Below are 47,377 nucleotides of genomic sequence, written 5' to 3'. Positions count from 1 at the left end.
TGGTCGCCCTCGTACTTCTCCGCGTCGTGCGGAGGAGCACCGTTGGCGATCGTCCGCCAGTACATCGAGCAGCAAAAACGTCCGCTCTAACGTGCACGTCAGAACAGCCTTGAGAGGCATTCATCCCCGGCGTGAACGCCGGGGCTTTCTGCAAGAAACCCGGTAACAGCGAAGGGGCGTAGCCCTTACGCCGTCGCCGATACCGCCGCAGGCTGTGGCCCGCGGCGGCTCCGTGGGCCGGCCTGCCGGCCCCGACCCGCCGACAGCCTGACGCCGGTGATGGGGGCGAGGGAGGAGGAGTTCATCGCGTGGATGCCCTGCCTCGGGCCCGGTGACAGCACCCCCCGGATCATGAACAACAAGGGAGGAAGTCATGCCGGACCCGAAGGCCGGAGCCCCATTCGGAGCCACGAAAAAGGTAACGGGGGGCGACAGCCGGGCAGGGGCGCACCGGGCTACGGATGCACCTGCCAACCGCGGTCCGCCTCAGCGCGAGCCACTTCGGCGTCGTACTGACTCGCCTCGAAGTGGAACTCCGGCGGTGGACGGGGCATGGAGGTGTGCGCCGCCCACGGAACCTCCCAGTCCGACCACTGCACGATCTCCCCGAACCGCTGCATGGCCACGGTCAGGAAGCCGCAGCAGCCACCGGTGCAGTCGGGCTCCCCCAGCTCAAGGCGGCGCGCTTCGTCAGTCGCCCGTAGAGGGCTGGGACCCTCGGCCGGCAGCACACAAGCCGCGTATGGTCCGCTGCCGCCTTCGCCGACCGCTTCCTCGACCACGTCCTCGCCGTTGACCCAGAACCGCAACTGGGCAGGGAACCGGGGGCCCGGCGGCAGCACCTTGATCTCCAGACGATCGAACATCAGACCACCCTACGGGGCGCGTCGGCATCAACGCGCGGCCCGGCTGGCGCCTGCCTCCCTGGCAGACCGGCCAAGCCCTCGGCATCACCAAAGCCATCCGTGTCGGCGAACGCGGCCTGTCCCAGAAGACCCTCTCCTGCTCCCTGGTCGCCGCACTCCCGGGCACTGGAGTGCGTACGGTGCGCCGCCACTGCTGTGGGTGGCCGCCACCGCCCGGGCTCCGGCTGCGCCGGGCCCTGCGTCGCGGCCCGGCTTTCGCGTTTGGGTAGTGATTGCTCATGGTCTCTGTGCCGTCCGGAGGTGTTCTGGAAGGGACAGAAATCCTATTCCGGCTCCTCAGGCAGTGATTTCGATGAACACGACCACGATCTCGCGCCGGCAGCAGTCCCCCGAGCTGCAAGCGGCCAGCACCGGTGAGCACGTGTTCGGTCTGCTTCTGGAGCACGGGCCTCTCGCTCCCGCCTCGGCCCGTCATGAGGCCCGGCCCGTTCTGGCCGCGTGGGGACTGGACGACGACCAGATCTACGAGACCCTCCTGGTGATCTCCGAGCTCGTCACCAACGCTGTCTGCCATGCGCTGCCGCCCGTCGTGCTGCACCTGCGCGCCTGCGTCAAAGGCGTGGGAGCCGTGGAAGTCCATGTCAGCGACGGCGGCCCCCAGGCCGCCCCGGACAACTGGGCGGCTGCCCGGCCCGCCGGCGAACACGGCCGTGGCGACATGATCGTCTCTGCCCTCGCCAGCCAGGCCGGATCCGGGCGCGAAGGCGAAGGTCTCATCGACCACTGGGCGAGCTTCGACGCGGCCTGAGGACGCGTGTCCGCCGACGATCTCGAGGGCGTGCCCGCACGATGGCCCAGCCTCGGCAGCGGGCCGGCGTCCTCTCGGTCCCCAGCGCATCTGCTCCGCTGCTTCTCCCCGGGGCGGGCAGGGATCGGCGTATGACCTCAGCTCGTCTGCCCAGCAAGCCGGGAGCCCGGCTTGCGCCCCGGCTTGCGCTGCTGCCCCGGAGGCATCCCGTGAGGGTGAGCCGGCGTCGCACCGTCCGGCAGCTGTCTTGCCGCACAGGTGCAAGGCGGGGTGGGTGCGGCATCCAGCGGTGCGCTGATCCTGGGGGACGGCGTTCTCTTTCTGATGGTGGCCGATGCGCTGGTCAGCGTCATCTCCCACGTGGTTGCCGCCGAAGTCGGTCAGCGCGTCGCCTTCCGTGGCCTGCTGGTGGGCGGTTCGTATGTCCGCCGAAGCCGGGCGCGGCTCGTGATCATTCATGGTCACGGGCCGCGAGCCGTCGGGCCGACCGGGTTGGAGGGCCAGGCATTCAGGTAGACGACGCAGCCCGTGCGGCCGGTGGCCTCGGCTTCCGTGCTGGGCAGGCGACGCCCCTGGGCGTACAACAGCGAACAGCGGTGCATGCCGCACCGATCAGAACGGAGCAGCCGGCATGAGCGGAGCACAGGAGGAATCCCGCCCGGGGGGCAGCTCGGGGGCGGGAGCCGCCCCCGAGCTGCTGGAGCGCATCCGGCGGGAGCAGCGGCACACGCTGAGGCTGCTCACCGTCTGCGCGGTGGGTCTGGTGCCCTGGACAGTTCTGCTGGCGCTGACCCTGCCCTCCCACTACCAGGTCCACCAGTGGCGCCTGGCCTGGGTGGGGTTCGACGTCCTTCTCGTGGTCGCCATGGCCGCCACTGCGGTCTTGGGCTGGCTGCGGAACAACGCTGTCATCGTGCCGGCCGTCGGCCTGGCCGTGCTGCTGGTCTGCGACGCCTGGTTCGATGTGTCGCTCGCGTTCGGCACCTCGGGCGTGTGGCTGTCGGCGGCGCTCGCGGTGTTCGCCGAGCTGCCGTTGGCCGGCTACCTCATCGTCCGCGTCACGGGGCTGATTTCGCTGGGGCAGTGGCCGTCTGCTGAGAGCCGGCGGGAAGAGAACCCGAAGACGTGAGACGGGCGCTCGGCTCCAGGGACGCCGTCCCCGCCAGGACGCGCCCCTGCAGCCCGGGCGGGTTGACGGGGACGCCGGGACGGTCCGCGAGCCGTGGGGCCTGGGCGGCCGGTCATGGGTCGTCGACGCCGGCCGGCGCCCCGGCCGGCGTCGAGGCGCCCGCGGTGCGTGGTGGCCGCCGACCGCGAGCAGCCCGGCCGTGGCGGCGACGAGGCCCGGCACTGAGCAGGGACGCGCTGCCCCTTGGACGGCACGGCCCGTCTCCGGGACCGCCCGCTCCAGCACAGGACCCGGGATCAGCCCGGTCGGCGGGACGAACCCGCGCAGAGCGTCGGCCTCCCGCAGCCGGTCGGGCGCGACGAGCAACGGCATCGGTGCGGTGGAGACGAGCGTGAAGAAGGCGTCCGCAGCCCCGAAGACGATCATCAGCAGGACGCGATGCGGCACTTCGGCGAGACCGGTCGACAGGTGTACGGCAGCAAGCCCCTGGACGAGGCATCGCACCAGGTCGCAGCCGAGCATGATGCGGTGCCGTCACACGCGGTCCGCCCACCCCCCGCCCACCGGTGAACAGCAGCATGGGCACCAGACCTGCGGCCGCCACCAGGCCGACGCCGGAGGCGGCCCCGCCCACCGAGAGCACGGCAAAGGGCACGGCAAAGGGCATGGCGACGAACGACACACCCGACATCGAGGTCGCCGCCAACGCCTGCGCCGGGCTCGGGCACCCCGGGTGCACCTGGGGGCGGGGTGGTGCGCGAGCACCCTGTCCGACGCGAGTCTCCTGCCACACCCGGGGCCGGGCGACAGGAGAGACGCGATGGCCACGAACACCGTCAGCCGGCCTCGGCATCGGGCCGGCAGCCGCCCCCGGCGTCACAGCGGACGCAGCCCGGGCCGCCACCAACCGCGCCTTCGAGGAAGGAACCCGACATGACCTCTCTGCCCACCCGGACGCGTCTCGACGGCGACCGTGCCCGGCTTGCCGGTCCGGCGCAGCAGGAGGGTCGCGGCGACCAGCCGCTCGGTGCCCGGCATCGAGCTCCAGTCGTGCCTCAGGTCGTACGGATCACCCGAGCCGGCGCCGCGGCCCAGCCACCCGGCCCTTCCCGAACACCGGAGTCCCTGGAAGCCCTCACCCGTGCCCTGGCACTGCTCGGCATACGCGGCACCGGACTCGTCATCACCGCCCTCACCCAGGGGCCGGCAGACCTGCCGCTGATGCGTGAGCGCGTCCCCGGCCTCAGCGACGGACTCCTCACCCGACGCCTGCGGGAGATGACCGCCCTCGGCCTGGTGGAGCGGACCGCCTACCCGGGCACCGCCCGTCACACCGTCTACGCACTGGCCTCCCACGGCAAGGCCCTCGTGATTCCCCTGGTGGCCCTGACCGTGTGGGCACAGGACCATCTTCCCGCGCACACCCGGGCTGCGGGTCCCCGCACATCGCCGGAATCCGGCGCACCACACCGTACAAAGGACGGGGCATGAGCGCACACGAGAACGTGGACCTGGGGCACACGGTGGCCGGCTGGACCGGCACCGCGCTCGCCTGGCCGGTTTCTGCGTCACCGGTGTCGGAGTGATCGCTGTCTGCGCGCCGCTCATACTCTCCGGGATCGCAGTGATCGTCCTGGCCGCGGCCATCACCTGGCTCCTCCACCTGGCGGGACGGGGAAAGCCGAGCGGCCCGCGCGCGGCCGATCAGTGGGACTGGCGGGTGAAGGACCTCCGCGTCCGGCGTGGACATCCGGACTGCCTCGGGTGCCGCATGGCGGGCAGGCGGGCCGAGGCGGCGGCCCCGCTGCCGGAGTCGACGTTCGTGGGCGGCCGCCTCGCCGCCGCCCCGGCCCCTGCACAACGTCACCGTCCAGGGCACGCACCGTCACGGAGGACGCCCGCCGCTTCGGTAGCCGGCCGCATCGCCGCACAGGACAGAGAAGGAGGTGCCGGCGATGGCCGCTGAAGACCGAGCCGGCGGCTTGCGCTCCGACGACGACGCCGTGGCGGCGGACGCAGACCGGCTCGCCGCCGACCGGGACTTGTGGGACGACCTCGCCGGGTTCCACGGCACCGGCCCCGGCGACCGGTCCGACGACGTGGAGGCCTTCCTCGCCGGCAGGCAGACCCTGCGCGGGATCGAGCGAGAACTCGCCGGCGACGTGAGCGGCAAGGAACTCCTGCACCTGCAATGCCGCTTCGGGACGGACACCCTGAACTGGGCCCGCCTGGGCGCCCGCGTCACCGGCGTCGACTCCTGCCCCGAAGCGCTCGCACGAGCCCGGCGACTGGCAAAACGGGCCGGTCTGGAAGCGGAGTTCGTGCAAGCGGACGCCCAGCGTCTGCCCGACGCCCTGGCCGCAACGTTCGACCTGGTGGTCGCCACCTACGGGGTGCTGTCGTGGGTCGGCGACCTGGACGCCTGGATGAGCGGAGCCGCGTCGGCGCTGCGGCCGGGAGGCAGGCTGGTGCTCGTCGACTCCCACCCCGTCTTCCAGACGGTGCTCACCTGCGATCCCTTCGACGCCGACCGGCCCCAAGGCGCCGGTGCGCCCCACCACGACGCGATGACGGGCGCCTACGCCCACGCCGATGTCCCCGCGGAGCCGAAGGCGTCCACCCTGTACCCGTATTCGCTGGGGCAGATCGTCAGGGCGGCCACGTCGGCGGGACTGGTCGTGGAGCGCCTGGGCGAGCACACGGAGAGCGAGACCGGCGGGCGCCACCTCCTGCCGCACGGGCCGGGCGGCCTGTACCGGTTCCCCTTCAGCGACACCTGTCTGCCCATCCTGTATTCGCTCAGGGCGGTCCGTCCGTCGGCTCTCGGCGGCGCATGAGAGCCGACGGTTGAGTTCACCACGTCGCGGTAGTCCTCCGGTCGCGTGATCGCGACTACCTCTCGGGACAGCGCGCCGGGGTCCCGTCCGAGTCCCCGGCCTGGCCGTGGGCGCCCCTGACATCCTGTGGGCTGTAGGGACTTCTTCGGGCAGGTGGGCACACGGCGCATGGGCTCGTCGGCGCTGCCCTGCTGCCCCCGATCGGCCCTGCGCCGACGTCGAGGGGTTGCTCCCGCCGCCGGAACACCCTGCGGGGACAACCGGCGATGCGACCTGGCCTGGCTGGTCCGCTGGTTCTCCTACCGGGCGACGCTCACGTCCTTTGCGCTCGCCGGTGGCCTTTTGCGTGACGGGGCGCCGTCGTCGAGGTACCTGAGGGCGACCTCGGCTGCGGCGAGGTCCTGCACCCCGAGGCCGATGAGTTTGCAGACAGTGATCTCGGCGTTGTCCGACCGGCCGGGTGCGGTCCCTGCCAGGACCTCTCCGAGCTCTGCATGCTTCGCGGTGTCCATTCCTGCTCGTGCCAGGTCCCCGTGGATGCCGGCCAGTTCGCGGCTGTCGACGACGATCCGGTCGGCTTTCAGCAGGCAGTCGGGAGACAGCTCGGCCTTGGAAGGATCGTCGGCACCGACTGCGGTGATGTGCATGCCCGGCGTGAGCCACGCGCTGTCGACCAGCGGTTCGGTGCTGGCGGTTGCGGTGACCAGGACGTCGGCCCCTTGACAGGCCCCTCGGGCATCGGCCGCGGCCCTCACGTGCAGTTCAGGGTGGCGGGCCATGACAGCGGCTGTCAGACGCAGCACGTGGTCGGGGTTGCGTCCCCACACGCGTACCTCCCGCAGGGGAAGTTCATGGGCGGCCGCCAGGACTTGCAAATACGCCTGGACACCGGTGCCCAGGACGGCGAGCACGGCAGAATCCGGTCGGGCCAGGGTACGTGCGGCAAGGGCGCCCGCAGCAGCGGTACGGATGTCGGAGATATGGTGCTCGTCCTCCAGCAGCATCCGCAGATCACCGGTCTCGGCGTCGAAGACGGCGATGATTCCGGATGCCGGCGTACCGCCGCGCCGGGATCGCTCGAGGAACCATGTCGCCACCTTCACGGTGAACACGGGGCGCCCGGGCAGCCAGGCCGACTTCACATGGACGTCGCCGTCCCGCCCGGCCGGTGCGAAGACCACCACCGGAGAGTCGCCCATGCCCCGGCTGTAGTCGGCGAGCGCCTGGGCCACCGGTTCCAGGACGTCCTCGTATCCGACTGCGGCGCGGATGGCGTCGGGGCCGACGTGGCGCAGTGCGGAGAGGCTCATACGGGCAGCTCCCTCAGGTGCCCTTCGGCGACGAACGCCACTTCGCCGCCCACCGTGACGGAGCGGATGTCCTGCCCTTCGCCGTGTGCGCTGATCGTCATCTGGCTGGCGCGGCCGGTGAAGCGCCCCTGATGCAGGGTGACGGTCTCCCCGTCGCCGATCCGGCTGTGCCGGCGCAGGTAGGCGGCGGCACAGCCGGCGCCGGAACCGGTGGCCACGTCCTCCAGGACGCCGTCGTTGTTCCAGTGACGTCCTTCCAGCGCGGTGGCGTCGAGCAGGTAGGCGAACTGTGCACCATGCGCAGCGAGGGGAGCTTCGAGGTCCTGGGCGATCCGGGCGCGTTCCAGCGCGTCGCCACGCACGGGAACCATGAGGTACCGAAGTCCTGTGGAGAGCACTTCCGCAGGAAGGTCCGGATCCAGGTCGTCGGCTTCCAAGGAGAACCAGGCGGCCAGCTCGGCGATGTCGGGGCGGCCGAGGAATGCGGCGGGGCCCTGGTCGAGAACGGCGCTGTAGCGGCCCGCTGCGCGGCGTCGGGTGGTGACGTCGACCGTTCGGGCTTTCAGCTTCAGGCGCCAGGTCTCGGTGTCATCGCCACCGTGCAGCGCGTGCAGGACACATGCCGCCCCGATGAGAGGGTGGCCGGCGAAGTCGAGTTCTCCGGCAAGGTCGAAGACGCGCGCATGCCGGCGCCGGTCACCGGCGGGGTCCCGCGTCAGGAAGACCGACTCGAAGTGGCGCATCTCCTGGGTGATGCGCACCATCTGCTCCGCGCTGAGCTGTGCGGAGTCCGGGAACACCGCCAGGCTGTTGCCGCTGTACGGCCGGCTGCTGAAGACGTCAACGTGTAGGTAGCGCATGTTTCGGACAGTACGGTCTGTCGCAGGTGCAAGGAACCGGCAACTTTCCTGGGGCGGATATAACCTGTGCTTATGGGGCCGGATCTTGAGACATCGCTCCTGCGGGCCTTCGTCAGCTGCGTCCGTTCGGGCAGCATCAGCAGGGCTGCCAACGTGCTGGGGCACAGCCAGCCGGCGCTCAGCGGACAGCTGAGGAAACTCGAACGCGCCGTCGGTCAACCGCTGCTGCACCGGTCTGCCACCGGAGTGTCGCTGACCAGAGCCGGGGAGGCTCTGCTGCCGTACGCGGAACGCATCCTCACCCTGTCGGCACAGGCTGTGACGGCCACCGGGCAGACCGTGGCCGGGCACTGCGGCGTAGGTCTGATCGAGGATCTCGCCGCCGCTCCGCTCGCGCAGGCCTTGGCCGACTTCGGCCGGATGCATCCGCAGGCGACGCTGGAACTGGTCAGCGCGCCCGGCCCGGAGATGAGAAGGGCCTTCGCGACCAACCGCATCCACCTGGCGCTGTGTGACCCGGCGTATCTGCCCGAACCTCCGCGCTGGACCGTGCGGCTGCCCCTCGTCTGGGCCGCCGGGCCTGAGGTGGACCTCAGCCTGGACCCGCTGCCGCTCGTGCTGTTCTCCCAGCCGTGCCGCTGGCGCATGCCGGTACTCGACGCTCTGAAAGACAGCGGACGTGACTGGCGTATCGCCTTTGAGAGCACCGGCCTGGCCGGCGTGCAGAGCGCGGTTCGCGCCGGGCTGGGCGCCGCGGCCCTTCTTCCCGCCCAGGTCGAGTCCGGGATGGCGGCGCGCGGCTTGCCCGAACTGCCCGACGTGGAACTGGGAATGGTTCGGCGTCCGGGTACCGAGGGCGATCTCCTTGTCGACGCGGTCGAAGAACTCCTGAAGAGCCTGATCTGACGCAGCGCACGAGGACCAGGCACGAGGGGAAGCGGTGCCTGGACGGCTTGCCCTCGGGGACCGTCACGACTGCGGCCTGGCTCCGCCACGAGGACGAGCTGCCTCCGGGCAGGCAGACGTCGCCTTGGTCAGGGGCGACGCCGCGGCCGCCGCGACGTACCCGCAGTTCGGCGAGCGGCTGCCCGGCCGGGCGGTGGGCTCCGCGCCGGCGTACTCACCGGCCTGCACAGCGGTGCTCTGCGGCGATCAGGAGCCGGCCGACCGCCGATGGGACGTCTGCGAGGCGGGACGCCCGCGGCGCCGCCGTCTCCGGCCGGTACCGCTTGCGCGGCGCTGGCTCTAGTGCCTGCGGGTTTCGGCGGGCCGGAGGCCGAGGACGCGCGATCCGTCGTGGTGATGCAGCAGGCGCTGGACGAGGAGACCGCAGCGGGCTCCGCCGGGCATCCCGCCGTACGGGCGGCGCCGGGGGCTGTGCCGGCCCGAGAGGGCGGCTTCGGCGAGGCTGCGGCCCTGCTCTCGATGGCACTGAGCGCCGCGGCATTTCGAAAGTCGGTGGGTGATGGCCGTGCTGTCTGCATCGACAGCACGGCCGTTCTTCCAGCGGCGGTCTCGTCCCCGCGGGCCGCCGCCTTCCGGGGCGCGCGAGCAGACGATGCCCGGGCGGGTGCGGCGCCGCCGACCCCACCCGGGCCCCGAATCCCTTTCGGATCGTCCCTGGCTCAGACGGGGATCAGTTTGCGGTCCTCGTCCGAACCGGCCGGGTGCTGGGACAGTTCCGTGTCGAGCTGCTCGCCCTCCACGTCGACGTTGGGCAGACGGCGCTCCAGCCGGCGCGGCAGCCACCAGGCCCGCCGGCCCAGCAGAGCCAGCACGGCCGGAACGATCGCCATGCGGACCACGAAGGCGTCGAAGAACACCGCGATCGCGAGTCCGAAACCGATCATCTTGATCATCTGCTCGCTGGAACCGATGAAGCCCGAGAAGACCGCGATCATGATGACCGCCGCCGCGATCACCACGCGGGCGCTGTGACGGAAGCCGGTGACGATGGCGTCCCCGGGCTGCTGGCCGTGGACGAAGGCTTCTCGCATCCGCGTGACCAGGAAGACTTCGTAGTCCATGGCGAGGCCGAAGACCACGCCGATCATGAAGATCGGCATCATCGACATGATTGGGCCGGTCTGCTCGACGCCGAACAGCGAGCCGAGCCAGCCCCACTGGAAGACGGCCACGACGGCGCCGAGCGCGGCGACGACCGAGAGCAGGAAGCCGAGCGCTGCCTTGAGCGGCACGAGCAGTGAGCGGAACACCACCGTCAGCAGGAGGAAGGCGAGGCCGACGACCAGTGCGAGATAGGGCAGCAGGGCGTCGCTCATCTTCTGCGAGAAGTCGGTGTTCAGCGCGGTCGCACCGGTGACGTAGACGTGGTCGCTGGTCTTGTCCCGGATCTCGTGGACCAGGTCCTCGGTGGCCAGTGAGGACGGCCGGTCCTTCGGGATGACCGTGATCATGGCTGTGTCGCCGGTCTTGTTGAGGGTCGGCTCGGTGACGGCGGCCGCGCCGTGGAGACTGCGGATGAGCGTGATCGCCCGGTCGGCCTCGGCTCTGTCGCCGTCGACGACGACCGTCAGCGGTCCGTTGAAGCCGGGGCCGAAGCCGTCGGAGAGCAGGTCGTAGGCCTTGCGCTGGGTGGTGCTGACGGGCTGCGAGCCGTCGTCGGGCAGGCCGACCTCCAGCGAGGCGGCCGGCAGGGCGATCGCGCCGAGGCCGACGACGCCGATGAGCAGGACGGCGACCGGGTGGCGGAGCACCAGACGCGCCCAGCGGGCGCCCATGTTCGGCTTGTGCGCGACGGCCCTGCCCCGGCGGGCCCTGCGGCCGAGGACACGGTCACCGGCGAAGCCCAGCAGGGCCGGAATCAGGGTGAGAGCGATGAGCACCGCGATGACGACGGTGCCGGCCGCGGCGACGCCCATCTTGGTGAGCAGGGGGATGTTGACGACGGCCAGGCCCACCAGGGCGATGACCACGGTCAGACCGGCGAAGACCACGGCCGAGCCCGCGGTGCCGGCGGCCCGTCCGGCGGCCTCCTCCTTCTCGCGTCCCTCGGTGAGTTCCGATCGGTAGCGGGAGACGATGAACAGCGCGTAGTCGATGCCGACCGCGAGGCCGATCATCATGGCGAGCGTAGAGGTGGTCGTGCCCAGGTCGAGGGCGGCGGCCAGCCCCGTGATCGTGGAGATGCCGATGCCCACGCCGACGAGCGCGGTGAGCAGCGGCAGACCCGCGGCGATCAGCGACCCGAAGGTGACGACCAGGACCACCCCGGCGATCACCACGCCGATGATCTCCCCGGCGCCCGTCTTTGGTGTGGCCTGCAGCGCGTCGCCGCCGATCTCGACGGTGAGCCCGTCGTGCCGGGCCTGTGCGCCGGCCTTCTTCAGGGCGTGGAGGGTGTCGTCGGTGAGTTCCATGGAACCGACCCGGTAGGTGACGGACACGTACGCGGTCGAGCCGTCCTTCGACACAGCCTGCGTCGTGTACGGGTCGGTGACGGAGGCGACCTGTCGGGAGCCGGACGTCAGCGCGGCGACCACGCCGGTGACCTCGGCCCGGGAACCGGCGTCCGTCATCTTCGCGCCGTCGGGCGCCTTGAAGACGATGCGGGCGGTGGCGCCGTCGGCGCTGCCACCGGGGAAACGCTCCTCCAGCAGGTCGAAGGCCTTCTGGGCCTCCGTGCCGGGAACGGAGAAGGACGACGAGGTGGCCGCCGGCGCGGACGCCGCGGCGAAACCGGCGAGCGCCAGGAAGGCCACCCAGATGAGGGCCACCAGCCTGCGGCGACGGAAGGCCAGCCGCCCGAGTCTGTAGAGAAACGAGGCCACGAGGGCTCCCTGTTCATCGAGGGGGACGAGAGGAACAGGGTCGGCCTGCCTCCTTGACCACTCAGGTCAGAGAACTGCGCCGCACCTCACGTGCGGGTCCTCTCAGGCACTCATCGTCCTTGCGGCTCCAAGCCCCTCACATGAGTAAACGATGCCCATAGATCCCCGCTGGGTGCGGCGGGTCCGCCGGCGCAGGCGACGGCGGATCAGAGAAAGAAGACCCGGGTGCGGTCGGAGCGCCGGGGGCAGTGGATTCTCCGCCCCCGCTCCATGCCAACAAGTGTAGGCCAACCAGTGTTGACTTTCTGGTCAGGGGTGGGCATTCTGTCAACAAGTGGTGGCCAACGCTTGTTGGCAATCTGCTCCGCACCCGGCCCGGAGACCGGGGTGCCCCGGCCCGGAAGGACAACCGCCATGAAGTCGCTGCTCCCCGCGAAGCCCGGTACGGCGTACGAGGCGCAGCACACCGGCCGGGCGGAAGCCGCCACGGACGGGGCGCGCCGGACGGCAGCCGCTCCGGGCGCGCTCACCTCCTTCTCCCGGTTCGTCCTGTGCGGCGGCGGTGTCGGACTCGCCTCCGGGCCGGCCGTGGCACTGCTGGCCACGCTGATGCCCTGGGCGTCGGCGAACGCACTGGTCACCGCGGGCTCCACCATCCTGTGCACAGAACTCCACACGCGCTTCACCTTCAGGGCCGGGCGGCGTGCCGGATGGCGCCGGCACTGGCAGTCCGCCGGGTCGGCCCTGGCCGCCTACACAGTGACGTGCGCGGCGATGTTCGTCCTGCACCTCATACAGCCGTCGGCCGGGACGCTGAGCGAGCAGGCCGTCTATCTCAGTGCTTCAGGACTCGCCGGAATCGGGCGGTTCCTTGTTCTGCGCCTGGTCGTCTTCGCCGGCGGTTCGGCCACGGTGCAGGAGGGCAGCCCGGTGGGGGTCCAGGAAGCGAGCGGGGCCGCGTCCTGGTCCATCGCGACTGCGCCGTGGACGAGGACCCCGCAGCGGGTGAGTGAGCGAGTCGTCCTGCGTGGGGCGAGGGCGGCGGCCACGATGCCGACCGGAAGAACCAGCGTCAGCGGGACGGGCGTTCGCCCGGGCGAGTCGCTGCGTGAGGGGTTCACCCGAGTGTCTTGACCGCTTCCGTTGCGGTGGCCGGCGTACCGGATCCGGCCCCGGGTCTTCGTCCTTCGCACGCGGTGTCCCCGGCGTGAGCGGCAGTCCTGGACCCGGAGGGTGCGACACGCCTTCGCGCTGAGGCCCGGGGGACGTCTCAGGTCCCTGTTTCCTCGAAGGTCAGTACGTCGTGGCCGGTGTCCCAGAGCAGGATCAGCAGGGCGCGCACCGCTGCCTGGTCGATGTTCTCGACGATCAGCACGGTGCCGTCCTCGCCAGGCGTGGACACGTGGTCGAACCTGGTCCGGATCACGTCCAGCAGAGTGCGGGCGATCGGTGCGCGCAGGGTCAGCTCGTAGCGGGTGGGGGCCATGCCGTACAGGAAACCCGTCGCCCGTGGGCGCGCGCACCACCCGCGAGGCAAAGACACCCGGGGTGGGATCAGATCAGGCCGAGTTCGCGTGCCGCTTTGACGGCGTCCTGCCGGGAGGCCACGCCGAGTTTGCGGTAGAGGCTCTTGTTGTATGCCTTGACCGTGTTGATCGACAGGAACAGCGCTGCGCCGATCTCCCGCTGGGTCGCCGATCCCTGCAGGGCCCGCAGGATCGACAGCTCACGGTCGGTCAGTTCCTCCGCCAGGGCGCCGGAGCGCACGGCGGTGCGGGCGCCGTTCTGGCCCAGCCGCGTTTCGGCCTGCTCGAGGCGCCGAGCCGCGAAGCCGCTCACCGGCTCCTCCTCCACGACCTCGCGGGCCCGCGCCAGCGCGGTGCGGGCGGCGGAGCGGTTGCCGCAGGCGAGTTCGGCGTCGGCGAGGTACAGCAGGCCGAGGAACAGCGTCGTCGGCCGCGGGTGGAGTTCGGCGAGGGCGACGGCGCGGCGCAGCAGGACCGCGGCTCCCTCCATGTCGGCGTGCAGGTAGCCGCGCCGGCCGGCGGCGATACGCAGCGCGGCGAGCCCGGGCGTGCTGGCCTCCCGCCCGTCGCGCTCGGCGGCGTCGGCGCTCGGACCGGCCTCGCGCAGCACCCGGTCGCACTCTTCGCCGCGGCCGGCCTCGACAAGGCTGACCGTCAGCATGCCCGCTACGGCCATCACGGTCCACAGGGGCCACGAGCCGCGGTGGCGCTGCTGCCACACGTCGAGCAGCAGGGCCGCGGCCTCGTCGAAACGGCCGTCGCGGGCCAGCACTCCGCCGAGTGTCGCGGGTACGTGCGGGTGCGCGGTGACATCGCCGGCGGTTTCCAGTTCGAGAGCCTGCCGGGCCAGGGCGACGGATCGCGCGGCCTCGGCGTCCGACATGCCGAAGCCTGCACGCACGGTGAGCACGGCGCTGCGGAAGCTGTGCCAGCCCGTCATGACGGTCTCTGCGGTGCCGCGGACTTCACAGGCGTCCAGCCAGTGGTTCACCCGGGCCTGATCGCCGCAGAGGGCCGCCGCGAAGGCCAGCGAGTAAGCCAGCAGCGGGCCGACCGCCCGGCCGGGCAGCCGCTCGCCGAACCGCAGGTAGCTCGCGGCGTCCCCGTGCGCGAAGAACCAGGTCTCCGCGTTGCGCAGCATCAGCTCCGCGGCGTCGTCGTCGCGGCCGGCGCGCAGCAGGTGGTGTACCGCGTCGTCGAGCCGCCTCTCTTCGGTGAACCAGTCCGCGGCGTGGCCGAGGACGTCCCGCGGGTCTGCGGTGGCCTCGTGGGCCAGGACGTCCCGGAGCAGGTGATGGCAGCGGTACCACTGCTGTTCGTCGTCCAGGGCGGCCACGAACAGGTCCGCCCTGACGAGATCGGACAGTACCTGGGCCGATCCGGTCACCTGCAGTGCGGCGTCGCACAGCGGGCCGGAGAGCCGTTCGAGCGGCGCGGCCCGCACGAGGAGGTCGCGGTGGCTCGGCGCGAGGCCCGGGAGGACCTCGGCCGCGAAGTAGTCCAGCAGGTGCCGGTCATCGACGTGGGCCTTCGCCGGGTCCGCGCGCAGTGCGAGGGCGGCCAGCTGCAGGCCCGCCGCCCACCCTTCGGTCCGTTCCCACACCGCTGCCGCCGCCCTGTGGTCGAGGTCGTGTCCTGACACCGCCGACACCAGGGCCGTCGCCTCGTCGGGCGAGAACCGCAGCTGCGCCGCGCGCAGTTCGGTCAGGTCGCCGCGGGCCCGCAGCCGTGCGAGCGGCAGCGGCGGATCCGTGCGCGCGGCGATCACGATCCGCAGCGAGGCGGGCAGGTAGGCGACCAGGTATTCGACCGCCTCGTGGATCCGGGGGTCGGTGAGCAGGTGGTAGTCGTCGAGGACCAGCACATGCGCCACGTCGGATGCGGCGAGCTCGTTCAGCAGCATCGGCAGCGCGAGGTCGACGGGAGCGACGGCGGCTGCGTCCAACGCCTGCAGCGGCCTCGCGCTGATCGCGTCGCCGGCGTTGTGCAGCGCGGTGAGCACGTAGCTCCAGAACCGGCAGGGTTCGTCGTCGCTCTCGTCGAGCGAGACCCACGCGATGCGGCGTTTCTCGTCGGGGCCCGACGCCCAGCCGCTGAGCAGGCTCGTCTTGCCCCAGCCGGCGGGCGCCACCACCACGGTCAGCCGGGTCCCGGCGAGGCGCAACTGCTGCTGCAGGCGTTCGCGGGGGATCGCGTCGGCCCGGGCCGGCGGGACCACCTGTTTCACGGTGAGCAGTGGCCGTGTAGGCCTGTCCGATGTCACGACACTCCCGACCTGCGATCCGGCACCGCAACCCGGTGCCGATTCTGCCAGTTCGGGCACCCCGGGTACATCTTGGGGCGGGGTGGTGCGCGAGCACCCCGTGTGACGCGAGTCTCCTGCCACCACCCGGGGCCGGCGACAGGAGAGACGCAATGGCTGCGAACACCGTCCCGGACGCCCCCTCCAGAGACAGCCGTGACCCGCGGGGGACGCCCTGATGCCGGCCGGCCCGCGCAGCGGCACGACAGCCACCCCCACGGCCGCCGTGAGCGTGAAGGCGACGGTAGGGGAAGGTCGGGAAACGCCGGCCCTGCAGCGCCACGCGTTCTACAGCGAAGAGGGCAGAGCAATGCCGTGGAGTGAGATGCAGTGGTTGCGCGCCGCCGCCTGCGCGGGCGAGGACCCCGAGCTGTTCTTCCCCGTGAGCACGGTCGGGCCGGCGCTGCGGGAGGCCGCCGCCGCCAAACGCGTATGCGCCCGCTGCCCGGTGAGCTCGGAGTGCCTGTCCTACGCCCTCGGCACCGCGCAGACGTCGGGTGTGTGGGGCGGAACCGGCGAGGAGGAACGCACGGAGCTGCTCCGAACCGCCGGGCATGACGCGAGGAGGGGGAGTCCCGGCCGGACCGGACCGGGACGCACCGGGTCCCTTCCGCCCTCCGGGGCGGGCTGGGCGGCAGACCGATGAAGCCCCCTGGCGGATCGAGTGGCGCTGTCGCGGTCCCGCGGCTGGTGAGGCGGCCGCCGGACTCGGTCTCGGTGTGCTCTGCCGGCCGTCGCGCGAGCGGTCCGCCGGCAGCCCGTGCACTTCGGCGCCGCCGGCCGTCCCCCGGTCCCGGTGCCGCTGCGCACCCGGGGGCCCCGGCCCCTCACGCCAACGACTGTGGGCCAACGCGTGTTGACTCTGGCTGGGAATTCGAGCATCCTGTCAACGAGCGTCAGGCCAACGCCTGTTGACCTGCTTCCCGGATCAGAAACGGAAGGCTCCGCCATGAACGCCACCGCACTTCCCGCCCGCACCGAAGTCGCCGTCGTCGGCGCCGGACCGGCCGGTCTCGCACTCGCCGTCACGCTCGCCTCCGCGGGCATCGACTTCGTTGTCCTGGACAAGCTGGCGGAGGGCGCCAACACCTCTCGCGCCGCCGTGGTGCATGCCCGCACACTGGAGGTCCTGGACGAGCTGGAAGCCTCCGAGGAGCTGATCGCGCGAGGCGTCAAGGTCACCCGGTTCGCCGTCCGCGACGGCGCGCGCCGGCTGCTGACAGTGCCGTTCGACAAGCTGCCCACACCCCACCCGTACACGCTGATGGTTCCGCAGTACGAGACCGAGAGCGTGCTGCTGGACCGGCTGCGTGCGCTCGGCGGCGACGTGCACCGCCCCTACGAGGTCGCCTCCGTCGTCCAGGACGAGGACGGCGTGACGCTCACCATGACCACGGGCGAGACGCTGCGCGCCGCCCACGCCGTCGGCGCCGACGGCATGCACAGCACCGTGCGCGAGGCGGCGGGCATCGGCTTCACCGGCAACGCCTACGCGGAGTCCTTCGTGCTCGCCGACGTGGTGATGGACTGGGTCCCGGGACCGGACGAGGTCTCGCTGACCTTCGGCGCCTTGGGGCTCGCCGTCGTCGCCCCGCTTCCCGGCGGCCACTACCGGGTCGTCGCCACCGTGGACGACGCGCCCGCCGCACCGGGCCTCGACTTCGTCCAGAAGGTGCTCGACGAGCGCGCCCCCGGCCAGGCCCAGGTCACCGGTATGGCATGGTCGTCACGGTTTAGGGTGCACCACCGGGTGGCCGATCACTACCGCGCCGGCCGTCTGCTGCTGGCCGGCGACGCCGCCCACGTGCACAGCCCCGCAGGCGGTCAGGGGATGAACACCGGCATCCAGGACGGCTACGCCCTGGGCCGGGCGTTCGCCACCGGCCGGCTCGACGGCTACGAGGCGCAACGCCGCCCCGTGGCCCAGCGCGTGGTCGCCTTCACCCACCGCATGACCCGCCTGGCCACCACGCGCAGCTCCGTGGCCCGCAGTGTCCGCAACATCGCACTGCCTCTGCTGGCACATACCCCGATGCCCAGGAAGCTCGCCACCGAGCTCGCCGAGCTCAACTACCGCTAGGCATCACCCTCCTCGCCGCCGTGTGAACAGGCCTGCCCTGCACACCGGCACAGGAAGAAGGAACGTGCGCCGCACCCAGCGGCCAGCGGCGTCCACAGAGGCGCTGCACCCGGCCCCTCGCGCGTGCCCGCAAGCCCGTGACGGCATCGGCGGACACCGGGAAGCCAGTGGCCCCACTGCGATTCGGGTCGGCGAACTCCTTCTCACCCGGATGCCGCCGGCCGCTATGCCGTGCCACTCCCGCCGCGGCAGGTCCGCCGCGCGACGTCTCAGGCCGTCACCGCCTCAAAAGCCAGCACCTCGTGGCCGGCGTCCCAGAGCAGGTTCAGCAGAGCGCGGACCGATGCCTGATCCATGGCTTCGGCGACCAGCACGGTGCCGTCCGTGCCGGGCGTGGACACGTCGTCGAACCGCGTCAGGATCACGTCCAGCAGGGAGCGGGCGATCGGTCCGCGCAGCGTCAGCTCGAAACGGGTACGGGTCATGCCGTCCAGAAAACCTGCGGTCCGGGTGCCCGCGCACCACCCGCTCGGCAAGAGCACCCCGGGTGGCCTCAGATCAGGCCAAGATCGCGCGCAGCCGCGACGGCGTCGTGCCGGGAAGCGACGCCGAGCTTGCGGTAGAGGCTCTTGTTGTACGCCTTGACCGTGTTGATCGACAAGAACAGCTCTGCGCCGATCTCCCGCTGGGTCGCCGGCCCCTGCAGGGCCCGCAGGATCGACAGCTCCCTGTCGGTGAGCTCCTCCACGAGAACACCCGAGCGTACGGCGGTGCGGGCGCCGACCCGGCCCAGCCGCGCTTCGCTCTCCTCCAGCCGCCGCCTCGCGTAGGCGCTCACCGGCTCCTCGTCCACCACCTCACGAGCCCGCGACAGCGCCGCACGGGCCGCCGACCGCTCACCACAGGCGAGTTCGGCGTCGGCCAGGTACACCAGCCCCAGGAACAGCACCGTCGGCCGCGGGTGCAGTTCCGCGAGGGGGACGACCCGCCGCAGCAGGACGGCGGCCGCCTCCATGCGGGCGTTCTGATAGCTGCGCCTGGCCTGGGCGATGCGCAACGGGGCCAGTCCCGGCGTGCTCGCCTCGCGTCCGTCGCGCTCCACGGTGTCGGCGAGCGGGCCGGCCTCACGCAGGACCCGGTCGCACTCCTCGCCGCGGCCGGCTTCGACAAGGCTGATCATCAGCGTTCCGGCGCCCTGGACAACGAGCGACGGCGGCCACGCCTTGCGGTCGCGCGGCGACGTCCACAGCTCGAGCAGCAGGGTCGCCGCCTCGCCGAAGCGGCCGTCACGGGCCAGCATGGCCCCGAGCGCCGCGCGCACGGTCGGATGCCCGGCACCGCCGCCCTCGGTCTCCAGTGCGAGCGCATGCTGCACGATACCGACGGATCGCGCGGACTCGGCATCCGACATGCCGAAACCCGCACGCACACACAGCACGGCGCTGCGGAAGTCGTGCCAGCCGGGGACGACGGTGGCGCGGGTGCCACTCGCGTCGCAGACGTCCAGCCAGCGGTTGACGCCTGCCTGATCGCCGCACAGCGCCGCCGAGTACGCCAGCGAGAACGCCAGCGCCGGGCCCACCACCCGGCCGGACAACTCCTCGCCGAACTTCAGGTAGGTGGCGGCCTCCCCACGGGGGAAGAACCACGTCTCGGCGTTGCGCAGCATCAGCTCGGCGGCATCGTCATCGCGGCCGGCCCGCAGCAGGTGGCGTACCGCGTCGTCGATCCGGTCCTGTGCCGCGAACCAGTCCGCGGCATGGCCGAGAACCTCCTGCGGGTCCGTCGCCGTCTCGCCTGCCAGAACATCCCGCAGCAGACGATGGCACCGGTACCACCGCTGTTCGTCGTCCAGCGCGGCCACGAAGAGATCCGCCCTGACCAGATCGGCCAGCACTGCGGCCGAACCCGTCACCTGCAGCGCGGCGTCACACAGCGCACCCGAGAGCCGTTCGAGCGGCGCGGCCCGCACGAGCAGGTCACGCTGCCTGGGCTCCAGAGCGGGCAGCACCTCGGCGGCGAAATAGTCCAGCAGATGCCGGTCGGCGGCGGGCGCCTTCGCCGGATCCGCGCGCAACGCGAGAGCAGCCAGCTGCAGCCCCGCGGCCCACCCTTCCGTCCGCTCCCATACGCCTGCCGCGGCCGCGCCGTCGAGGTCGTGCCCCGACACCGCCGACAACAGGGCAGCCGCCTCGCCGGGCGAGAACCGCAGCTGCGCCGCCCGCAGCTCCGTCAGGTCGCCACGGGCCCGCAGCCGCGCGATCGGCAGCGGCGGATCCGTGCGCGCGGCGATCACCACCCGCAACGAGGCCGGCAGGTACGTCATGAGGTACTCGAGCGCCTCGTGGATCCGCGGATCGGCGAGCAGGTGGTAGTCGTCGAGCACCAGCACATGCGCCACCTCGGACGCGGCCAGCTCGTTCAGCAGCATCGGCAGCGCAAGGTCGATCGGAGGGACGCCGGCCGCGTCCAGCGCCTGAAGCGGACCTGTGCTGATCACCCCGCCGGCGCCGCGCAGCGCGGTGAGGACATAACTCCAGAACCGCACGGGTTCGTCGTCGCTCTCGTCGAGCGAGACCCACGCGATGCGGCGCTTCTCCTCGGGATCCGCCGCCCAGCCGCTGAGCAGGCTCGTCTTGCCCCAGCCGGCGGGAGCCACCACCACGGTCAGCCGGGTCCCGGCCAGACGCAGCTGCCGCTGCAGGCGTTCGCGCGGGACCGCGCCGGCCCGGGCCGGCGGAATCACCTGTTTCACCGTGAGCAGCGGCCGCGTAGGTTTCTTCGACGTCACGACGCTCCCGACCTGCGGCGCCCGGCACCGCAACCCGACGCCGATTCTGCCAGCTCCACCACCCCGGGTACATCTCGCGGCGGGGTGGTGCGCGAGCACCCTGTCCCACGCGAATCTCCTGCCACGACCGCGGCCGCGCGACAGGAGAGACGCAATGGCCACGAACACCGTCACACAGGATCACCCGGAAACAGCCCTGACCCGCAGAGACGGGCTGAAGCTGGCCGGCCTGGGCATCGCCTCGGTAGCCGCCCTCGGCATGGGCGTCGGCGGAGTCCGGGCCGTCACCAACGGCGCCTTCAGCGCCGGATCCGGCGATCCGTACGACCTCTGGCACGACTGGACCTCGATGACCGGCATCGAGCGGGTGGTCGCCGCCGGCGTGCTGGCGTGCAACCCGCACAACACGCAGCCCTGGCGAATGAGCGTCGACGGCGACACCGTCGACGTCCACTCCGACCCCAGCAGGAGGATGCCGCTCAACGACGCCAGCGGCCGCGAACACTTCGCCGGCCTCGGCTGCGCCGTCGAGAACATGGTGATCGCTGCCGGATCGGCCGGCTCCACGTCGCAGGTCACCCTCTTCCCGCACGGCCCGGCCTCGGATCATGTCGCGCGCATCGCGCTCAGGAAGGACCGCACCGCACGGGACCGTGACCTGGCCGCAGCGATCCCGCACCGGCACACCAACCGCGGCCCCTTCACGTCGGAGCCCGTCGATCTGGACGGTTTCACCGAGCAGAGTTCCCGCATCGAGGGAGCGGGCGTGCTGTGGATCACCGACGAGGCGGCGCGTGAGCAGCTGGGACGGCTCTACGTCGAGGCCACCGAGGCGATCACCGCCGACACCGCGCAGTCGACGGAGGCCTTCGGCTGGTTCCGCAGCGCGCGCAGCAGCATCGACAAACACCGCGACGGACTCACCCTCGACGCTCAAGGCCTCAGCGACCTGGCCCTGTTCGCCGCGAAACTCCTGCCCGCGCAGTCCCGCCAGGACGGCGACGCCTACTGGGTCAAGGCCACCCGCGAGGTGCACACCGCGACCGCCGCCGCCTACGGCGTCATCGTCGTCGACGACGTCACCGACCGGAGCGCCCAGGTCAACGGGGGACGGCTGCTGGCCCGTACGCACCTCACCGCGACCGCTCTCGGCCTGGGCCTGCACCACATGAACCAGATCACCGAACGCATCGACCGCGACCACATGACCGGCGGCCCCGACGTCTTCTCCGCACGCTGGGCCGCCCTGCTCGGCCGCCCCGCCTCGGGCGGCCTGCTGTCCTTCCGTATCGGTCACCCCGAGCGCACGCCGGGCCTGAGCCCGCGCCGCAGCCTCGACGACGTCGTGACCGGCTGACCCCTGCCAAGGCGGTCCAAGCGCACCGCCCGCTCACCAGGTTCCATCCAGGTTTCACCCAAAGGAGGCTCACCATGACCGGCGCCATCATGTCGGACCAGACAGGCGGGCCGGTGCGCACCTTGCGCCCCGGTGCCGTTCTCGCCGTGACCTGTCTCGCCCTGGCGACCGTCGTGTCGGCGATGGCTTCGCTGAGCGTGGCGTTGCCCGACGTCGCCCGCGAGACGCACGCCAACCAGACCCAGCTGTCGTGGATCATCGACTCCTACAGTCTGATCTTCGCCTCGTTCCTGCTGTTCGCCGCGACCCTCGGCGACCGCTTCGGCCGCCGCAGGGCACTGCTCGGCGGTGTCGCCGTGTTCGGCGGAGTGTCGCTCGCCGCGACCTTCACGACCGAGCCGGGCGTCCTGATCGCCCTGCGTGCGGTGCTGGGCGTGGCGGCCGCGTTCGTCATGCCCGCCACGCTGTCCACGATCACCAGCACGTTCCCCCGTGAGCAGCAGGCGCGTGCCATCAGCATCTGGGCGGGGGTCGCGGGCGCCAGCGCCGCGCTGGGACTGCTCGCCTCCGGACTGCTGCTCGAGGCGTGGTCGTGGCGATCGGTGTTCTGGCTGAACGCGGTGATGGCCGCGGTGGCGTTCATCGGCACCTACCTCTTCGTGCCGGAGTCCGCGCAGCCGGGCAGGCAGCGCATCGATGTGACCGGAGCGGTGCTCACGGTGGCGGGGCTGGGGGTGCTGGTCTACTCGGTCATCGAGGCGCCCGAGCACGGCTGGGGCAGCACCCGCACCCTGTCCGGCATAGCCATCGGGCTCGCCGTCCTGGTCGCCTTCGTCGCCTGGGAGCTGCGGCACCCGCACCCCCTGCTCGATCCGCGGCTGTTCCGCAACAAGCTGTTCGCGGCCGGCTCGATCTCGACAACCCTGCAGTTCTTCGCGTTCTTCGGGTTCATCTTCGTCACCATGCAGTACCTCCAGCTGGTGCGCGGCGACAGCGCCCTGATGGCCGCGGTGAGCGTGCTGCCGATGTCCGCGGCGATGATCCCCAGCGCCCGCCTCAGCCCGCTCCTGGTCGCCCGCCGGGGCATCCGAGCCCCCTGGACCGTCGGTCTCGTCCTGGTCACCACCGGCCTGGCCGTGCTGGCCCAGCTCGACGCCGGCAGCTCGTACTGGCTGGTCGTCGGCGGGCTCCTGCCGCTCGGCGCGGGCATGGGCCTGGCCACCACGCCGGCCACCGCCGCCATCACCGACGCCCTGCCGCCCCGCCTGCAGAACGTGGGCTCCGCCGTGAACGACCTCTCACGCGAACTCGGCGGCGCGCTGGGCATCGCCGTCCTCGGCAGCCTCATGAGCGCCCAGTACCGCGACTCCCTCGACACCGGCGGCCTCCCCGCCCCGATCGCGGAAGCAGCCCGCTCCTCCCTCGCCGCCGCCGACCACATCGGCCACGCCACAGGCAACCCCGCACTCATCGACGAGGCCCGCGACGCCTTCGCCTCCGGCATGCACCTCGCCCTCCTCAGCGGCGCCGCCACCACCGTCCTGGCCGCCGTCGTCGTCATCCTCCTGCTGCGCCGGACCGGCAAGCCCGGCACGGACCAGGAAGAGACGCCGGACAGCGGCACCCACCGTGCCACGGCGACGTCGGCCGCGTAGCCACAGCCGGCCGCCCGACAGCCAACACGACATACGGCGCGAGGACCGCACCTCGCGGCCTCGCGCCGTACCAGGAAGGAACCGGCCATGACGCTGCCGCCCCCTCAGCCGCCGCACCAGCCCCACCCTGTGCAACTGCCCGAACCCCTGGTGGCCCTCACCCGGGCCTTCTCCCTGCTGGGCAGACGCGGGACCGGGCTGATCATCACCGCCCTCGCCAGAGGGCCGGCCGATGTCACCCAGGTGTGCGAGCGCCTCCCCGGCCTCAGCGAAGGCCTGCTCACCCGGCGCCTGCGGGAACTGACCACCCTCGGCCTCGTGACCCGAACCGCCGCGCCGGACACGCCATCACGTTCCCGCTACGCGCTCTCCGCCCACGGCAAGGCCCTCCTCATCCCCCTGGCCGCCCTGACCGTCTGGGCGGAGGACCACCTCTGCGCCGGCGACCCCGAGGCCAAGGCCGGCCGCAGAAGGCCGCTGAGGCGCCCGGCTCAGGTTCCCGGCCGCAGCCGGCGCCGTACGCACGCAGCTGACCGAGGGCACGTCCGTGAAGGACGGGAGGGCGAGCAGACGGCGAGACCGGCGCCGCGAGGGCTTCGCGACAGCAGGCGCGCCCGGGCCTCGCTGCGAGCGTCCCGCCTGCGGAACCGGTGGAGCGCCCCGACGGACTTCGCTCCTCACACCACCCGATCCCGCCTCACTTGAAGGAGCCAGATGCCCACGCTCGATCGTCACGACGACGTCTTCGTTCTCGACCTCGGAGACGGCGAGAACCGCTTCCACCCCGACTGGCTCGCCTCCGTCGCCACCGCACTGGACGAGGTCGAGAAAGAGAAAGGCCCGCGCGCTCTGGTGACCACCGCGACGGGAAAGTTCTACTCCAACGGCCTGGACCTGGACTGGCTGCTGGCCCACCTGGACGAGCACCCCGGCTACGTCGTCTCCGTCCAGGAGCTCTTCGCGCGCATGCTGTCCCTGCCGGTGATCACCGTCGCGGCTCTGCAGGGACACGCCTTCGCGGCCGGAGCGATGTTCTCCCTCGCGCACGACTTCCGCATCATGCGCGCAGACCGCGGGTACTGGTGCCTGCCCGAGGCGGACATCGACATCCCCTTCAGCCCAGGCATGTCCGCACTCATCCAGGCGCGGCTGGGCCCGCACACCGCGCACCGGGCCATGCTCACCGCGCACCGCTACGGCGGAGCCGACGCGGTGGCCGCCGGCATCGTCGACCAGGCGGTCGCCGAGAACGAGGTGCGTACGGCAGCCGTCGCACTGGCCCGGTCACAGGCGAGCAGGGCGGGGGCCACCCTCGGCACCATCAAGGCCCGCATGTACGCCCCGGCCCTGACGGCGTTGCGCGACACCACCCTCGCCCTCGGATGAAGCGCCGTACCCGCCGTCGCGGCGGCCGGTGCGGGCCGTTCGGCGAGGGAACGCGGGTCGGGGCACACCGGCGCGCGTCCCCGGTTGCCGCAGGGGCGGTCAGCCGCGAGGGGACCGCGGGGGGTCGCGACGGGCACAGGCCGCACCGCGCCGTCCCGCCCGCACGGCCCTGAGCCGGGCACGACGCTGCCTGTGCCGGCACGAGGCGGGCACAGGCAGCGCGGGGGAGGAGGGCGGGAGCCGGTCATCCCTCCGTGGCGGCGCCGTCGAAACCGTCGGCGCCGTCACGGGCGCCGGGGGAGCGCCGCAGGAGGAAGGCGACCGATGCCGCACCCAGGAGGGCTGCTCCTGCTCCGGTGACGAGAGCGAGGTGCAGACCGGAGGCGAAGGCGTCGCGGGCCTGGTTGACCAGGGCGGCGTCGCCTGTCCTGGCGCCGACGATGTTGGCTGCGGCGAGGGACGAGCGAGCTGCCTCAGCCACGTGGGCGGGGAGCCCCTCGGTGTCGAGGGTGTTGCGGTAGCCGGCGTTCAGCGCACTGCCGAGGACGGCGATTCCCAGGGCGCCGCCCAGTTCACGGGACAGGTCGTTCACCGCCGAGCCCACGTTCTGCAGGCGGGAGGGCAACGCGTCGGTGATGGCCGCGGTGGCGGGCGTCATGGCCAGGCCCATACCGGCGCCCAGGGGAATGAGCCCCGTCACGACGAGCCAGTAGGAGCTCGTCTTGTCGAGCTCGGCGAGCACGCTCAGACCGACGGCGACGGCGATCAGCCCTGCGATCCAGGGACGGCGAGCGCCGACACGTGCCGCCAGTTTCGGGGACAGCCGGGCGCTCGGGATCATGGCGGCGGGCATGGGCAGCACACTCAGGGCGGCGATCAGCGCACTGTCGCCTCGCACGAGCTGCAGGTACTGCATGACGACGAAGATGAACCCGAAGAACGCGAAGAACTGCAAGGTGATCGACAACGTCCCGGCGGCGAACGGCTTGTTGCGGAAGAGCCGGGGATCCAGCAGGGGGTGGGGGTGGCGCAGCTCCCAGACGACGAAACCGGCGAGCACGAGGAATCCCGTCGTGATGCCGATCAGGGTGCGGGTGCTTGCCCAGCCCTGCTCGGGCGCCTGGATGACCGAGTAGACCAGAATTGCCAGGCCGACGACCGTGAGCGTGGCGCCGACGGTGTCGATGCGCTGCTTGTTCGCTTCCGCCGACTCCGGCACGAAGAGGTATGTGCCGACGAACGCCACGACCGCCAGAACGACGTTCACCCAGAAGACGGATCGCCAGGACCATGCTTCGAGCACGGCACCGGAAGCCAGCAGGCCCAGTATGGCGCTCGCTCCCGCGACGGCCGCCCAGACGCTGACCGCGCTCGCCCTCTGTTCGCGGGGAAAGGTGCTGGTGATGGTCGAGAGCGTGGCGGGCATGACGAAAGCGGCCGCCACCCCCAGCAGAGCTCGCAGGGCGATGAGGACCCCGGGTTCCGAGGAGAACGCGGCCGCGACCGATCCGGCCGCGAACAGAGCGAGGCCGCCCAGCAGGGCCCGGCGCCGGCCGAACCGGTCGCCCAGCGTCGCCGCCAGCAGCAGAAGGGCGGCGAAGACCAGGCTGTAGGCGTCGATGATCCACGACAGCTGCGTCTGACTTGCGTGGGTCTCACGGGCGATGCCCGGCAGGGCCACGTTCAGCGACGCCATCGCCGAGACGACGGCGGCCAGAGCCAGGCATGTGACGGCCAGCACTGCGCCGTGACGCACCGCTTTGTGACCTTGTTCTGTGAGGCCTCGGTTCATGAGAGGCGTCCTTTCCCGCTGGACAGGTGCGCTGGTGCGATGGACGGATCCACGGCGGACGCAGCCGCCATGGAGGCACGGCGTAGCAGCAGCGCAGAGTTCATGACGCGCGAGCGCGCAGTGAGGGGGCCGGCGCCGACCGCTGCCGCCCCGGCACCGAACGGGCTGTACTACGGAAGACACCGAATGCCAACGTTCGTTGGCCAACCCCCGTTGACATTAACGCACCCAGGGGGATGGAAAGTCAACGAGCGATGGCCTACATTTGTTGGCATGACATCAGACGACACAGAAGCTCCCCCCGGCCCCCGGCGCTCCGACCGCACCCGGACGGCGATCCTCGACGCCGCCCGCCAGCGCTTTGCCGCTCAGGGCTTCGAGCGCACGACGATCCGGGCCGTCGCGGCCGACGCGGGCATCGACCCCTCCATGGTCATGCGCTACTACGGCAGCAAAGCCCAGCTCTTCGACGCCGCCCTCGACATCGACCTGTGCCTTCCCGACCTGTCCGCCACCCCGGCGGAGGAACGGGCCGAAGCCCTCGTGCGGCACTTCCTGCACCGCTGGGAGCACGAGGGCGCCGACGACGCGCTCCTGCTGCTTCTGCGCTCCGCCGTCACCAACGACCAGGCGGCACGCCGCATGCGGGAGATCTTCGCAGCCCAGGTCTCCCCGGCCCTCGGCTCCGCCACCAAAGACAACGTCGGGCTGGTCTCCGCCCAGCTGCTCGGCCTCGCCCTCACCCGCTATCTGCTGCGCATCCCAGCCGTAGTGGGCATGACGCCTGAAGAGATCGTCGCCGCCTACACGCCCGCCGTCCGGAGCATCCTCGAACCGCAGGCGTCCGCCCCCAGCGCATGACCGGCCGCCCGTTCGTGGCTGACACGCTTGTCCGTCTCCCGCACTTCGGCGGTGTTCTGGACGCCATCGGGTCCCGTCCGCGGCGTGCTGCACCGTGCGTATCCGGGCGGCGGGTCCGGCATCGGCCGCACGCTGGGGCCGCATTCCCCGTGTCGACAGCACGCAATCGAGTAGGGGCGGCGAGGACGGTGTACGGCCGCTTCACGCTGGAGCGGGTGCGGCCGCGAACAGGAAGCGTTCCTCCGGCGGCTTCGCGGACCCTTCCTGCGTGCGTAGCCGCGTGATGCGTCTGCACAGCGCGGGGCTGCTCGGCGGCCCGCTCCGGCTCCGGAGCGTCTTCGAGACGGCCCCAGATCAGCGGCGAGCTCCCTGACGCATCGCTGCCGGACGCGATCGGCACAGCGCGGCCGCGGCCGCCTCGGACCCGGCGCAACCACGCTGCAGGACCACGCGATCCACGTCCCAGATCGCCCGGCGCCTCGTACGTCCCAGATCAGGGCCGGCGCCTCCCGCGAGACGTACGGCTTGCCCCGGCCGCCCGGATGGGCAGAGATTACTCATCTCCGCTTCCCCCGCTCACGGTTGACTGACCCTGCCGGCCCGAGCAACCGCAGCGGTGCCAGAGGCGGGCAATTTTCACGGTGGGGGAGAGCGGCCGACCTGGAACGCCCTTCACGGAAGCCCGGACTCCGGCCGCTGCCGGTGAGGCGGGTCGCTGAGACGGCAGGGCGGCCGGTTCCCGTTGGCCGCGGCCGCGCGACGGGTGATCCCACCCCCGCGGCACTGCACGACATCCGGCTGTGCCGTCCGGCCACCCCGCCCCGCAGGCAGTGACCCACTCCGCCGCGGCAGAACAGCTTCACAGAAAGAAGAAGATCAGCACGATGAACAAGCTCATAGGCCCCCTGTGCGCAGTGTCGGCAGCCGTTGCTCTGGCGGTCGTGCCCACTGCGGCGCAGGCAGACGGAATCGAAGACGGCGCCCCCCTGGTGGCCGCCGAGAACGAGATCATCGACCAACTCGCGGCACTGGGCTGGCCGGGACAGGACCCGGAGAACTTCTACCCCGGCACCGGCGCCCACGCGGACTCCGCCACAGCCACGGTCGTCTGGGGCACGCCCGGGAATCCCAGCTCCTATCAGGTCGAGGCCAAGTGCGCGCAGTTCCTCACCGCCTCGATGAAACACGCCTACTCCTGGGCCACCGACGCGTGGTTCACCTCCGGTATCGGCTTCCGCAGCCCGACCTCGGAGCAGTACTACGACGCCTTCACCGACACGTCCGCCGGCGGCGCGCTCGATGACATGAGCGATCACGTCGACCGCCCCTCCGCACAGCGGGTCAGCGACCTGCATGCGGGTTCCGTCATCGCGGTGAAGTACCTGGACGGCTCGGACGGCGGCGCTACCGGGCACATGATGGTCGTGCAGTCCGTGGCGCCGTTCGAGCGCGACGGCAACAGCGCCACCCAGGAGTACGCGGTCAGGGTCTCCGACAGCACCTCCGCCCCGCACGGCGTCGCCTTCTCCTCCAAGACGTCGCCGCACTGGGCGTTCCGGGACACCCGGGTCGAGGGCTCTCCGGGACTTGCCACGAAGGAATGGAGCGGTGCCGGCCGGGGAACGATCTTCATCCAGGCCGACGCCCTCACCGGCAGGCCGACCGGTCACTGGTGGGGCCGCAACGAGGCCGCGTTCCACACCGTCGCCGACCGGCCCATGGTCTTCGTCGACATCACCCGCTGAACCCGACAGGGCGGCGGCAGCGGCGCTCATCGCCGCGGCCGCCGCCCCCGGCCGCCCCCGGCCGCGCCCGCTGGGCGCCGGCAAGGCGCGACCTGGGCTGTGTGAGCGCCTGCGCGCTGCACGAGAGTCCGGGCCCCCATGATATTCAATGGTGATGAATAAATCTCGTGGCCGTCCGCGTGGAGGCTCCGACGCCAAGGAGAGGATTCTGGCGGCGGCGAAGACGGCGTTCCTGCGGCACGGCTACCACGCGACGACGATGCGAGCCGTCGCCTCGGCAGCCGGCGTGGACCCGGCCCTGATCAGCTATCACTTCGGCTCCAAGCAAGGGCTGTTCGGCGGGGCGATGGCGCTCGGGATCAGCCCGGGCCAGGTGATGGCCCGCGTGCTCGAGGGCGATCCCGGGCAGATGCCCGAACAGATCGTCCGGGCCGTCCTGGCCGTCTGGGATGATCCGGAATTCGGCGGCCCGCTGACGCTGCTGGTCACCCAGGCCCAGCGGGACCCGGCGCTCATGCGCGCGTTCCGCGAGTACGTCGAGCGGGAACTGACCGCCCGGCTGGCGGAGCGCATCGGCGGAGCCGACGCCGCAGAACGAGCGGGGGCCGTGCTGACGACGACTCTCGGACTGATCTTCAGCCGTTACGTTCTCAGGCTGAACCCGATGGCCGCCATGGACTCCGAGCGGGTCGTCGGCCTCCTGGCTCCAGGACTTGGCGCACTTCTCCGTCCGGCCCGATCCGCCGGTGAATGAGGGGGCCGGGGCGGGGGCCGACGCGATCCGGGACTGAACGGATGTCTCCTGCGACGGTACTGGATGAGCCTTCTGATACAGCCGCTCATCTCGAGGGCGCGGCATCCGTGGGCGCCGCGCCCTCGACTTCCCCTGGGGGAAAGGTCGTTGGACTGAACGAGAGAGCTGTGCGCACTCCGCCAGTGGTCCAAGGCGCAGCGCACAAGCCGGGCGGGGGCCGAGGCGGACGGGGAACGCCGGCCCGCGGCGTCGACCGGCCCGCTCGCCGCCTTCGCCCGCTTCGTCCTGTGCGGCGGGGGTGTCCGGTCCCGCTTCCGGCGCCGCCGTGGCCCTGATGACGATGGCCGCACTGATGCCGTGGGCGATGGCGAACGCGCTGGTCACCGCGGCTCCACCTGCCTCTGTACCGACCTCCACGCACGTTTCACCTTCCAGGCCGGTGGGCGTGCCGGATGGCGCCGGTACGGGCAGTCCGCGGGTCTGCCTCGCCGCACGGCCGACGAGCGAGCGATCATCTGCGGGCGGCAGGCCTGCCGCCCGCACGGTCGGAGGGCTCCGCGGACATGCCTTGGCCGATTTCTCGCCCTGTTCGCCCTCGCCGCGTCCCTGCCGCCGCGGGTTCCTGAGGCGCGTGACGAGAGAAATGAGTGCCGTTTACTCATTTCGGGATCTCGTGGGTGATCCATATTCGTGCCCGTGGGCTATCTGCTCACTGGCAGGAGATCCGGGAGGAACTGATGAGTGCGCACGTGGAAAGTGAAAGCGGACGTAGGGCACACGATGGCACGGGCGCACTCGCTGCGGGGGTCACGTGGACGCTCCTGACCGGAGGGAGAAGCCGAGCGGGCCTCCTGCCGACGGGACTGGACTATGCGCGATGGGAGTGCACGTGGCGGCCACCCGACTGTCCCGGCACCACGTTCGCCCTGTCGGCCATGAACCGTATCCGTTGATCGGAAACAGCGGTGACCGGCCTGCTCGCCGGCCGCCGGCGGAGCCTGCCGCGGGGCCTGCGCGAGGTCGGTCCCGAGTCGTCCTCACCTGCCGGACGGTGCGCTCGCGCAGTGCGGCCGGGCCGGCGGCGGCCGGGGCAGTCGCCCCACGAACGCCGTTGCGCGGAGGCGACGTGCGGCGGCGACCCGCTCAACGGAGCGACTGTCGTGGGGTTCTGCCCACCGCTGTGCGGGAAGGCGCGTCCCTTCAGGCGGGGGCGACCCACGGATTCCGAGCGCTGCTCCGTTTCGCCGGCATGCGACGCCCCGTCAGGGTCCCTGGGTGAGGCCCAGCATGTCGCTCAGCTCGCTCAGGCACTGCTCGAAGAGCGGTTGCATGTCGGTGAGGACGAAGTCCATCTGGTGAAGGACTTCCAGACACAGCAGCCCGTAGAGCCGGCTCCAGCAGGTCACGTACACGTGCACCGCTTCGGGGGGCAGCCGTCGGTCGATCAGGCGGGAGTACGCGTGCAGTTGCTCGGGCAGGCCCTCGGGCAGCTCGTTCAGTTCCGGCACGGGGAACGGACGGGTGTTCCACACCTCGACGATCATGTCGATGAAGACGCTCTCGAAGCGCAGGCCGGCCTGGTGCCGGGCGGAATCGGGCTGGTGCTGGGTGCCGCTGACGGGGCTGGCGAAGATCCACTCGAACTCGGCGGGGTGGGATACCGCCCAGGCGCGCATCGCGCGGCACGCGCCCAGGAACCGGTCCGCGGGCGGGGCGCCCGTGCGCTCGTCCCGGTCGTGTTCCATGGCTTCGGCCAGCTCCTGGAAGAAGCCCGCGGTCACCGCGTCCACCAGTGCGTCCCGGCTGGCGTAGTAGTGGTAGAGCGAGGGCCCGCTCATGCCCATCTCGCGGGCGACGGCGTTGATCGTGACTGCGGCCGGCCCCTTGGTGACCAGCAGTGTCCGAGCGCTCTGGTGAATCTCCCGCACGGTGGCCTCGCGCACCCGGTCGCGTCGGCCCTCGCCCGTCGGTCGCCGGTCCATGAACACCTGCCTTCATCGCATCGATCTAGAGGGTCTAGAATTACCTAGAACCTCTAGAGAGGTTGGGAACCGGGCCGCAAGGGCGGACGAGCCATGCACAGACAAGACATTCCACGACAGATCGTTCGGGTGAGGAGGGAAAAGGAGACATATGTCCACGCATTCGTGACTGTGCCGGTCTGGCGCAACCCGCGCGCCGATCAGGGGCGCCCGCGCCGCGATCATCTCACCCCACCCTGCGACGCACCGGCCACCAGGCGTTCCGAGCGCATGATCGCAGCGCTGTTCACCGCAGCGGTGCTGGCAGGCGCCGGCTTCGTCGTCTCATACGCGACGATCCCGAACGATGCATCGATCCTCGTCATGCCCATGGGGAGCATCAGGGCGCTGAACTTCGCGCTGGGCTTGACGCTGAGCGTCGCCCTGAGCTGCCTCGGTGCGGGTTTCCGCCGCTGGGCGCGCATGCAGATCTCCCGTGCCGCTGCGATGCCCCCCTTCCCACAACGAACAGATGAAGGCTGCCTCGAAGCGCCCGGCGACTTCGAAGAGCCCGTCGTCCCTGTATTCCGGGAGCGCGCTTGAGCACCGAATCCACCACCGAACCACCCGCGCGCAGCAAGGCTCCGGCAGGCGAGCGCCTCGCCGACTGGGCCGACGGCCGGCTGGGGATCTACACCCTCGCCAAGGCCAACATGCGCAAGATCTTCCCCGACCACTGGTCGTTCATGCTGGGCGAGGTCTGCCTCTACAGCTTCCTGATCCTCATCCTGACCGGTGTCTATCTGACGTTGTTCTTCCACCCGTCGATGACCGAGGTCGCGTACCACGGCAGCTACGTCCCGCTGCAGGGACAGATGATGAGCGAGGCGTACAAGTCCACGCTCGACATCAGCTTCGACGTACGGGGCGGGCTGCTGATCCGCCAGCTGCACCACTGGTCGGCGCTGGTCTTCCTCGCCGGGATGATCGTGCACATGATGCGCGTCTTCTTCACCGGCGCGTTCCGCAAGCCGCGCGAGGTCAACTGGGTCTTCGGCGTCCTGCTGTTGTTCCTGGGCATGTTCACCGGGTTCACCGGCTACTCACTCCCTGACGATCTGCTCTCCGGCACCGGCCTGCACTTCATGGAGGGCGCGATCCTGTCGATCCCGATCGTCGGAACGTACCTCTCCTTCTTCCTCTTCGGCGGCGAATACCCCGGGCACGACCTCATCCCGCGGTTCTACTCCATCCACGTCCTGCTGCTGCCCGGGATCATGCTCGGCCTCGTGGTGGCGCACCTGATCCTGGTCTTCTACCACAAGCACACCCAGTTCGCCGGGCCCGGACGGTCCAACAAGAACGTGGTCGGCATGCCGCTGCTGCCGGTGTACGCGGCCAAGGCAGGCGGCTTCTTCTTCCTGGTCTTCGGCGTCCTCGCGGTCATCGCGGGCATCGCCCAGATCAACCCGATCTGGGCCTTCGGCCCCTACCGGGCCGACCAGGTCGCGGCAGGCTCCCAGCCCGACTGGTACATGGGCTTCGCCGAGGGGCTGCTGCGCATCATGCCGGGCTGGGAGATCAACTTCTGGGGCCACACGCTGGCCTTGGGAGTATTCATCCCGCTCGCCGGCTTCGCCGTGGTCCTGGCGCTCATCGGGGTCTACCCGTTCGTCGAGTCGTGGGTCACCGGCGACAAGCGCGAGCACCACATCCTGGACCGCCCGCGCAACGCGCCCACCCGTACGGCCTTCGGAGTCGCCTGGCTGACGGCGTACTTCGTGACGATGGTCGCAGGCGGCAACGACATCTGGGCCACCCAGTTCCATCTGTCGCTCAACGCGATCACGTGGTTCGTGCGGATCTTCTTCTTCGCCGGACCGGTCATCGCCTTCGTCGTCACCAAACGGATCTGCCTCGGCCTGCAGCGCCGGGACAAGGACACGGTGCTGCACGGCCGGGAGACCGGCACCATCAGGCGCCTGCCGCACGGTGAGTTCGTCGAGGTCCACGCCCCCCTCAGCCAGGAGCAGCTGCACACCCTCACCGCGCACGAGCAGTACGAGCCGGCCGCGCTGACGAGCCCGCAGGTCGACGACAACGGCGGCGAGCGTCCGGTCACGCGAGCACAGAAGCTGCGCGTGCGGCTCAGCAAGGCGTACTACGGTGCGGACGGCCAGATCAGCAAGCCGACCGCCGAGGAATACGAGGAGATCACCAGCAGCCGCGGCCACCACTGACCGCTTACGCATGACGGCCCACCCGCGGCCGGCCTGCGGCTGGGCACCGCCACCAGCCGCAGGCCTGCCAGGCAGTCAGCCGTCGCACGAGATGCCATGAAACAGGGGCAGCCGGCCGACGACAGGCCTGGTCAGCAGGCCCGCCGACCACCCGGCGGCCCCGGCCCGTGGTGTCCCGCCGGCCGGATCCTGCCCGAGCGGCGGCCCTGCGTCACGTCCGGGAAGGAAACCGGCAGGCCGGCGTCGCCGGATTCCCGCAGGCCGATACACGAACGGCATCGCCTCGAGGTGCTCGCCCGGCGACGAGGCGGCCGGCGATCCTATTCCCGCGCAAGCCGGAACTCGGCCATGAGCAGGCCGGGCGCCCGCTCGACGGTGCCGACACGGGTGAAGCCGAGACGCTCATAGAGAGCGATCGCCGGACGATTGTCCGCGCCCGTGCTGACCAGCGCCTGCCCGGTGGGGGCCAGCTCCGTCAACAGGTGATCGAGCAGTCTCAGAGCCAGACCGCGGCGAAACCATGCCGGATCGACGCATACCCGGTCGATATCGATGCCGCTTTCCCCCGCCAGGCGCTGCCAGGCGACGAAGGCGGCAAGGTGACCGTCACGCGTCGTCATCCCCAGCCAACGCAACGGCTGGGCCTGCATCTCTTCCAGGCTCTCCACAAGAGCGGGTATTCCGTCAAAACCGATCAGCGCGGCCTCGACCGCATACGACCGGCGGCCGGTCAGGTGCACAGCCGTCGCCGTCGCCACGTCCGTCAGATCCAGCTCGCCGACGAACACGGCCGGACCGCAGTCACTGCCCCCGCGCCGCTCGAGATGAGACGCAACTCTGCTGTAAGAACGCATGACATGCCTTGCCGTAGAGGTCTGAAGGTCACCCGACAAGCCTGCGTCGCGGCCGGCATGCAGCACCTGAGCAAGAGGTACCCATGGGCCCACGACTCGCCGCTGCGCAGCCGGCCATCCGTTGTCCGAGCGCCTCACCGAGAACCGGTCACGGAGATGAGGGCGACCAGGAGGAGGCCGAGGGTGTGTCCACGGCAAGGCGGCGCTTGCGGCCGTTCGCGCCGGACCCAACAACCGCTGATCTGCCAGGAGTCTGGCTGCACCATCCGGAGAACAGGACAGAAGGGACGGCAGGTCATCTGTCCGACAGCCGTTCGTACAGGTCCCCTGCGAAACGCGTTCGATAGACGCCGTGGACAAGAGCGTCCGGGCACTGATACCCCGGTGCTCTGAGGCCGAGACCTCTGGATCCCACTGAGCCACTTCTCCGCTGAGCGGTGACGGGCTCCCGTGACACGCCTGCGCGGCGTCTGCCAGAACCCGAAACCGACCACGACCTCACAGCCCGCACCTCAACTCTGGGCCGCACCACCCTGAGCGGTTACTGATTCCCGGTCAGGCACTGACTGCAGCCCGGTACCCCCCGGGCCGCTGACGACCCTGGCAACGCCGCACCGAAACGCGGGGGCAGCCGTCGCCCTTTGCGGACGAGCCCCCCGAGCCCCCTGAACGTCGGAGGGACGACGCGATCAACTGCCGCTCGCCGGCGTGCGTGGCGCGACAGCCCGCAGCGAGTACATGATCGGCAGGTAGGTGTCGCTGAAGGGGAACCGGTAGAGACCGTCCGCGCCTCGAGGCAGGATGTGGCGGCCGTCGGATTCCGTCTCCGTATGCTCCGCCAGCCGTTCCACCACCAGGCCCGCCGACGCGGCGGCAGTCACGATCTCACCGATCGAGTAGGGGAACTGCACCGTCTGCCGCGCCTCCGTCACGACGCTCGGATCTGCATAAGTACCGGTCAGAGCGACATACTGAGCCTCGCCGCCGCCGTAGGGCCAGTCGGCCACGAAAGGTTCGAAGCTGAGGACGGTCTGGAAGGCCGGATGAATGTCCACCAGGACCAGCCGGCCTCCCGGCCTGAGCGCCCGCGCCGCCCCCCGCATCCACGCGTCGACATCCGCGATCCAGGACAACACGCCGTACGTGGCGACGACGACGTCGAACCCGGCCGCAAGACTGTCGGGCAGGCGCTGCGTGTCCGCCACGACGAAGTCCGCGACCAGTCCCGCCTTTTCGGCGAGCTCCTGGGCACGGGTGATCGCTACAGGGGAGAAGTCGACTCCGGTGACCCTCGCGCCCAGGCGGGCCCAGCTCAAGGTGTCCATGCCGAAATGGCAGTGCAGGTGAAGCAGATCCTTGCCCGCTACGTCACCGGCCAGTTCACGCTCGATGCCGCGCAGCGTCTGCTGACCGCCGAGAAACGCCTCCACGTCGTAGGACTGATCGTTGGCCGTCGTACCGTGGGTCTCGGCCAGGGAATCCCACAACGCCCGGTTGGCGGCAAGCCCCTCAGCGTGCCCGTCCCTGCGCGCGCCGGCCTCCTCCACGCCGAAGCCGTCCTCTGCAGCCATCGTGAACCTCCTGTTCCCGGCCGCACTCGCGCGCGGCTCCACGTGCCGGGATTCTGCAGGACGCAGGAGCATCCCGCATGAGTAGGACATACTCGGCTGGAGCAGACGCTGCTCGCCCAAGCGCGCTCAGCGCCCGATGGGGACAGCCGGACCGACACGCGCCTCGCCCTCGACGACCGTCCTGGTGGCCCGCCTTGTTCCGGGTTTGAGTACCGCTTGCTCAGTCGCCCCAGCTCTGCACGACGTCTCCTGGAAGAGTCACACAGCAGCTCTCCGAGGCCGTGATCACCATGACTTGCACCGCACCTCCCACCGCCGCCAGGACGACAGAAGACTCCTTCACCCTCACCGCGACCACAGCACCCTCGCCGGCTCGGACCGCCGGCGCGCGGAGGTTGCCGCTGCAGTGCGGTCCGCCCGTGAGCAGTCCCGTACCGCGCGCGCAAGGATGAGCCCGGCCACGGCGGCCATGACCGAACAGGCGCGCGACGCCTTCGCCTCCGCAATGCACCTCGCCCCGGTGAGCTGAGTCGGCGCCGCACTTCTGGCCGACGTCGTCGTCATGTCTTCGCTCCGCCGTGCGGCCGAGGCCCGTACGGAAGCGAGCGACCACGGGGAAACCGGTGGGAAGGGTGCCGTGATCGTGCCGGTGTGGTAGCCGGCCGCCCCGGCCATCGCCGACCGCCCGTCCATCCGGAAAGCCGCACCACCCCGGAGATCCGCGCAACGAGCAACCAGGAGGACAGCGATGCACGAGCCCGTGAAGGCAGCAGCCCTCACCCTGGCCGTAGCCGGCGTGCTGCTCGCCGCTCCCCTCGCCTCGATCGTCGCGGCGAGGGCGGCAGTCCCGGTTCACCTGCACGACGGCACCGGCTGCCACTATGACAACGCGGACGAATTCCCTCCCCGCGCGGCCGGCCACCCGGACGGCGCCACGGAAACGGTCACCCGGGCAACGGCCGGGGAAGACACGGTCGTCATCCGCCCCGGCAACGCGACCGGCCTGCCCTACGGCTGCTGGTGGGATCCCGACGAGACCACTCTGCATACGGCCGGCGATCGTCCCATGATGTTCGTCGAGGTCACCCGGACCGAATGATCCCCCTGGCGCATGACGGCCGCGCAGAGGCTCCGACCGGCGCTGAGTACCGAGGGTTTGCGTCCACCCCCTGTGAGCGGCTCGCCAGATGACCGTCAATACCCGACAAGGATGACCGACCCATGACTCTCGTCACGCTCAACGACCTGCACACCGCCCGTCAACGCCTGGAGCCAGTGCTCTCCCGTACCTCGCTGCTCAGGGCTCCATGGGCCTCCTGCGGGCATCGGTCTCTCTTCCTGAAACCAGAAAACCTGCAGATCACCGGCTCGTTCAAAATACGTGGCGCATACAATCGACTGTCGCGGATGTCCAAGGCGCAGAAGGCCCGCGGCGTCATTGCACGATCGAGCGGGAACCACGGCAAAGCACTTGCCTACGCGGCCCGGCAGGACGGCGTGAAAGCAACGATCGTCATGCCCTCCACGGCCGCCAAGGTGAAGATCGACGGGGTCCTGGAGTACGGAGCCGATGTGCGCTTCGCTTCCCCCGAAGAATGCCCGGCCCTCACGGAGCAGTTGGCCGCGGAACACGGCTATGTGACCGTGCCGCCCTTCGACGACCCGGACATCATCGCGGGCCAGGGAACCGTCGGCCTCGACATATCCGACGAAGCGGTGGCTGCGGGACTCGACATCGCCACGGTGCTGGTGCCCGTCAGCGGAGGCGGACTGATCTCAGGTGTCGCCGCTGCACTGAAGCTCACACACCCCGGAATCCGGGTGGTGGGCGTCGAGCCGGAACTGGCGGCCGACGCCGGAGAAAGCCTGCGCGCCGGACGGCGCGTGACCTGGCCGACCGAACGTGTCAGCCGGACCATGGCCGACGGCCTGCGCATGACGACCGTGGGGGAGCACACCTTCGAGCACATGCGCGTTTTCGTCGACGACATCATCACCGTCACCGAAGAAGAGATCTGCTCGAGCGTGGCCCTACTGGCACGGCGCGCAGGCATGATCGTCGAACCGTCCGGGGCGGTCACCACCGCGGCGTACCTGTACCACGAGCGCGACCTCCCCGCCGCCGGGGGGCACGTCGCGGTGATCAGCGGAGGGAACGTCGATCCCGACCTGTTCGAACTGCTGCGCAAAGAAGCCCCCTTGCCCTTCCAGACCTGCCGCGGGTGAAGCAAGGCCGAGGACGAAGCAGAGCACATGGCCCACGCCGGCGGACGAGCCGTCGGAACCGCGCCCCCGCCGCGCGCGGCCCAGGATGAGCACCCAATACTCAAGCCCCCTCGCACCCTCGTGCACAGGATGAACGCACGAGGTAAACGTGCGCGCCTCGTAGCTCAACGCGAAAGCCTCCAGATATCACCAGGAGCAGGAGAAATGAGCAAAATGAGAAGGGCCGCCATCATAACGACGGCAGCCATCGCCGCCGTGGCTGTGCCCTCGCTGGCACATGCCGCCCCCGGGGACGGCCCGTCCGATGGACACCGCATGCCCACCGCGGCGAGCCGGCACATGGACCCGGGCGGCGGCGGAGGCAAACTCGCAGCCGATGCCTCCGCAGCCGACTCCTCGGGTCTCGGCCGAAACATGGACCCGGGCGGCGGCGGAGGGTGACCGAGCACTGCCGAGGGGCAACCGTCGGGAAGCGCCAGGGCGAGCGCGGCGTGGACGAGGACATGACCAGCCGACGTCGTTCCTCGTCCGTGAGGTCGGCTACGCACAGAACGACGCAGACCGCATAAGGCGTCCACGTCATCGCGGCGACCACCTTCGACGCGCCGACGACCGGCCCGCCGACTCATGGCATACGGGCGATGGGCATGCCGAGCTGGGATCAGGCGTCACCGCCGTTCTTCCCGGGCCGCCCTCGCCCGTATCCCGCCCGCACAAACCCAGCGACACGAGTCACTCCCGAAGCGCTCGTGATCAGGCCTGCCGATGCGCCAAGGGCCAATCGACGGCCGGGCGCGTCCCGGCCTGCTTGCATACAGCCATGACCACCGATTTCCCGACCGGCTACGACATATCCACCGCCCCGGCCCCTCCCGACCGTGCAGTCGTCCACCAGAGGCTTTCCGAGGACTCGTACCGGGCCCCGGACGGACCCGGGAGAAGCAGGACGCGGCCATGGCCAACTCGTTGCACTTCGGGGACTACGACAGTGCCACCGGTGTTCAGGCGGGCTACGCCCAGGTGGCCACGGACCAGGCCACGCTCGCGTGGCTGTGCGACGTCTACATCGCTCGCGGCAGCCGGGGGAAGCGCCCGGGGCACGCTCTGGTCGCCGCCGTCTACGAGCATCTCACGCCCTATGGGCTGCGACGCGTGCTGCTGGCCACCGCGGACGCGCACGCGATCTACACGAAGTCGGGCTTCGCAACCCTGCAGAAGCCCGAGAAATAGATGACGCTCAGCGCACAGTAAAGGCCGCAACCGGTGCGCCCGGCGGGCACCGCCCACAGCGCAGGCGGCCCGCCGGCATGGACAGGGCGCCCAAGAGGCAGCACTACCACCGATCAAGCGGGCAGTACGCCTGCCCGCCGCCGACACCGACTTCCGGCCCGGCAACCACCTGGTGTGCACCCGGCCGGCAAGCCGATCCTGTGGCCCCTTGCGAACCCCGAACCCGACGAGCGCGAGTTCTGCGCGCTGCCGCAGAACAGCGCCCGACAGCAGCACACCAGGCGAAACTCTGCTACCGGTGTAAAGGCGATGCTCGAGGCTCACGACGGCGAATCCCAGCCTCTCGATCACCATGCCGCGCATGCGGTCCGGTAACATTGTCCGACCGGTCGCCCCTTGAGGGAGCAGTTGCATGCAGGGCTGGGCAGACAGATGGCCGCTCATCGGGCGGCAGTCACTCATGGATTCCTTCGCCCGGGACCTCTCCGACGGACACACCCGCGGCTGGATGATCTGCGGGCCCGCAGGAGTAGGAAAGACCCGCCTGGCCGACGAGTTCCTGGAACTGGCCACCGCCCACAGCGGACACCGCACTGCCCGGGCCGTAGCCGGCAAGGCCGCCGCGAAGATACCCCTCAGCGCGATCGCCCACCTGCTGCCCCCCGACGCCGACCTCGCAGACCCGGTCAGCGGCTTCCGAGCCGTCGCCCGCACCATGGCCGCAGAGCCGGGCAAGCCCACCGTGGTCTTCGTCGACGACATGCACCACCTGGACAGCTCATCAGCCGTCCTGCTCAGTCAGCTCCTGGACTCCCAGGTCATCGTCCTGGTCGGCACCGCCCGCACCGGTGAACCAGTCAATGACGCTGTCGAGGCCCTGCTTCGACGAGGGGACCGCGTCCGCCGCATCGACTTGTCCCACATGGACCGCACCCAGGTCGAGGCACTCGTCCAGCGCGTCCTCGGCGGCCTCGTCGGGCGCCGCACCCTGCACGCGCTATACACCGCAAGCGGCGGAAACGTCCTTTTCCTGAAGGAACTCGTCCTGGGAGCTGTCGAAGCAGGCACCCTCAGCCGCAACGGCGAAGTCTGGGAAATCCCCGATCACTGGCTCGCCGTCACCCCTCACCTCAACGACCTGATCACCGCCAAGATCACGGCGGCACCGCCCGCAGCGCTCCCGCTCCTGCAGGCCCTTGCCCTATGCGGCCCCCTGTCCGTGACCGACGCCGCATCCCTCATCGACCGCACTCACCTGACCGAAGTCGAGAGCTCAGGCATCATCCGGGTCACCCCCCACGGACGAAGAATCACCGTCGCGCTGTCCCACCCCCTGTACAGCGAGGTCATAGCCGCAGGTATCTCAGCCCTACAGCGCTACGACCTCGGTCTGCATCTGGCCGAGCGTCTCGAGACCCACGGGCTCAGACGCCGCGACGACGCCCTGCAGGTCGCCTCCTGGCGACTGGCGGCCATCGGCACCGCCGACCCCGCCCTCCTCGCCCAAGCCGCCGCCATCGCGATGAACGCCAACGACAGCGAACAGGTCATCCAACTGCTCACCGCGATCAAACCGGACCAGCACACCCTACAGACCCGGATCCTGCTGGGCAGAGTGCTGACGTACACAGGACACCTGGAACGCGCCGAAGCGGTGCTCGCCGAAGCCGATGCCCACGCCCGTGACGATCAAGAGAAGATCACCGCAGTAACCGCCCGGAGCATGAACCTGTTCTGGTCCAGTCCGCGACTCGACCAAGCACTCTCCGTATGCGCCCAGGCCCGCACAGTGCTGCGAAGCCGGATGGTGAAGCAACAGCTGCACTACTTGGAAGGAGCCTTCCAGGCTGTCTCCGGACTGCCCGAGGTCGGGCTCCAACTACTCGACAGCCTCCCCGGAGCCCCACATCAGGAGAGCCCTGACATCTGGCTGCTGGCGGCGACCAGCAAATCCCTGGGCCTGGCCGCTGTCGGCCGCGTAGCACAGGCCAGGGCACTGGCCGAGCACGGGCACACCATGCACCAGGCAATCGGCGGAGGAACCCTTCTGCCCCATCCCGCGATCCAACTGGCCCCGCTCGTGCTGGCGCTCTCGGAGGCCGGTCTGATCAGTGAAGCCCGCGAAACCTGCCTGAGCGCTTTCGACACGCTTCACGATTCGCCCTCCCCCCTCGGCCGCCAGTGGCTCGCCTACTTCATCGCGCGAACGGAGTGGCTGGCCGGGCACCCCTCCAGTGCCCGCCGCTGGTACGCGGAAGCCGCCGCCATCGCGCGAACGCACCAGCACACCAGGACCACCAGGCTCTACGTATCAGGACTGATCGCCTGCGCGGCACTGGCCGGCGACATCGACACCGCCGAGTCCCTGCTCCCGCAACTCGAACAACACGCACCCAGCGGCTTCATGGCCGGCGAGGAGACCCTCGGCACCGCCTGGCTGCACGCCGCCCAGGGCAAGCTCAGCCGCGCCCGCGACGTCCTGCGCACCGCGGCCGACGACGCTCGTCGCACCGGCCACCTCCTGTCCGAGGTCCTTCTACTCACCGACATCGCACGCCTCGGCGACGCCTTGAGCGTCCAGCACCGCCTCACCGAACTCGCGACCCAGTGCGACGGAGCCCTCACCCACACCCGCGCACGGTTTGCCACCGCCCTCGCCGACAACGACCCAGGCCGCCTCACGGAATGCTCACACGCTTTCCAGCAGATGGGCTCGCCCATCCTCGCCGCCGAAGCATCAGCCGCATCAGCCGGCGCCTGGACCCACCAGGGCGACCCCCGCAAAGCCACCGCCGACGCCACTCGGGCCGCAGCCCTCGCGACCCAGTGCGAAGACGCCCGGACCCCGCTCCTGTCCACGCTCGGCGCCCCATCCGTCCGCCTGACCAAACGCGAACAAGAGATCGCCCTGATGGCAGCCGCCGGGAATTCCAGCAAAACGATTTCCCAACACCTCACGCTTTCCGTCCGCACCGTCGACAACCACCTCCAGCACATCTACCTCAAACTCGGCGTACGCACCCGGGCCGACCTCGCGAAAGCCCTAGAATACGAAGCGAACCGCCAGTAGAACTCACCCGGATTTGACCCGAATATTCCGCCACTCAAACCGGGAACGTCTTGTTCCTCAGGCGGAACGGCGGCCTCACGCCGGACCCGCGACTGCTGTAGAACGACGGCCGAGAATGCACCGCAAGTCCGTCCAGCAGTGGGGCTACGCCTGATGCCGCGACCGCCACCCAGCTGCTCCCCGATCTGCGACGAGTCAACACTTGGCGCTGTGCTCACCCATGCCGTTGATGCGTACCTTCCGTACGGGACAGGGCGAGACCCTGCCGAGCGGCTGACAGAGCGGGGTGCTCGCAGGTGACGTGCGGGGCGAGGACGGCGATGGCCCGGGTGTAGTGCAGAGCGGCTTGGCCGAGTCCGCCGCGTTGGCGGTGGGCGGTGGCGAGATTGACCAGTGTGGTGGCCAGGTCGGGGTGGGAGTCGCCCAAGAGGCGTGCTTTGAGGGCGAGGACTCGGGTGTAACCGTCGATGGCGGCGGTGTGATTGCCTCGCCGGTGCTCGAGGGCGGCGAGGTTGTGCGTGATGACGGCAATCTCGTAGTGCTCGGCGCCGTGGACGCGCTGCACGACGGCGAGGGCAGCGCGCAACTGGGCTTCCGCATCGCAGGGGCGGCCACAACCGTCCAAAAGCGCGGCCCAGGCAGCCCGGTCGGCCGCGACGAGCAGATGGTCGGCACCATACAGACGGGTGCGGATGCTCACCGAACGGGCGGCCCACGGCTCGCCCTCGTGGTGGGCGCCGCGGGCGTGGGCCAGGCCGCCCAGGTTGTGGCACAAGGTCGCGACAGTGTCGTGGTCACTGCCGTAGGTGTTCTCGCAGATGGCCAGAGCCCGCAGATAGAGGGCATGCGACCGGTCGAAATGGCCGGTGTACTTACCCAGTACGCCCCACTCGTTGCACACCGCGGCCACATCCGGGCAGTCGACGCCGTAGATGCGTTCGGCGGCGTGGAGAGTCAAGGCCAGCAGGACCCCGGCTCGTCGGTAGTCCCCGCGCTCCCGCCAGAAGCGGGCCAGCGTGACCTGGGCGTCCAAACGCCCTGCGGGATCGCGACTGCGGGCGACGGCGGCCCGCAGGGCGGCTTCGGCAGGCTCGGATTCCCTGGGTGGAGTCATGACGCTGATTCCTTCGGCACGGGATGCGGCGACACGGCGACCGGAACCCGCAGGAGCGGTGCCGGCAAGAAGCGGCCTCTGCGATACCAGAGGTGACCTGCGGTCAGCGCCAGAGCGCCGGCGCAGAGAGGGAAGAGAGCACCGAGAGCGCCGGCGGCGAGCAAGACGCTGGTGGCGGCAGCCCCGATGGCGAAGCCGCCGGTCCAGGCGAGCATGTGGGCGCCGTTATAGCGGCCGAGCAACGCAGACGGAGCGATGTCGTTGACCAGAGTGGGCGGCACCGGGCTGAACAGGGTTCCGCCCACGGCGAGCACCGCCGCCGCGACGGCGAGGGCTGCCGGTGAGGGGCGGGAAACGGAGATGACGGTCCAGGCGAGGGCCATGCACATGAGTGCGGCGGCCAGGACGCCGGCCCGGCTCCGTCCGGGCAGCCGACGCTGGACGGGAATCTGCAGAATCGCGCTGGTGACCATGAACGCGGCGAACATCCAGCCCAGCTCGGCCTGCGTACCGGCGTCGGTGGCAAGGGTGGGAAGCCCGATCTGCAGCTGGGCGAATCCGGTGGCGACGGTGAAGGCCACCAAAAGGCATATCCGCCGCAGAACCGGATCCGCCGCCACTGCGGCATACGTGCCGCCCTGACCCGCGCTCCCGGCGGAGGCCGATTCCTTCTCCAGCTCCATCGCACGCTGGGGCGAGGAGGCGACCCGTACGGCGACGAGCAGGGCGAATCCGGCGAAGGAGAAGCCGTCCAGGACATACAGCAGCTTCAGCCCGCTGCCGGCGCCCAGCACGACGAGCGTGAGCGAGGCCGCTGCGGCACCAAGAGCGCCCCCGAGGTTGACGGCAGTGTTGCGCCAGGCGAACGCCGCCTGGCGCAGAGGGCCGGGTGCCGCCTGGGCCAGCATTGCGTCCAGTGCTGGGGCCAGTACGGTATAGCCGGCGGTGTGGGCGAGCACCGCCGCGGCGCCCGGCAGCGGACTGGTGGCGGCCGCCATCCCCACCGAGCACACCGCGGTCACCACCAGGGCTGTGACCACGACCGCCTTCGCCCCGATCCGGTCGCACAAGGCGCCCCCGAGGGTGGCACCGGCCAGCGCCATGACGGCCCGTACGACGAGCAGCAGGCTGACGACTCCCATCGGGGTGTGGCATGCGTCGTGCAGGTAGACCAGGAGAAACGGGACGGTGGTACCCGACCCGACGCTGGACAGCAGTTCCCCGCCCACCACGACCCGCGCCGTCGAGGGAAGACGGGGTGTTCTTTCGGCGCGGGACGAGGACCGGACTCGGAGGCGGGCACGATCACGGATCGCTTCGGACATCGGCACTGCGGGGCCTCCTATAGCCCCGCGTGCCGTCGCTGGCTGCCGCTGTCCTCAGGATCAGTGGGCTAGTGTCGGGGGCGGGCCTTGTCGAACAGAGAAATAAGCGCTCGCGAGAAAGTCCTCGACAGTGGCGAAGCGGCGTTCCAGGACCGCGCCCCGCAGGGCGTCGCGGCGGCCCTGCCGCCGGGCGACGTGCGCCAGGATGTTCTCGCTCCACAATTGGGCCGTCTGCAGGCTGGGCCACTGCAGACGTAGCATCCGGCGGGAATCGCCGGCAGCTCACCAGCCGCTCACGCAGTACCCGAGGGCACCGAGCTGACGGTGCGACACGGTCAAGGAGGCAGCTTTCGACGGAGGCACCCCATCGATCCAGCCGGGCCCAGCGTCCGCACGGGGCGAGCAGGGCGAAGACGCGCAGCGGTTCCGGTGCCGCTCTTCAACAGGAACCGCACGTTGTGCCCCAGCGTCACCACTGCGCGACACCTGCCATGGCGCCCGGTCGATCCGCCGTTCGACCAGTGGAAAACGCAAGGGACGCCCCGGCCTGATCCGCGAGCTGTGAACACCGGCCGAGGACGCCCCACACGCACGCAGGGCACCATCAGCAGACGATCACGACCCGGTGGAACGTGTCGTCAGGTCGCCTGAGGCGAAGCCCAGCTCGATGCTCTCGGCCGCATCAGCGTCAAGGCCGACGGGCACGATGATCTCGTTGTGGTTGTAGCTGCCCGTCTTGCTGGCCCAGACGATTCCGGCCTCGGCAATGTCCTTCATGGCATCTCCTGTTCTCGTTTCCTGGGTCCCCGCGCGTGCGCGGCGATGTGGATGCATGAAACGTATGAGGGTGCCCCGCGTCCTTGACTGAGTAATCGGTACTTCATTGCCCTTGACGTTGTGAGGTCGCACCGTTGTTGCGGTGACCGCACGCGGTTGACCTGCGGTGCCGCAGATAGATTGCGACGGTTCTGGACCCTGCTCGGACCGTTTGACCTGATGTCCTGCAGGTTGAGCGAGACTGCCGCAGTTGCAGTGAGAACGCCTGTTGCGGGGTGCTGGGGCGCGGAAGGTGATCATGGGCGCAGCTCGGGGAATGCCTCCTCCCGGGCGTCCGGCCATCCTCTGCCTGAGGGCGTCGACCTTCTCTTCGGACATGCGGAGATCTTGCCAGGAACTCACCGGCGTCGAGGTTCAGTTCGCGGACCCCGACCCGGCGAACCAATGCGGTTAGAGCACTAGTACTGCAACGGTGCTTGTTCTGAGTGCTGGGCAGTTTTCAAGGGCTGTGTCCACGGCGCTTGTAGTGACTGAGCCGTGCTTGATATTGCCGTCTCCGGCGCCATGTCGACCAGTGGAGGATGTGGTCGACCGGGGTGAGACGGCGGTCGGTGAGCCGGGTGATCAGGCGTCTGATTTCGGCGAGGCTGAGGTGGATGAGCTGGGAGGATCCGTTTCTGCTTTGTCCGCGTTCAGTTCTCGGGCTCGCAGGACGGTCAGGCAGGCGTGGGCGGCCATGGCCAGGGTCATGTGGCGGTGCCAGCCGGGGTAGCGGCGGACCTGGTAGTCGTCCAGGCCGCACTCCTGCTTCGCGGTCTGGAAGCACTCCTCAACAGCCCAGCGGCTGCCTGCGATGCGGATCAGCTCGTCCAGTGTGGTGTCGGCCGGGCAGTAGGCGATGTAGTAGGAGATTTCGTCGGGTCTGCTGACGCTGCGGCGGGCGAGAACCCAGTGCCGGCGGTCCTCGCGGTGCCAGGGCCTGACCTCGACGCGGGCCCAGTCGTAGATGCGCCGGCCGTGAGCTCCTTCACCGCAGGAACGGCGTTTCCATTTCTGCCGTGGCAGGCCGGGGAACAGGTCATGGACGGGGTGGTCGATGGACCAGCGGGTGACGACGGTGTCGTGCCGGGTGGTGGCCATGACGTGGAAGACATCAGCC

The 47,377-nt window shown here is 70.4% G+C and carries 36 protein-coding genes and 4 pseudogenes; 24 read left to right on the top strand and 16 right to left on the bottom strand.

The genetic code is table 11. The features are described 5' to 3' along the window. Positions 1–90 (top strand): transposase (locus tag ACH4ZA_RS37700; protein ID WP_398433573.1); only part of this gene is annotated, 90 nt, incomplete at its 5' end. A gap of 365 nt (positions 91–455) precedes the next feature. On the opposite strand, the gene ACH4ZA_RS37695 is transcribed toward ACH4ZA_RS37700, so the two are convergent. After that, complete coding sequence (locus ACH4ZA_RS37695; protein ID WP_398433572.1) at positions 456–866, bottom strand: hypothetical protein; 411 nt, start codon at positions 864–866, stop codon at positions 456–458. 352 nt (positions 867–1,218) lie between these two features. Here ACH4ZA_RS37695 and ACH4ZA_RS37690 point away from each other — a divergent pair, with 352 nt between their 5' ends. The 6 genes and pseudogenes from ACH4ZA_RS37690 (at position 1,219) to ACH4ZA_RS37665 (ending at position 5,640) form a co-directional block, all read left to right on the top strand. Next, complete coding sequence (locus ACH4ZA_RS37690; RefSeq protein ID WP_398433571.1) at positions 1,219–1,674, top strand: ATP-binding protein; 456 nt, start codon at positions 1,219–1,221, stop codon at positions 1,672–1,674. 270 nt (positions 1,675–1,944) lie between these two features. Further along, positions 1,945–2,190, top strand: coding sequence for a hypothetical protein (locus tag ACH4ZA_RS37685; RefSeq protein WP_398433570.1), 246 nt, complete (start codon positions 1,945–1,947; stop codon positions 2,188–2,190). A gap of 115 nt (positions 2,191–2,305) precedes the next feature. Continuing rightward, a complete protein-coding gene (locus ACH4ZA_RS37680) occupies positions 2,306–2,803 on the top strand; it encodes a hypothetical protein (RefSeq protein WP_398433569.1) in 498 nt (165 codons plus the stop codon). Between the two features lie 933 nt (positions 2,804–3,736). Continuing rightward, entirely contained in the window at positions 3,737–4,294 is a 558-nt protein-coding gene (locus tag ACH4ZA_RS37675) for a winged helix-turn-helix transcriptional regulator (RefSeq protein WP_398433568.1), read from the top strand. Further along, a pseudogene (locus tag ACH4ZA_RS37670) lies at positions 4,291–4,634 on the top strand (HGxxPAAW family protein); the annotation flags it as partial. The gene ACH4ZA_RS37675 and the pseudogene ACH4ZA_RS37670, both read left to right, overlap by 4 nt. Before the next feature lie 124 nt (positions 4,635–4,758). After that, a complete protein-coding gene (locus ACH4ZA_RS37665) occupies positions 4,759–5,640 on the top strand; it encodes a class I SAM-dependent methyltransferase (protein WP_398433567.1) in 882 nt (293 codons plus the stop codon). A 299-nt stretch (positions 5,641–5,939) separates the two neighbouring features. Here the strand turns inward: ACH4ZA_RS37665 and ACH4ZA_RS37660 are convergent, their stop codons facing one another. Together ACH4ZA_RS37660 and ACH4ZA_RS37655 are read right to left on the bottom strand one after the other, a co-directional pair. After that, positions 5,940–6,950, bottom strand: a complete 1,011-nt coding sequence (locus ACH4ZA_RS37660; RefSeq protein ID WP_398433566.1) for an ornithine cyclodeaminase family protein — start codon at positions 6,948–6,950, stop codon at positions 5,940–5,942. After that, positions 6,947–7,810, bottom strand: coding sequence for a PhzF family phenazine biosynthesis protein (locus ACH4ZA_RS37655; protein WP_398433565.1), 864 nt, complete (start codon positions 7,808–7,810; stop codon positions 6,947–6,949). The genes ACH4ZA_RS37660 and ACH4ZA_RS37655 overlap by 4 nt, the downstream gene beginning before the upstream one ends. A gap of 72 nt (positions 7,811–7,882) precedes the next feature. On the opposite strand from ACH4ZA_RS37655, the gene ACH4ZA_RS37650 reads away from it, so the two are divergent. Beyond that, positions 7,883–8,716: a LysR family transcriptional regulator gene (locus ACH4ZA_RS37650; RefSeq protein WP_398433564.1), complete on the top strand. Its 834-nt coding sequence runs from the start codon at positions 7,883–7,885 to the stop codon at positions 8,714–8,716. 719 nt (positions 8,717–9,435) lie between these two features. On the opposite strand, the gene ACH4ZA_RS37645 is transcribed toward ACH4ZA_RS37650, so the two are convergent. Further along, a complete protein-coding gene (locus tag ACH4ZA_RS37645) occupies positions 9,436–11,601 on the bottom strand; it encodes an MMPL family transporter (RefSeq protein WP_398433563.1) in 2,166 nt (721 codons plus the stop codon). 414 nt (positions 11,602–12,015) lie between these two features. Between ACH4ZA_RS37645 and ACH4ZA_RS37640 the strand changes: the two genes are divergently transcribed. Next, positions 12,016–12,735 carry a hypothetical protein gene (locus ACH4ZA_RS37640; RefSeq protein WP_398433562.1) on the top strand — a complete coding sequence of 240 codons (720 nt, stop codon included), beginning with the start codon at positions 12,016–12,018 and terminating at the stop codon, positions 12,733–12,735. Positions 12,736–12,871: 136 nt separating this feature from the next. On the opposite strand, the gene ACH4ZA_RS37635 is transcribed toward ACH4ZA_RS37640, so the two are convergent. Together ACH4ZA_RS37635 and ACH4ZA_RS37630 are read right to left on the bottom strand one after the other, a co-directional pair. Continuing rightward, positions 12,872–13,087, bottom strand: a complete 216-nt coding sequence (locus tag ACH4ZA_RS37635; RefSeq protein WP_398433561.1) for a hypothetical protein — start codon at positions 13,085–13,087, stop codon at positions 12,872–12,874. A 68-nt stretch (positions 13,088–13,155) separates the two neighbouring features. Next, positions 13,156–15,354 carry a LuxR C-terminal-related transcriptional regulator gene (locus tag ACH4ZA_RS37630; protein WP_398433560.1) on the bottom strand — a complete coding sequence of 733 codons (2,199 nt, stop codon included), beginning with the start codon at positions 15,352–15,354 and terminating at the stop codon, positions 13,156–13,158. Between the two features lie 400 nt (positions 15,355–15,754). Between ACH4ZA_RS37630 and ACH4ZA_RS37625 the strand changes: the two are divergent. Beyond that, a pseudogene (locus ACH4ZA_RS37625) lies at positions 15,755–15,997 on the top strand (WhiB family transcriptional regulator); the annotation flags it as partial. Positions 15,998–16,378: 381 nt separating this feature from the next. Beyond that, entirely contained in the window at positions 16,379–17,509 is a 1,131-nt protein-coding gene (locus ACH4ZA_RS37620; RefSeq protein WP_398433559.1) for an FAD-dependent oxidoreductase, read from the top strand. Positions 17,510–17,778: 269 nt separating this feature from the next. Here the strand turns inward: ACH4ZA_RS37620 and ACH4ZA_RS37615 are convergent, their stop codons facing one another. After that, a complete protein-coding gene (locus ACH4ZA_RS37615) occupies positions 17,779–17,994 on the bottom strand; it encodes a hypothetical protein (protein WP_398433558.1) in 216 nt (71 codons plus the stop codon). Between the two features lie 68 nt (positions 17,995–18,062). Next, entirely contained in the window at positions 18,063–20,255 is a 2,193-nt protein-coding gene (locus ACH4ZA_RS37610; RefSeq protein WP_398433557.1) for a LuxR C-terminal-related transcriptional regulator, read from the bottom strand. 199 nt (positions 20,256–20,454) lie between these two features. Here ACH4ZA_RS37610 and ACH4ZA_RS37605 point away from each other — a divergent pair, with 199 nt between their 5' ends. From ACH4ZA_RS37605 to ACH4ZA_RS37590, 4 genes are all read left to right on the top strand, one after another. Next, positions 20,455–21,657 carry an Acg family FMN-binding oxidoreductase gene (locus ACH4ZA_RS37605; RefSeq protein ID WP_398433556.1) on the top strand — a complete coding sequence of 401 codons (1,203 nt, stop codon included), beginning with the start codon at positions 20,455–20,457 and terminating at the stop codon, positions 21,655–21,657. A 74-nt stretch (positions 21,658–21,731) separates the two neighbouring features. Next, positions 21,732–23,312: an MFS transporter gene (locus tag ACH4ZA_RS37600; RefSeq protein WP_398433555.1), complete on the top strand. Its 1,581-nt coding sequence runs from the start codon at positions 21,732–21,734 to the stop codon at positions 23,310–23,312. A gap of 87 nt (positions 23,313–23,399) precedes the next feature. Then, on the top strand, positions 23,400–24,017 hold the full coding sequence (locus ACH4ZA_RS37595; RefSeq protein ID WP_398433554.1) for a winged helix-turn-helix transcriptional regulator: 618 nt from the start codon (positions 23,400–23,402) through the stop codon (positions 24,015–24,017). A gap of 9 nt (positions 24,018–24,026) precedes the next feature. Then, the gene (locus ACH4ZA_RS37590; protein WP_398433553.1) at positions 24,027–24,698 is read left to right on the top strand and encodes an enoyl-CoA hydratase-related protein; all 672 of its coding nucleotides are present in this window, start codon (positions 24,027–24,029) and stop codon (positions 24,696–24,698) included. Between the two features lie 244 nt (positions 24,699–24,942). On the opposite strand, the gene ACH4ZA_RS37585 is transcribed toward ACH4ZA_RS37590, so the two are convergent. Continuing rightward, a complete protein-coding gene (locus ACH4ZA_RS37585; RefSeq protein ID WP_398433552.1) occupies positions 24,943–26,454 on the bottom strand; it encodes an MFS transporter in 1,512 nt (503 codons plus the stop codon). Positions 26,455–26,763: 309 nt separating this feature from the next. Here ACH4ZA_RS37585 and ACH4ZA_RS37580 point away from each other — a divergent pair, with 309 nt between their 5' ends. The 3 genes from ACH4ZA_RS37580 (at position 26,764) to ACH4ZA_RS37570 (ending at position 29,850) form a co-directional block, all read left to right on the top strand. Beyond that, the gene (locus ACH4ZA_RS37580; protein WP_398433551.1) at positions 26,764–27,351 is read left to right on the top strand and encodes a TetR/AcrR family transcriptional regulator; all 588 of its coding nucleotides are present in this window, start codon (positions 26,764–26,766) and stop codon (positions 27,349–27,351) included. A gap of 884 nt (positions 27,352–28,235) precedes the next feature. Then, positions 28,236–29,096 carry a hypothetical protein gene (locus ACH4ZA_RS37575; protein WP_398433550.1) on the top strand — a complete coding sequence of 287 codons (861 nt, stop codon included), beginning with the start codon at positions 28,236–28,238 and terminating at the stop codon, positions 29,094–29,096. A 154-nt stretch (positions 29,097–29,250) separates the two neighbouring features. Then, positions 29,251–29,850 carry a TetR family transcriptional regulator gene (locus ACH4ZA_RS37570; RefSeq protein WP_398433549.1) on the top strand — a complete coding sequence of 200 codons (600 nt, stop codon included), beginning with the start codon at positions 29,251–29,253 and terminating at the stop codon, positions 29,848–29,850. Positions 29,851–31,112: 1,262 nt separating this feature from the next. Here ACH4ZA_RS37570 and ACH4ZA_RS37565 read toward each other — a convergent pair. Continuing rightward, on the bottom strand, positions 31,113–31,832 hold the full coding sequence (locus tag ACH4ZA_RS37565) for a TetR/AcrR family transcriptional regulator (protein WP_398433548.1): 720 nt from the start codon (positions 31,830–31,832) through the stop codon (positions 31,113–31,115). A 270-nt stretch (positions 31,833–32,102) separates the two neighbouring features. Here ACH4ZA_RS37565 and ACH4ZA_RS37560 point away from each other — a divergent pair, with 270 nt between their 5' ends. Both ACH4ZA_RS37560 and ACH4ZA_RS37555 read left to right on the top strand, forming a co-directional pair. Beyond that, the gene (locus ACH4ZA_RS37560; protein WP_398433547.1) at positions 32,103–32,414 is read left to right on the top strand and encodes a hypothetical protein; all 312 of its coding nucleotides are present in this window, start codon (positions 32,103–32,105) and stop codon (positions 32,412–32,414) included. Then, positions 32,411–34,051, top strand: coding sequence for a cytochrome bc complex cytochrome b subunit (locus ACH4ZA_RS37555; RefSeq protein WP_398433546.1), 1,641 nt, complete (start codon positions 32,411–32,413; stop codon positions 34,049–34,051). Before ACH4ZA_RS37560 ends, ACH4ZA_RS37555 begins: the two co-directional genes overlap by 4 nt. 320 nt (positions 34,052–34,371) lie before the next feature. Here the strand turns inward: ACH4ZA_RS37555 and ACH4ZA_RS37550 are convergent, their stop codons facing one another. Together ACH4ZA_RS37550 and ACH4ZA_RS37545 are read right to left on the bottom strand one after the other, a co-directional pair. After that, complete coding sequence (locus tag ACH4ZA_RS37550) at positions 34,372–34,839, bottom strand: GNAT family N-acetyltransferase (protein ID WP_398433545.1); 468 nt, start codon at positions 34,837–34,839, stop codon at positions 34,372–34,374. 755 nt (positions 34,840–35,594) lie between these two features. Beyond that, the gene (locus ACH4ZA_RS37545; protein ID WP_398433544.1) at positions 35,595–36,476 is read right to left on the bottom strand and encodes a class I SAM-dependent methyltransferase; all 882 of its coding nucleotides are present in this window, start codon (positions 36,474–36,476) and stop codon (positions 35,595–35,597) included. 748 nt (positions 36,477–37,224) lie between these two features. Between ACH4ZA_RS37545 and ACH4ZA_RS37540 the strand changes: the two genes are divergently transcribed. From ACH4ZA_RS37540 to ACH4ZA_RS37525, 4 genes and pseudogenes are all read left to right on the top strand, one after another. Beyond that, complete coding sequence (locus tag ACH4ZA_RS37540; RefSeq protein WP_398433543.1) at positions 37,225–37,575, top strand: hypothetical protein; 351 nt, start codon at positions 37,225–37,227, stop codon at positions 37,573–37,575. A 122-nt stretch (positions 37,576–37,697) separates the two neighbouring features. Continuing rightward, entirely contained in the window at positions 37,698–38,702 is a 1,005-nt protein-coding gene (locus ACH4ZA_RS37535; protein WP_398433542.1) for a threonine/serine dehydratase, read from the top strand. Positions 38,703–39,522: 820 nt separating this feature from the next. Continuing rightward, positions 39,523–39,932: pseudogene (locus ACH4ZA_RS37530) on the top strand (GNAT family N-acetyltransferase). A gap of 412 nt (positions 39,933–40,344) precedes the next feature. Beyond that, positions 40,345–43,002 (top strand): LuxR C-terminal-related transcriptional regulator, encoded by a 2,658-nt coding sequence (locus ACH4ZA_RS37525; protein WP_398433541.1) that lies wholly within the window; start codon positions 40,345–40,347, stop codon positions 43,000–43,002. Positions 43,003–43,216: 214 nt separating this feature from the next. Here ACH4ZA_RS37525 and ACH4ZA_RS37520 read toward each other — a convergent pair whose 3' ends face one another. From ACH4ZA_RS37520 to ACH4ZA_RS37505, 4 genes and pseudogenes are all read right to left on the bottom strand, one after another. Then, on the bottom strand, positions 43,217–44,116 hold the full coding sequence (locus ACH4ZA_RS37520) for a tetratricopeptide repeat protein (protein ID WP_398433540.1): 900 nt from the start codon (positions 44,114–44,116) through the stop codon (positions 43,217–43,219). Then, entirely contained in the window at positions 44,113–45,348 is a 1,236-nt protein-coding gene (locus ACH4ZA_RS37515) for an MFS transporter (RefSeq protein ID WP_398433539.1), read from the bottom strand. The genes ACH4ZA_RS37520 and ACH4ZA_RS37515 overlap by 4 nt, the downstream gene beginning before the upstream one ends. A 708-nt stretch (positions 45,349–46,056) precedes the next feature. Continuing rightward, positions 46,057–46,218: a hypothetical protein gene (locus tag ACH4ZA_RS37510; RefSeq protein ID WP_398433538.1), complete on the bottom strand. Its 162-nt coding sequence runs from the start codon at positions 46,216–46,218 to the stop codon at positions 46,057–46,059. Positions 46,219–46,842: 624 nt separating this feature from the next. Further along, positions 46,843–47,377, bottom strand: a pseudogene (locus tag ACH4ZA_RS37505) (IS701 family transposase); the annotation flags it as partial.

It is taken from the genome of Streptomyces sp. NPDC020597 (genome assembly GCF_044335095.1).
In the GTDB taxonomy this organism is placed as follows: Bacteria; Actinomycetota; Actinomycetes; order Streptomycetales; family Streptomycetaceae; genus Streptomyces.
The sequence above is the reverse complement of the archived record's forward strand: the minus strand, read 5'-3'. Positions and strand labels throughout refer to the sequence as shown.

Coding starts and splice junctions, on each gene's coding strand:
- ACH4ZA_RS37650 (WP_398433564.1), top strand. CDS start 7,883: ATGGGGCCGGATCTTGAGACATCGCTCCTGCGGGCCTTCGTCAGCTGC.
- ACH4ZA_RS37675 (WP_398433568.1), top strand. CDS start 3,737: ATGACCTCTCTGCCCACCCGGACGCGTCTCGACGGCGACCGTGCCCGG.
- ACH4ZA_RS37545 (WP_398433544.1), bottom strand. CDS start 36,476: ATGGCTGCAGAGGACGGCTTCGGCGTGGAGGAGGCCGGCGCGCGCAGG.
- ACH4ZA_RS37520 (WP_398433540.1), bottom strand. CDS start 44,116: ATGACTCCACCCAGGGAATCCGAGCCTGCCGAAGCCGCCCTGCGGGCC.
- ACH4ZA_RS37690 (WP_398433571.1), top strand. CDS start 1,219: ATGAACACGACCACGATCTCGCGCCGGCAGCAGTCCCCCGAGCTGCAA.
- ACH4ZA_RS37615 (WP_398433558.1), bottom strand. CDS start 17,994: ATGACCCGTACCCGTTTCGAGCTGACGCTGCGCGGACCGATCGCCCGC.
- ACH4ZA_RS37680 (WP_398433569.1), top strand. CDS start 2,306: ATGAGCGGAGCACAGGAGGAATCCCGCCCGGGGGGCAGCTCGGGGGCG.
- ACH4ZA_RS37575 (WP_398433550.1), top strand. CDS start 28,236: ATGAACAAGCTCATAGGCCCCCTGTGCGCAGTGTCGGCAGCCGTTGCT.
- ACH4ZA_RS37640 (WP_398433562.1), top strand. CDS start 12,016: ATGAAGTCGCTGCTCCCCGCGAAGCCCGGTACGGCGTACGAGGCGCAG.
- ACH4ZA_RS37605 (WP_398433556.1), top strand. CDS start 20,455: ATGGCCACGAACACCGTCACACAGGATCACCCGGAAACAGCCCTGACC.
- ACH4ZA_RS37595 (WP_398433554.1), top strand. CDS start 23,400: ATGACGCTGCCGCCCCCTCAGCCGCCGCACCAGCCCCACCCTGTGCAA.
- ACH4ZA_RS37570 (WP_398433549.1), top strand. CDS start 29,251: ATGAATAAATCTCGTGGCCGTCCGCGTGGAGGCTCCGACGCCAAGGAG.
- ACH4ZA_RS37600 (WP_398433555.1), top strand. CDS start 21,732: ATGACCGGCGCCATCATGTCGGACCAGACAGGCGGGCCGGTGCGCACC.
- ACH4ZA_RS37660 (WP_398433566.1), bottom strand. CDS start 6,950: ATGAGCCTCTCCGCACTGCGCCACGTCGGCCCCGACGCCATCCGCGCC.
- ACH4ZA_RS37540 (WP_398433543.1), top strand. CDS start 37,225: ATGCACGAGCCCGTGAAGGCAGCAGCCCTCACCCTGGCCGTAGCCGGC.
- ACH4ZA_RS37695 (WP_398433572.1), bottom strand. CDS start 866: ATGTTCGATCGTCTGGAGATCAAGGTGCTGCCGCCGGGCCCCCGGTTC.
- ACH4ZA_RS37560 (WP_398433547.1), top strand. CDS start 32,103: ATGATCGCAGCGCTGTTCACCGCAGCGGTGCTGGCAGGCGCCGGCTTC.
- ACH4ZA_RS37655 (WP_398433565.1), bottom strand. CDS start 7,810: ATGCGCTACCTACACGTTGACGTCTTCAGCAGCCGGCCGTACAGCGGC.
- ACH4ZA_RS37635 (WP_398433561.1), bottom strand. CDS start 13,087: ATGGCCCCCACCCGCTACGAGCTGACCCTGCGCGCACCGATCGCCCGC.
- ACH4ZA_RS37590 (WP_398433553.1), top strand. CDS start 24,027: ATGCCCACGCTCGATCGTCACGACGACGTCTTCGTTCTCGACCTCGGA.
- ACH4ZA_RS37580 (WP_398433551.1), top strand. CDS start 26,764: ATGACATCAGACGACACAGAAGCTCCCCCCGGCCCCCGGCGCTCCGAC.
- ACH4ZA_RS37510 (WP_398433538.1), bottom strand. CDS start 46,218: ATGAAGGACATTGCCGAGGCCGGAATCGTCTGGGCCAGCAAGACGGGC.
- ACH4ZA_RS37535 (WP_398433542.1), top strand. CDS start 37,698: ATGACTCTCGTCACGCTCAACGACCTGCACACCGCCCGTCAACGCCTG.
- ACH4ZA_RS37565 (WP_398433548.1), bottom strand. CDS start 31,832: ATGGACCGGCGACCGACGGGCGAGGGCCGACGCGACCGGGTGCGCGAG.
- ACH4ZA_RS37525 (WP_398433541.1), top strand. CDS start 40,345: ATGCAGGGCTGGGCAGACAGATGGCCGCTCATCGGGCGGCAGTCACTC.
- ACH4ZA_RS37620 (WP_398433559.1), top strand. CDS start 16,379: ATGAACGCCACCGCACTTCCCGCCCGCACCGAAGTCGCCGTCGTCGGC.
- ACH4ZA_RS37665 (WP_398433567.1), top strand. CDS start 4,759: ATGGCCGCTGAAGACCGAGCCGGCGGCTTGCGCTCCGACGACGACGCC.